The sequence below is a fragment of the Cuneatibacter caecimuris genome (assembly GCF_004216775.1).
Taxonomy (GTDB): domain Bacteria; phylum Bacillota; class Clostridia; order Lachnospirales; family Lachnospiraceae; genus Cuneatibacter; species Cuneatibacter caecimuris.
Window position 1 is genome coordinate 114,260 of record NZ_SGXF01000006.1, and the last position, 56,849, is coordinate 171,108.

Consider the following 56,849-nt stretch of genomic DNA (forward strand, 5'->3'; position numbering starts at 1 on the left):
TGATTCTTTTTTCTCCTCCCAATAGACGCATCAGCAGATCTGCGGCTCTTTTTGTCCCTCCTGGGGGGCTGAAATAAATCTCATATAAAATCGCCCTTCATTCCCACTGTAATGGCAGTGTATGACAACCATTATAGAGGGAATGAAGGGCGATTTCAATAGAAGGAAACAAATTTCAGATAATGATGCAGATGACGCCGCCGTTGCTGTCATTGATAATCTTCTGCAAAGCGTCCTGAAGCTTCTGCTGGCAGGAATCTGTCATCTGATTGATCTTGGTATGAATGCCGTCGTCCACAATCTGTTCTATGGATTTGCCGAAAATATTCGTGTCCCAGATACCGTCCTGGCTCTCCTGAGCCGCGCTCTTAATATAGGAGATCAGGTCTTTCGCCTGTTCCTCGCTGCCCACGATGGGAGCGATTTCGGTTTCAATATAGGACTGGATCAGGTGGATGGACGGAGCCTGGGCTTTCATTTTCACGCCGAATTTATTGCCATGGCGGATCAGTTCCGGATCATCCAGCAAGATTTCCGAACGGTCCGGCGTCACCACGCCATATCCCTTCTGCCGCACCGCATCCAGAGCGGAACGCACCTTTTCGTATTCCTGACGCTGGCCGGCCATAGCCAGCAGCGTTTTCATCAGCTGATATTCTCCGGTGATGGAAATTCCTGTGTATTCGCTGATGATCTGATAATAATAGCTGCCCTCCACCTGCACTGAAATGGAGACTGTCCCGTCCGCCAGGTTCTTTTTCTCGATTTTCATCCGCTTCACATGCTGGCTCTCCGGATATTCCAGTTCTTCCCGCAGGTCTTTCATAGAAGCTACCTGGGACAGCATCTGCTTTGCCAGCTCAATTACATGGGATTTCAGCCAGTGGGTGGCGGGCAGGATTTCCACCCATTTGGGGATTTCAAAATCAAGCTCTGTCACCGGAAATTCTTCCAGCACCATTCCCATGATCTGAAGCAGGTCCTCGCTGCGCAGCTGCTCACAGTTGACCGGCAGCACATGGACGCCGTATTTTTCCTCCAGCTGGCCGGCCAGCTGTCTGGTCTCCGGAGAATAAGGCTTCACGCAGTTCAGCAGCAGAATAAATGGCTTTCCGATCTGTTTCAGTTCCTGAACCGTCCGTTCTTCCGCCGGCACATAGGCATCTCTGGGGATGTCGCTGATGGACCCATCTGTAGTCACTGCGATGCCGATGGTGGAATGATCTGTGATCACTTTCCTGGTGCCGATCTCCGCAGCCTGCGTGAACGGTATTTCCTGATCAGACCAGGGGGTTTTCACCATCCGTTCCTCATTGTCCTCCTCATGGCCTACCGCGCCGTCCACCATAAAGCCCACACAGTCGATCAGGCGCACATTCACCTCCACCCCATCTCCCAGAGAAAGCTTTGCAGCGTCCTTTGGAATGAATTTGGGTTCGGTGGTCATGATAGTTCTTCCGGCGGCCGACTGGGGGAGCTCATCTTTAGCCTGCTCCCTGCTATGTACATCTTCAATGCCCGGCAGCACCAGAAGATCCATGAACCGTTTGATAAAAGTGGATTTTCCGGTGCGGACCGGGCCTACCACTCCAATATAGATGTCCCCCCCGGTACGGGCTTGTATATCCTGATACACATGAAATGATTCCATAAAAAGATCCCCTTCCATTAATACTGATACAGTATATACAGGGGATCTCTGAATTATGAATCTTTTTTCTGAATCAATAAGCTTCCTTCTATAATGCCGTCCTGGAAATCCTCCTGCTCCTGCTGCGCCCGGAAGTGCCGGATGATCCCTACCAGGGCCAGCGCCTGCCCCTTGGCGGTGCGTTCATCAAAGGGCTTGCCCTCGCTGAAGATATGTCCGCAGTGGGTCAGAGAATTTTTTTCATATCCGCCGCACACAGCCAGCAGCCATTTTCCTCTCAGGCTCAGCCGAAAGCGGAAATAATAATAGTGCAGGTTCAGCACGTCAAACTCACCGGCGCATTCCAGGGCAGCAGGCTTTTTCCCGAATGTGTTTTCGCCAGAAATCCAGGCGCGCATGGCAAGAGAAGCGGCTTCCTGCTGTTTTTTATGAAAGGCTCTCGCCGCTTTTTCCGCTGCTTTTTCTTCTTTCCGGGCCGCTCTGGCGGATATCTTTTCCTGTTTTTGCTCTGACCGCACGTTTTTCTGCGCTTCTCTGGTCAGTTTTTCCAGTTCTTTGTCCTGTTTCATTGTTCTTTCTCCCATAATAGGGCGCGATTTCCTCAAATCTGGACCGGATGCCGGATACGCCTCTTATCTGCTTCACCCCATTGGTGCGCAGCGTCACAAAACGTTCCAGCTTCTGCATGTATTCTTCCGGCGTAATTGTCCCTTCCGCCACATAGGTCAGTCCTTTTTCCCAGCTGGCAGTCAGCTCAGGGTTCAGCAGCTGCCGCATGGAGGCGTCCACCACGTCGTGAATAATTTCTCCCAGCAAGGTAGGCGTCACGATCTGGGTCTTGCCGTTGAGCCCAAGATATTTAATGGTAACCAGCTTTTTCAGGATCTCCGCCCGGGTGGCGCTGGTCCCGATACCGCTTCCTTTCATCTGGGCCCGCAGATCTTCATCCTCAATAAGCTGCCCCGCATTTTCCATCGCCAGGATCAGAGAGCCGGAAGTATAGCGTTTGGGAGGGGAAGTTTCCCCTTCTTTGATCTCCAGCCTGTTAGCAGGGATCATGTCCCCCTTTTTCAGCTTCTTCAAGTTCTCCAGAAAAACCGGGTCGTTTTTGACATCCTGTTCCGCATCTTCTCCCTTATCTTCCTTTCCAGAAGATTTCATCTGTGAAACGCCTGCCACCTTCAGATATCCTTCTTCCAGCATCACGCGGAAGCTGGCAAAAAAATGTTCCCTCCGCTCTTCCTGGGTCTCTTTTCCCGGAAAATGACCGGGCATGGACAGATCCAGCTGATACTTCTGATAAATGGCCGGCGGATAAAAAATGCTTAAAAAACGCCGGGCAATGACCTCATAGACATGAAGGCCCGCCGGGGCCAGGCTGCGCAGTGCGCCGAATCCCTGCCCTGTGGGAATGATGGCATAGTGGTCCGTGATCTGTTTGTCATTGCAGTATCGGGTTTTGGCGATCTTTTTCCAGGCCTCGTCCGCCAGGATTTCCTGCGCAAATCCGGCCAGGGGCTGAAACCCCTGCAGGCCGCTGATATTTTTTCCGATTTCTTTACAGACTGCTGTGGAGAGCACTCTGGCGTCTGTTCTGGGATAAGTCACCAGCTTTTTTTCATAAAGTTCCTGAGTGATCCTCAGCGTCTCATCCGGGCTGATTTTAAAACGTCTTGAACATTCATTCTGAAGCTCCGCCAGATTAAAGAGCAGCGGCGGGTTTTTTGTCTCCCGTTTCCGCTCTATTTTTTCCACAGAAGCGGTCAGCGGAGAAACTGCTGACAGCGCCTGTATCAGCCGCTGTGCATCCTCTTTTTTCCGGAAACCGTTTTCTTTGTAGAGCAGAGGGGAGTTCTCGTAGAATGAACCGGGTACGGCCCTCCATTCCCCCTCAAAATGGTGCTCCAGCAGCTGAAAATCCCCCAGCACCCGGAAAAAAGGCGTTTTTACAAAATGCCGGATTTCCCGCTCTCTGCGTACCACCATGCCCAGCACGCAGGTCATCACACGGCCTACGGACAGCACGGTAAAACGAGTGTGCATAAAACTGGAAATAGGCGGCCCAAACTTCAGAGTCAGGATCCTGGAAAAATTGATTCCCATCAGGTAATCCTCTTTCGCCCGCAGATAGGCGGAAGCGCTGAGGTTATCATAGGCAGAGAGATCCTTTGCCTCCGCGATGCCCCGCCGGATTTCTTCCTCCGTCTGAGAATCAATCCAGACTCTTTTTCGCTGTTTTCCTGTTACTCCGGCCATCTGTTCTACCAGACGGTAGATATATTCTCCTTCCCGCCCGGAGTCGGTGCAGACATAGATCGTGTCCACGTCCGGGCGGTTCAGCAAAGCGCTGACAGTGTCAAACTGTTTTCTGACGCTGTCAATAATTTCATATTTCCACTCCTGGGGAAGAAAAGGCAGCATATCTGAATTCCACCTTTTCAGAGAAGGGTCATATCTTTCCGGATAGCTCATGGTCACCAGATGGCCCACGCACCAGGTCACCACCGAATCCTCTGACTCCAGATAGCCGTCCCTGCGGCTGCCGCTGATCTTCAGCGCTTTAGCAAATTCCTGGGCAACGCTGGGTTTTTCCGCTATATATAAGCTTTTACCCATGGATCACCTGACGCTGGTTCCAGGCGTCCAGCAGGCGGCCCAGCCCTTCTTCCAGGCATGTTCTGGGACAGGCCAGATTGATGCGTTCATAACGGCTTCCCGCCGGTCCAAAGATATAGCCTTCATCCAGATACAACTTTGCCTCTTTCTGCAGGAACTGCTCCAACTCCTCCTGGTTCAAGCCAAGGCCTGAGAAATCCGCCCACAACAGATAAGTCCCTTCCATGGGGAATACATGGATCTGGGGAAAATGAGCGGCAAACCAGCGTTTCACAAACAAATAATTCTCCCAAATATAAGGCAGCAGCTCTTCCAGCCATTCTTCCCCTTCTTCAAAAGCAGTCTGGGTGGCGGTCTGCCCGAACACATTGTTGAACATCACGCCTTCCCGCTCCATCTGACCTTCAAATTTTTCCCGCAGAGACGGGTTGGGAATCAAAATGCTGGAGCAGATCAGACCTGCCAGGGAAAAGGTTTTGCTGGCGGAAAAACCGGTGAGGATCATCTGTTCCAGTTCCGCGTCCAGAGAGGCAAAGGTGTGGTGGCGGTTTGGGCGCATGATCAGATCGGAATGGATTTCATCGGAGAAAATCACCACGCCGTGCTTCCGGCAGATCTCTCCCACCCTGCGCAGCTCTTCTTCAGACCACACCCGTCCTGTGGGGTTATGGGGGTTACAGAAAATCATCAGTTTCGCTTCCGCGCATTTCTGTTCCAAGTCATCAAAATCAATCCTGTAAACGCCTTCTTCCAGCTTCAGAGGATTCTCCACCAGTTTCCTCCCGGAATCCCGGACCGCCCCGTAAAACGGAGGGTAGGCCGGCGTCTGGATCAGCACGCCGTCTCCCGGTCCTGTCAAAGCCCGGACCGCGGTATAAAACGCCGGCACCACCCCGTATGTATTGACAATCCATTCCGGCTGTACCTGATAATGATGGCGGCGGGCCATCCATGTGCAGACGGATTCTCTAAACCGGTCCGTCACGCAGGTATAGCCCCAGATGCCGGTATCCGCCAGCGCCCGCAGTTTTTCAGAGATCTGGGGAGCGCTGGGAAATTCCATATCCGCAATAGAGAAAGGAACCACGCCTTCCAGATCCTGGCGCTCCACCGGCGACCATTTTTCCGCACCCGTTCCTTTACGGGAATGTACGGTATCAAAATCATATGTTCCTTTGGAAGAAAACCGGAATATTGTGGCGCTTTCAAAGACTTCACCAGCTTTCAGAACACAGGAAGGAAAGTTTTCGTGATGAACGCTGTCAGGATAATACTGTGTTTCAAAGCAGATTCCGCCGCGTCTGATGAGCGGCAGGCCGCCTTTGCCGTTTTCTGTCCCGTCCAGGAAATTCGCGGAATACAGCTGCATGCCCGGTCTGTCCGTATAGACCTCCATGACCCTCCGGCTCTCCGGGTCCCACAATTTTGCCGCCAGAGCCAGTTTTCCGCCTGTATTCAGCACATAGTTATGATCGTAGCCCTGGCCGTAATTCAGCGCCTCATAATCGGCGCCGATCTCCGCGCCGATCTTTTTCCAATCCCTGAAATCCATAGGCGTTTTCTCCACCGGAAGGATTTCTCCTGTTGGAATGGATTTTGCATCCGCCCGGGTATAAAAGTCCGCGTCAATCCAGGCCAGCTGTTCCAGCACAGACCCCTGGCCCGCCAGATTGAAATAGCTGTGGTTCGTCAGATTCAGCACCGTATCTGCGTCAGACTGTCCCCGGTAAATCAGTTTTAGTTCATTCTCTTCCGTGAGCACATACTGAAGAGAAATCTGAAGGTTTCCGGGAAAACCCTGATCTCCGTCAGGGCTGTACAGAGAAAAACGGACGCTCTCCCCTTCCGGACAGCAGACTTCTTCTGCCTGCCACAGCCTCCTGTGATAGCTGCCCTGTCCGCTGTGCAGGTTGTTCTCTCCGTCATTTTTCTCCAAATGAATTGTTTTCCCATTCAGAACAAAAGCCGCTCCGCCGATCCGGTTGGCGTGGCGGCCGATGGTGGCGCCGAATCCCGGATCATTGATTTCATACTGCGACAGCGTTTCGTATCCCAGAACAACGTCCGCCGCATTCCCGTCTCTGTCCGGAACCCAGAGCTGCACCAGCACGGCGCCGAAATCAGAAACCACTGCTTTCATTCCTCTATGATTGGAAAGTGTATACAGATGAGCCGTTTCCCCGGCCCTGGTAGTACCGAAAATTGTCTGTTCCATTTCTGCTCCTTTTGTATACGCAAACAGGGTGCTGTCTGATCTGCGTCTGATCTTGCCCGCGCTCACAGCAGCACCCCTGCTCATCATGTTTTTGCCGTATAAGAAACTGCGTTCCCTATACGGCAAATCCCTCCGGGGGATCACACTGCGCGCCGAGGAAATATGGCCGCTAAAGCGACCGCGCTTCGGCGCGCGAGTCCGGCGAGCCGGACTCTTTATTCTTTTGCCTGAATATATCCCTTCGCCGTCAGCAGCTCCGCCGTCAGCACCGCTCCGCCGGCCGCGCCGCGCAGCGTATTGTGGGAAAGGCCGACAAATTTGTAATCATAAACCGTATCTTCTCTGAGGCGTCCAAGGGAAACGCCCATGCCGTTTTCATAATCCCTGTCCAGACGGGCCTGAGGCCTGTTATCCTCTTCCATATAGCGGATGAACTGCTTCGGTGCGCTGGGCAGATTCAGTTCCTGGGGAACACCGCGGAAAGAATTCCATTTTTCCAGGATCTGCTCTTTCGTGGGCTTCTTTTCAAAAGAAACAAATACTGCCGCCGTATGTCCGTCGGAAACGGGAACGCGGATACACTGCGTGGTAATCACCGGGCCTTCGGCTTTTTTGATCACGCCGTCTTCGATCTTACCCCAGATGCGCAAGGGCTCCTGTTCGCTCTTCTCTTCTTCGCCGCCGATATAGGGAATGATATTATCAAGCATCTCCGGCCAGTCTTTAAATGTTTTTCCCGCGCCGGAGATCGCCTGGTAGGTAGTGGCCACCACCACCTTGGGGCCGAACTCACGCAGCGCGTGAAGGGCGGGCGTATAGCTCTGGATGGAACAGTTGGGCTTTACCGCGATAAAGCCTCTCTCAGTGCCCAGGCGTTTCTTCTGGAAAGGGATCACCTCAATATGCTCCGGATTCAGCTCCGGCACAACCATCGGAACATCAGGAGTCCAGCGGTGCGCGCTGTTGTTGGAAACCACAGGAGTCTCAGCCTTCGCATAGGCTTCTTCAATCGCCTTGATTTCCTCTTTTGTCATATCCACTGCGCTGAATACAAAATCCACCTGGGAAGCAACGTGCTCCACATCATTTACATTCAGCACAGTCATTTTCCTGACAGCTTCCGGCATGGGCGTGGTCATTTTCCAGCGGTCTCCCACTGCATCCTCATACGTCTTTCCCGCGGAACGGGGGCTCGCCGCAATCGCAGCCACTTCAAACCAGGGATGATTCTCCAACAGGGAAATAAATCTCTGGCCTACCATACCGGTACCGCCCAGGATACCAACGCGCAATTTCTTCTCCATATTTCTTCTTTCCTCCTGATGTCTCTGAATTCTGCCGTTTTGTAAGGAATTCCTTACTCGTCCATCTTCTTTCCGCACTTGCTGCAGAAAGACTGGCCGCCTTCCACTTCACTTCCGCAATCCGGGCAGACTCTCTTTTTATTTTCTTCCTGAACCTCTTCCTCAGGCTGTGCGGGCTCCACGATCTCCACCTTCGCGCCGCAGTTTCCGCAGAAGAGATTTCCTTCCTGAACCTCTGCGCCGCAATTCGGGCAGGTCCGTACGCCTTTGATCTTCTGAATTTCGGCTTTTGCAGCCTCGATCTCAGCCTTTGCCTCCACTACTTCCTGAAAGAATCCCTCATACCCCTCCGGAGCGCTCTCACAGGACGCGTAATATGCTCTGCCGATCTCTCTGAAAGCATCTTCCATCCTTCTTTCGTTATCGCTGATTCTGGAGTTCTGTTTTGCCAGTTCTGCTACGTCTTTCGCCTTGCCGGCCACAGTCTTGCCTGCGGTGCTCAGCTGTTCCCCGAGTTTGTTAAAAAAATCCATTAGAATACCTCCTTTTCTTGCTGACCATACAGAAATTTGTATTTCAGCTATTATACACCCCTGCCTGTTCTTTGTCAAACCTCAATGGTGGAACAGACGGATTCCTGTAAACGCCATCGCGATCTGATATTTATTGCAGGCTTCAATCACATTGTCGTCCCTGACGGAACCGCCGGGCTGGGCGATATAGCTCACGCCGCTTTTATGCGCTCTCTCGATATTGTCTCCGAATGGGAAGAAAGCGTCGGAACCCAGTGCCACTCCCTGCATCCGGTCCAGCCATGCGCGTTTTTCTTCCCGCGTGAATACGGGAGGCTTTACTTTGAAAGTATTTTCCCATACGCCGTCAGCCAGCACATCCATATATTCCTCGCCGATATAAACGTCTATGGCGTTATCCCTGTCCGCCCGTTTGATGTGATCCACGAACTGCAGGTTCAGCACCTGAGGAGCCTGGCGCAGGAACCAGTTGTCCGCCTTGCTGCCCGCCAGCCTGGTACAGTGCACTCTGGACTGCTGGCCCGCGCCGATTCCGATAGCCTGGCCGTCTTTCACGTAGCATACGGAGTTGGACTGGGTGTATTTCAGCGTGATCAGGGAAATCAGCAGGTCTGTTTTAGCGGAATCCGGAATATTTTTATTCTCAGTCACCACATTGGACAGCAGGTCATTGTTGATGGGCAGTTCATTTCTGCCCTGCTCAAAGGTGATGCCGAACACCTGCTTGCGCTCCAGCTGCTCCGGACAGTATTCCGGGTCGATCTGGATCACGTTATACTTTCCGTTCTTTTTGGACTTTAGAATTTCCAGCGCCTCCGGTTCATAGCCAGGGGCGATGACGCCGTCAGAAACCTCACGCTTGATGATCCTGGCCGTATCCACGTCGCACACGTCAGACAGGGCGATAAAATCACCGAAAGAAGACATTCTGTCCGCTCCTCTTGCACGGGCATAGGCGCATGCCAGCGGAGAAAGCCCGCCCATGTCGTCCACCCAGTAGATTTTAGCAAGAGTATCTGTCAGCGGCAGGCCCACAGCCGCTCCCGCGGGAGAGACATGCTTAAAGGATGCGGCAGCCGGAAGCCCGGTGGATTCTTTCAGCTCCTTCACCAGCTGCCATCCGTTAAAGGCGTCCAGGAAGTTAATGTAGCCCGGGTTGCCGGACAGTACAGTGATCGGCAGTTCTGACCCGTCCGCCATATAAATTCTGGAAGGTTTCTGATTCGGGTTGCATCCATATTTCAGCGCCAGTTCTTTCATCTGTCTGTTCCCTCCTGCATTTCATGTTTATTAATAATCCTTGTCTCGTATGCTCCGGTAGCGATATCAATATATCGTACAAACAGAGATACTTTATTTGACTCGTTCAGGCTGTTCCAGAGCATTTCTGTAAACGCCGGCATATCGTCCGGGATGCCCACCAGTTTAGGCTCCCCCTCAAAGCTTGGCAGCGGAGCCCCATCGTGCATGTAAGTATGGATAAAACGCCCTTCTCCCGGAACAGGATTTTCATAGGCGAAGGTATAACGGCTGCAGGCGTCCGGATTGCCGTTATTGCTCTTTAAAATAGACATGGCATAATTATATGCGCCGTTTGCTATGTGCATCACTCCTGAAATTCTGGGGGTAAAGTTCGGACCGTCCGGTTCAAACTCCCTGCTGCGCAGGGACTGCTCAAAAGTCAGTTGATGATCCATGCCGCTGTAAATTGTATCAGTCTGGTCCCCATTGGTAACGATAGTCTTATTTCCCAGCACCCGTACCGGAGCATAGATGATCAGGCTGGGATCCACCAGTTTAGAGGGGTCAAAGGCTTCTGTCCTGATTCCTTCTCCGTCCTTCACAAACACCCGGTTTCTGCTGTTCTCGCTTCTTCCCATGATGAAATACGCGGTCACAGCTTTTGTACCGTTTGCAGATCGTCCGATGATGATTCCTCTGCCGGGATAAGAATTGCTCTTCAATTCTTCCTGTAATGATACCATTTTCATCTTTTCTTCCTCCTATGTGTGTTTCCTGATGCCCAGGGAAGCGCAATCCGTTTCAAATTATTTTATAATATGAAATGAAAAAGAATCCCGCTCGCGGGATTCCCCGCCTGCGGCGTGTCGCTTTAGCGACGTGATTCCTCATGCCGCAGTGCGATCCCCCGGAGGGTTTTGATACATAGGAAACACAGTTTCCTATGTATCAAAAAACGCCTGGATACCCTGCTGCATGCTTCAGGTGCCCAGGCGGACGGCTCAGATAATCCGCGTGCTCCCCTGTGGTCTCCCACTGTTTCCGCCAGTTGCACGCTCTGTATTTATCATAAACGATTTCTTTCAGAATTTCAAGAATTTTCATGAATAAAATCTTTTAAAAAGTGGTTGCATTTTTCCCAAAATTATGTATAATATATTTTGTTGCCGTCAGGCACAAGCTTCCGTGGCTCAGTTGGTAGAGCAACGCATTCGTAATGCGTGGGTCGCCGGTTCAAGTCCGGCCGGGAGCTTTTTTTGATTCAATAAGCCCTCCGTAGCGGATGGCAGCCTGATTACTGCAGGTTCCACCGGTGCTTTATTGTGGCTGACCAAAAGGGCGCAAACGGATAAACCGCTCGCGCCCTATCTCAATGACAGAATTCCTTATCATGCAGTGTGTTAAGACAGCCTCTCTTTAAACGTCTCATATCCAAAGGATTTAACCACTTCCACCTGTCCGTCCATCTTCCGCAGCACGATATCAGGCAGCCGCATTCCATTAAAGGTATTCGTCTTCACCATGGTATACAGCGCCATATCCTCAAAAACCAGTCGGCTGCCCTCTGCCAGCGGCCTGTCAAAGGAATAATCCCCGATCACATCCCCCGCCAGGCAGGTGGGGCCTGCCAGCCGGTAGGTAAAAGGCTTCTCTCCTGGCCCGACCGCCCCTGCCAGAGGCGGTCGGTAGGGCATTTCCAGCACATCCGGCATATGGCAGGCCGCGGAAGCATCCAAAATGGCGATCTCCACCCCGTTATGAAGGGTTTCCAGCACGCTGGTCACCAGAAATCCTGCATTGAGCACCACTGCTTCTCCCGGCTCCAGATAGATTTCCGCCCCATAGGATTCTCTCAGACGGCGGATCACTCTCACCAGCCGTTCCACATCATAACCGGGTCTGGTGATATGGTGGCCGCCGCCCAGATTCAGCCATTTCAATCCTTTCAGCCATGGGCTGAACTTTTCCTCAAAGGCGGCGGCTGTCACTTCCAGAGCGTCCGAATCCTGTTCGCACAGGGTGTGAAAATGCAGGCCGTCCAGCAAAGGAAGGAGTTCAGGATCAAACTGCGCCAGAGTAGTTCCCAGCCGGGAACCGGGAGCGCAGGGGTCGTATATTTGGTGCCCCTCCTGGGTGGAGCATTCCGGGTTCACCCGCAGCCCTGTGGATTTGCCCGCTTCTTTCGCCCGGAGGCCGAATTTTCTTACCTGTCCGGGAGAATTAAATACAAAATGATCCGCAAGGCTCAGCAGCTCTTCAAATTCGTCCTCCCGGTAGGCAGGAGAAAACACATGGGTCTCTCCGCCGAATTCTTCCCGCCCCAGCCTGGCCTCGTGCAGGCCGCTGGCCGTGGTCCCGTCCAGATAACGGCGGATCTGCGGATAGCAGGCGAACATGGAAAAGGCTTTCTGGGCCAGCAGGATTTTACAGCCCGCCTCATCCGCCACCTGCCGCAGCAGCTCCAGGTTTTTCTGAAGAAGGCGTTCGTCCACCAGGAAATACGGCGTCCTCAATTCCAGTCCTTCCATGGCATTACTCCACCAAAACAGGATTTTCGCTGACCACCCAGGGAAGTCCCCACTGATTCAGCGCTTCCATATAGGGGTCCGGGTCGAATTCTTCTACCGTATAGACCCCCGGCTGTTTCCATTTTCCGGTGAGCAGCATCATGGCCCCAATCATCGCCGGTACCCCGGTTGTATAGGAAATCGCCTGGGAGCCTACCTCCCGGTAACATTCCTGGTGATCGCAGATATTATAGATATAAGCGGTCTTCTCTTTCCCATCCTTTTTACCGGTAAAGATACAGCCGATATTAGTCTTTCCCACAGTCCTGGGCCCCAGCGTGGCAGGGTCCGGCAGCAAGGCCTTTAAAAACTGGATGGGCACGATCTGCCGGCCTTCGTATTCCACAGGCTCCGTGGACAGCATACCCACATTTTCCAGACATTTCATATGGGTCAGATAGCTCTGGCCAAAGGTCATGAAAAAGCGGATGCGCTTCACACCGGGAATATTTTTCGCCAGAGATTCAATTTCTTCATGATGCAGCAGATACATGTCCTTCTTGCCCACCTGATCAAACTCATACTCTCTCTTGATGCTCATGGCTGGAATCTCCACCCAGCGTCCGTTTTCCCAGTAGGACCCGGGGGCGGATACCTCCCGAAGGTTGATCTCAGGATTGAAGTTGGTAGCAAAGGGATACCCGTGGTCGCCGCCGTTGCAGTCCAGAATATCGATAGTTTCGATTTCATCAAACAGATGTTTCTGGGCATAAGCACAGAATGCCTGGGTCACCCCGGGATCAAACCCGGAGCCAAGCAGCGCGGTCAGGCCCTTTTCCCGGAACTTCTCCTGATAAGCCCACTGCCAGGAATAATCGAAATATGCGGAAAATCCCTCTTCTTTACACCGTTTTTCGTATACCGCGCGCCAGGACGGCTCCTGAATGTCTTCCGGCTCGTAATTGGCGGTATCCATATAGTTCACGCCGCATTCCAGGCAGGCATCCATGACCGTCAGATCCTGATAAGGCAGCGCGATATTCATCACCAGATCCGGTTTTACTTTCTGAATCAGTGCAACCAGCTGGTCCACTTGATCCGCGTCCACCTGTTCAGTGGTGATCACCGCTGAAGTTTTTCCTTCCAGCGCCTTTTTCAGCGCGTCGCATTTTTCCCTTGTGCGGCTGGCAATACAGATCTCCTGAAACACCTGGCTGTTCTGGCAGCACTTCCGGATAGCCACATTGGCCACGCCCCCGCAGCCGATTACCAATACTCTGCTCATCATTTTTCCTCCATTCATACCTTTATCTTGTTTGTATTTTTGTCTGTTTTATCAAATGCTCTGTATTATAACTGCAAGGCCAGCAGCATTTCCCTGACAATTTTGCAGGCTGCGGCAGCGGAAATCCCGCTGGGATCGTAATGAGGGCTGAGTTCATTCACATCACAGCCCACCACAGCAGCTTCCCGGCAGACTGCCGTGACAGCCCGCTGAAGCTCCAAAAAGCTGACTCCTCCCGGCTCGGGCGTTCCTGTTCCCGGAAACACGCCGGGGTCCAGCACGTCCAGATCCACGGTCAGATAGACCGGCTTGCCGGCCAGTTTCTCCAGGGTCTGATCCAAACCCTGAAAATCAAACTTGCGCGTTTCCACATGGTCTTTGCCCCACAGAAATTCCTCCCGGTCGCCGGAGCGTATTCCAAATTGGTGGATTCTTCCGTCCCCTATCAGTTCCCAGCACCGCCTCAGCACACAGGCATGGGACAGTTTCACTCCCAGGTAATCTTCCCGCAGGTCCGCATGAGCGTCAAAATGGATCACAAAAACCTCCGGAAACTGCTTTTGTACCGCCCGGAAAGCGCCAAGGGTCACCAGATGTTCTCCTCCCAGCATAAAGGGCAGCTTTTTATCCTCTAAAATCCTGGAAGTCCGTTCCTCGATCTGCTCCAGCGCTTTATTCGTATTCCCGATACACAGCTCAATATCCCCGCTGTCCATCACAGCGATATCCGCCAGATCCCTGTCCTGATAAGGGCTGTAACTTTCAATGCCGTAGGATTCTCTGCGGATCGTTCCGCTCCCGAATCTGGCGCCGGGACGGTAGGAAGTGGTGGAATCAAAAGGCGCGCCGAACAGGATCACCTCTGCTTCGCTGTATTCCGCATCGCACATCATAAATGTTTCAATATTCTTATTCAACATCTTTCAGCAGCTCCTCCACATATGCAGGTATGTAAAACGCGCCCTTATGCAGGGTGGTGGTATAGTAACGGCAGCTGAGGCCGCGCATATTCCAGCGCACCTCATCCAGGTTTCTCAGAGGATGATACTTCTTCGACGCAAATCCGAACAGCCAGTGTCCCGAAGGATAGGTCGGAATGTGCGCCTGATACACCCGGCTGACAGGAAAGGACTCCACAATATTTTTATGGGCCCTCTGGCAGGCTGATGCGTCGCCGCTGTAGAATGGGCTCTCATGCTGGTTCACCAGAATTCCGTCTTCCCGCAGGGCTTTATAACAGTTGCCGTAAAATTCCCTGGTGAACAGCCCTTCTCCCGGCCCGAAAGGGTCGGTGGAATCCACAATGATCAAATCATACTGATTCTCACAGGACCGTATGTATTTCAGGCCGTCCTCATAACGGATTGTCAGACGGGGATCGTCAAAGCGGCAGGCAGTCTGAGGCAGATACGTCTTGCACACCTCCACCACCAGCTGATCAATTTCCACCAGGTCGATATGGCGGATTTCCGGATATCTGGCCAGCTCCCGCACCACTCCGCCGTCCCCTGCGCCGATCACCAGCACCTGTTTTACTTCGGGATGCACTGCCATCGGCACATGGGTGATCATTTCATGATAAATGAACTCATCCTTTTCCGTCAGCATCATATAGCCGTCCAGGACCAGAAAGCGCCCGAACTCCGGAGACTCGAACACGTCGATTTTCTGGAATTCGCTCCTGCCGGAAAACAGCTGACGGTCCACCCGGATGGACAGCTTAACATTTGGTGTATGAAACTCAGAAAACCAAAATTCCATCCGCTCACCTCTCTCCTTTCCAAACATTCAGCCGATTGATGCCGGGGTCTTCCGGCCCTGTCATGCTGCAGCCTTTTTCTCTTGCATAATGGATGTAGCGGAGCACTTCCTCCGTAACCAGCTCTCCCGGAGCCAGTATAGGGATTCCCGGAGGATAGCACATTACAAATTCCGTACACACCCTCCCAAGGGCGGCGTCCAGCGGCACCGACTCTTTTTCCCCGTAAAACGCCTCCTGAGGCGAAATCACCACCTGGGGCTCTATGTACTCCTGGCACAGCATTCCTGCCTGGTCCTTCTGAAACCGGCGCTTCACCTCAGAAAGCGCGCTGACCAGCCGTTCGATCTCTCTTGGCCTGTCGCCGATGGATAAATAGGCCAGGATATTTCCCAAATCCCCGAATTCTATCTGAATATCGTATTCATCCCGCAGCAGGTCGTAAACTTCAATGCCTGCCAGCCCTGTCTCCAATGTGTTGACGGACAGCTTCGTCACATCAAAATCATAGACGCTGCCGCCGTTGACCAGTTCCCTGGAAAAAGCATAGTATCCTCCGATCCGGTTGATTTCTTCTCTGGCGTATTCCGCCATCTGGATGACCCGCCCAAATGCCCGTTCTCCCCGCAAAGCCAGGTTTCTTCTTGAAATATCCAGGCTGGACAGCAAAAGGTATGAACCGCTGGTGGTCTGGGTCAGATTAATCATCTGCCGTACCTGTCCTTCTGAGACTGCCGGTCCTGTCAGGAGCAAAGAGCTCTGGGTCAGGCTGCCCCCTGACTTGTGCATGGATACCGCCGCCATATCCGCTCCTGCCTCCATGGCGGATACCGGAAGCCCGGGATGAAAATAAAAATGAGTGCCGTGGGCTTCATCCGCCAGGCAGAGCATCCCGTGGCCGTGAGCCAGTTTCACGATTTCTCTTAGATCAGAGCAGATTCCATAATAAGTAGGATTATTCACCAGCACAGCCCTGGCCTCCGGATTCCTTTCCATGGCTCTGCGCACATCCTCCACCCGCATTCCCAATGGGATTCCCAGGCGTTCGTGACAGTCCGGGTCCACATAAACAGGAACCGCTCCGCACAAAACAAGGGCTCCCATCACGCTGCGGTGAACATTTCTGGGAAGGATGATTTTGTCACCCCGCTTTACGGAAGAAAGGACCATGGCCTGTACCGCCGACGTGGTTCCGCCCACCATCAGAAATGCATGGGCCGCGCCGAACGCCTCCGCCGCCAGCTCTTCCGCTTCCCGGATTACGGAAATGGGATGGCACAGATTGTCCAGAGGTTTCATGGAATTCACATCCATTCTGACACATTTTTCACCCAGCAGCTCAGCCAGTTCCGGATTCCCCCGGCCCCTTTTATGGCCCGGCACGTCAAAAGGAACCACCCTCTTTTTTTCAAAAGCCTGCAGCGCCTCATAGACAGGCGCTCTCTTCTGGTCTCCCGGCATTTTTCTGTCTCCTTCTCTTCAATAAATATTCCGTTCACTGAATATTTCTATCATTTCCCGGCGCAGATTGTTCATAATTTCCAGCCGTACCTCCGGACGCAGCTCATGTACGTCCATGTGGAACAGATAATTCTGCAGATTGATGTCCTTCAGCATCATCCTGGTATGAAACAGATTTGCTTCATAGACATTGATGTCCACCGCATCATATTCCCGCAGGACCTCCGGAGCAATATAATCCTGGATCGAAGTGATCCTGTGATCCATAAACAGCTTTTTTCCATCCACATCTCTGGTAAATCCCCTGACCCGGTAATCCATGGTAATGATGTCCGAATCAAAGGACCTGATCAGATAATCCAGTGTAGACAATGGCGTGATTTCTCCGCAGGTAGCCACGTCAATGTCCACCCGAAAGGTAGCCAGGCTGGTATCCGGATGATATTCCGGATAAGTGTGAACCGTCACGTGGCTTTTATCCAGATGGGCCACCTGGGCATCCCCTGCCGGCAGTTTCATCTCTTCCGCCATCAAGATTGTCACAGATGCTCCCTGAGGCTCGTAATCCTGGCTGGAAATATTCAGAACTCTTGCTCCGATCATATCTGTCAGCGTAGTCAGAATGCCTGTCAGGCGTTCCGAATTATACTGCTCATCAATATAGTTCACATAATCCCGCTGTTCCCGATCCGTTTTCGCGTAACAGACGTCATAGATATTGAAGCTCAGCGCCTTTGTTAAATTGTTGAATCCATAGAGCTTTAGCTTTCCTGCCATCCCAATGTCTCCTTCAGAGTTTCTCTTCTGCCGCAGCGCGATCTCCCAGAGGGTTTTGTTTCATAGGAAACTACGTTTCCTATGAAACAAAAAAAGCGGCATACCGATACAGTACACCGCTTGCTTCATCAATCTTTCAATGAGAAAGTCCCTTCCTGCCGTCAGCATAACCAGGACTATTTCATCTCACCTGTTTTCACCTTCAGGCATATCTGTCCAGAGTCTATATAGCAAATACTTACTTTTACTACTCTTATTGATTTTTTACAAGTTGTCTGTACCTCGTACAATGGTTATAAAGTAACCAACTTATAAAATTGAGCTTTTAACTCAATCAATAATGGCGGCTGGCTGCCGCCTCTCGGCAGTTGACCCGGCTGTCCGTATGGCCTTTCACCCTCCCGGGGGTCAGAGAAAATATTTGCATGGATACTCTGTAAATAATATACCATGACTTTTTTGAGTATATATTGCTTTCACTGGATTGTCAATACCTTCCAGGTACTTTCTTTCCCATTTTTCCTGCTAAAACCGCTTCTTGCACCATTTTTCCAGTACTTGTATGATCTGATACAGAACCATTGCCATAATACAGAGAATCACAATAGAGAGCATTACCCAATCCATTTTGAATACCTGGCTGCCATAAATGATCAGATACCCCAGGCCGGCCTGAGCGGCAAGGAATTCTCCGATGATCACGCCCACCAGGCACAGTCCGATATTCACCTTCATATTGCTGATGATCGTCGGAATGTTGCCTGGAAGCAGCACCCGTTTCAGCACATCTGTTTTGTGCCCTCCCAGCGTATAGATCAGCTTGATCAGATCCGGATCTGCACTTCTGAACCCGGTATACAATGTCATCATAGAACCGAATACAGAAATGGAAACAGCAGCCACAATAATGGTAGTGGGATTTGCGCCCAGCCATACGATCAGCACCGGCGCCAGCGCAGATTTCGGCAGGCTGTTGAGCATCACCAGATAAGGTTCCAAAACGGCGGACGCCATGGGGCTGGCCCACAGGCCGATGGCGCAGCTCACGCCCAGCACCATCACCAGTAAAAAACTGACCAGGGTTTCCAGCAGCGTTATGCCGGTGTGCATCAGAATGCTGCCGTCCTTCATCATGTCCATCAGGCACATCGCCATTCTGGACGGGCTGCTGAAAATAAAGTCGTTCAGGATTCCCAGACGCGCAGTAAGCTCCCAAACTCCCAGAAGCAGCAGTAAAAGCAAAAGGCGCAGGACGGTAATCCGTATTTTCCGCATCTTTCTCTGATGCAGATATTCCTCCTGCGCTGTCATTTCATGACGCATGATCTTCCAACTCCTTCCACACCTGATTAAAATATCCGGAGAATTCCGGAGAGTTCCGGCGGGCCAGAGGAGTGAGGTTCTGATCGGCAAAGGTAATGGGAATCACAGACGCCACTGTAGCCGGACGGCTGGACAACACATAAATCCGGTTGCCCACGCTGATCGCTTCTGACAGATCATGGGTAACCAGAATCGCAGTCTTTTTTTCCTGCCGGATGATTTTATAAATATCATCGCAAACCTGCAGCCTGGTCTGGTAATCCAGGGCTGAAAAGGGTTCATCCAAAAGCAGCATTTCCGGTTCCAGCGCCAGCGTCCTGATCAGGGCGGCCCGCTGCCGCATCCCGCCGGACAGCTGAGAGGGCCTGGCCTGCGCAAATTCCCCCAGCCCGTAAGTCTCCATCATTTCCCGCACCTGATTCTTCCGCTGCGGCGTCAGCTTATGCTGAATCTCCAGGCCCAGCGTCACATTGCTGAAAATTGTGCGCCATTCAAAAAGATGGTCCTTCTGCAGCATGTAGCCAATGTTGGTACTGTTTTCTTCCAGCGGCTTTCCCTGGATCAGAATTTCCCCCTGCTCTGGTTTCAGCAGCCCGCAGATCAGGGAAAGCAACGTGGATTTACCGCAGCCGGACGGTCCTACCACCGCGATGAATTCCCCCTCCTCCGCTTCAAGGCTGATATCGGAAAGAGCCTTTGTTTCCCCGGTTTCTTCGTGATATGAAAAAGAAATATGCTTCATTTCCAGAAATGGGCTCATATACAACCTCCTTAACAGATATATAATTATGATATGGCAGGAAACAGAAAGGTTGCAAGCAGAAAGGGACAAAACAAAACCTGCTGCCGTAAGACTTTGCATCTCACAGGCAGCAGGTATATAATAATCTGATTGTTCGGACGGATCAGCAGGCCACAATAATGCCTCCGTCGCTGGCATATAAAGTGGATACGCCGGCTGTTTCCGTAATATAAACATCCCGGAAGGAGCCCCTTTTCAAAAATTCTTCTTTCACAAATTCAGCGCGGTCCGGGCAGTTGCAGTGAGCGATGCCCAGGGTGCGGTTCTCCTGATCAGGCACAGAACCCACCACCGTTTCCACCATCCGCACAAGAGCCCTGTTAATTCCTCTGGCCTGGTCCACCTTGATGATCACGCCATGGTCAGCTCCCATCACGGGCTTGATATTCAAAGCGCTGGCAAAAAAAGCCTTGATTCCGGAGAGGCGCCCGTTCTTCCGGAGAGATTCCAGCGTCTCCAACACGAAAAAGGTGGACATTCTGTCCCGGAAATCCGCCGCTCTTTTGACAATCTCATCAAAAGACAGGCCAGCTTCCGCCAGACGCTGGATTTCAAACCCCAGCAGCGCCTCTCCGCAGGAAGCGGAATCAGAACTGAATACGGCAACCTGTTTGCCGCACCCCTTATGTTCTTCCTCCAGCGTGCGTTTGGCTACCATTGCTGAATTATATGTTCCGCTGAGGTGCTCTGACAAGGTTATGACAAAAATCATCTCAGCTTCTGTACTGAGGTAAGCGTTGAGAAAAGCCTCCGGCGCAGGGCAGGCTGACTTGGGACATTCCGGGCTGGCGGCAACCAGGCGGATAAAGCGAAGCTGGTCAAAGCTCTCATCGTCCACAATCTGCTCCTCTTCTACCTGCAATGTCAATGGAATCAGCTGAAAATGCGGATCTTTCTTCTTCTCCGGTGTTAAATCCATACAGCTGTCCCCGATAATCAAATAACTCATGAACCAATTCCTCCACATACATGGTTTTTAATACCATATACTATAGCATGAATTAACGCATTTGAAAAGGGGGATTTCTAGGTTTCTTCGTTCTAATTATTAAGTTTCTGTAAAATAGGCTTCCAGAAGATGGTTCAGATTACGCTGAGAATCTCTGCCGCATAATTCCCGCGCCGAATGCATTGCCAGCATGGGAATCCCGATATCTGCCGCCAGTACAGGCAGCCAGGAGGAGGACAGTGAACCCAGCGTGCCCCCTCCGGGAATATCTGAACGGTTGGTAAATTCCCCGTAAGGAATATTATTTTTCCTGCAGATTCCCTCTATAATGGCAATCGCCTGCCCGTCTGTGGCATACCTCTGATTCGTGGAGAGTTTCACGGCAACCTCTCCCCGCAGAGTCAGCTGGTTTACAGGGTCACATTTTTCTATATGATTGGGATGGACGGCATGTGCCACATCCACGGACAGCAGAAAGCTGTCCGCTGCCGCTGTGAGATACTGGGAGCGGCCTCTTCCCATCCCGCAGAGAATCTTTTCCAGCAGCCAGGACAGCTGTACGGAGTCCGCGCCCTGCTTTGTTTTAGATCCCACCTCTTCATTATCAAAAAGAGCGATCACATCGTATCCTTCCGCCCTGTCTCCATTGATGATGCCGTTCAGGCAGGCCTGGCAGGAAGTCACATTATCCAGGCGCGGGGAGGAGATCATGGATTTATCCGCTCCGCAGAGCGCCGGTGATTCGCAGCAGTATACATATAGATCAAAGCTCAGGATATCTTCTGGCTTAACCTGCAGTTCTTTTGCCAGCACACTGGCAAACTTCAGTTCTTCCGCCCCTTCCTTTTCTTCAGGGAACACCCCCATAAGCGGCAGAAGATCAATCTGCTGGTTCAGCGCTGCTCCCTGATTTACCTCCCGGTTCATATGGATCGCCAGATTCGGCAAGGTCAGAAGCGGGCGCTGAAAATCAATCAGACGCATTTGGGGATGGAAAACATCTTCTCCTTTCAGCGCCACTCTTCCGGCTATCGATAAAGGGCGGTCCAGCCAGGTATTATAAATAGGGCCTCCGTAAACTTCTGTATTCAATTTTGCGTAGGTTCCGGATTTCATATCCGGATTTGCTTTAATCCGCAGGCAGGGCCAGTCCGTATGGGCAGCCGCAATCCGGAAAGACTGGTGGAAATTCACCCCCGGATTCACCTTGAACGCAAAAAGCGTGGTCCCATACACATTCACATAGCGCCGGTCTCCGGGATTCAGGCTCCATTCCTGATTCATATGCAGCTGGGTAAAGCCAGCCTCCTCCAGCTGCCGGATCCCTTCCTGTACTATATGGAAAGGCGATGTGGCCGCGGTCAATGTATGGAACAGCTGTCTCACTGATTCATTCATCCTTTGTTCCTCCTATCAAACATATTCTGAAAAAGCTCAGACTCTATTCTATATGAACCGGGACAATTCTTCAAGTTCCCCTTTCTATTTTTTCAGATTTATATTATACTCTTTTCAGAGGCTTCTGAACGTGGAGGAAAGAAAAACATATGATCGCATGCAGAATTACTGATTTAAAAACCTTTACAAAACAGCTGTTCATGGAACAGCTGATGGACCGTTTCCTGGTCTCTGAGGCCGGCTTTGCCACCGCGCAGACGATACAGATCGACGGAATGATCAACAGGGAATTTTTCGGAGCGGAACAGCCGGCATGGGCGGCGGACGGATATCTTCCCTGGGAACAGCTCCGGCCGCTTTGTTTCCAGATGATAAAGGGGCGCCGGCTCCCGCTTTCTTTTAAAATCGTTTTCCGGCTGCCTTCAGAAAAACTGAGCAGCATTCTGGAATCAGCCGGCGCTTCCATAGCCCCGGAAGATGTGGACGCTCTGTTTTTAAATCTGGTTTACCGCAATGATATGATGGTGCTGACCACAGGCACCTCTCTAAAAATATTTACTCTGGACAAAAGCCTGGATACCGCCTGGGACCGCTATGTCCGCTGGTTCCTGGAAGAACGCGGCGTTTCCTGGGAAGAAGCCTGATATGGGATTTATCCTTTTTTTATAAAATTATTAGCACTCGTTTATAACGAGTGCTAATTTTCTATTGACTTTTCTCTCCCGCCGCGCTAAAATACCTTGCAGAATGATAAAACAAAGGAGTGTTGAAACCATGCAGAAGCAAGGTACATTATCTATCAACAGCGAAAATATTTTCCCGATCATCAAAAAGTGGCTCTATTCTGATCACGATATCTTTATGCGCGAGCTGATTTCCAATGGCTGTGACGCCATTACAAAGCTGAAAAAGCTGGATATGATGGGGGAATATTCCATTCCTGAAGACAATCAGTTTAAGATCCGTGTCGTTGTGAATTCCAAAGATAAAACCATTAAATTCATTGATAACGGCATCGGGATGACTGCGCAGGAGTTGGACGAGTACATCAACCAGATCGCTTTTTCCGGCGCTCAGGCGTTCCTGGAAAAATACAAGGACAAGACAAATGAAGACCAGATCATCGGGCATTTCGGCCTGGGGTTCTACTCCGCTTTTATGGTAGCGGACCGGGTTGCCATTGATACCCTCTCCTGGCAGGACGGCGCCGCCGCGGTGCACTGGGAGTCAGAGGAAGGCACCAGCTTTGAGATGGCTGACAGCCAGAAGTCTGAAGTGGGCACTGAAATCACCCTGTATCTCAACGAGGACAGCTATGAGTTTTCCAATGAATACCGGGCGCGGGAAATCATTGAAAAATATTGTGCATTTATGCCTGTGGAAATCTATCTAGAGGACGAGGCTGCAGAACCCCAGTATGAGACCATCGAAAAAGATGATCTGAAAGAAACGGATGAAATCGTTGAAACGGTAGTGGAAGAGGCGAAAACAGAAGAAAAAGAAAATGAGGACGGAACGAAAGAGACCGTAGAAATTTCTCCCCGTACAGAAAAATATAAAATAAATAAGCGCCCTGTCCCGCTCAATGACACTACCCCGCTCTGGAATAAGCATCCCAATGAGTGCACCGAAGAGGAATATAAAGAATTTTACCGCAAGGTATTCATGGATTTCAAGGAGCCTTTATTCTGGATTCACCTGAACATGGACTACCCGTTCAACCTCAAGGGCATTCTCTACTTCCCAAAAATCAATATGGAATATGAATCCATTGAGGGAACTATTAAACTGTATAACAACCAGGTATTCATTGCGGACAATATCAAAGAAGTGATTCCGGAGTTCCTGATGCTGCTCAAAGGCGTGATCGACTGCCCCGACCTGCCTCTGAACGTGTCCAGAAGCGCGCTGCAGAATGACGGCTTTGTCAAGAAGATCTCTGATTACATTTCCAAAAAGGTAGCGGATAAACTGTCCGGCATGTGCAAAACCGACCGGGAGAATTATGAAAAATACTGGGATGATATCAATCCCTTCATCAAATTCGGCTGCCTGAAAGACGAGAAATTTGCCGAAAAGATGAACGATTATATTCTGTTCAAGAATCTGGACGGCAAATATCTGACGCTGAAGGACTGCCTGGAAGAAAATGAGAAGGAACACAAAAATCAGGTGTTCTATGTGACAGATGAAAAGGAACAGGGACAGTATATCCATATGTTCCGGGAAGCAGGAATCGATGCAGTTATTCTGAAACATAACATCGATACCCCTTTCATCTCCCATCTGGAAATGAAAAACAAAGATGTGAAATTCGTCCGGATTGACGCTGATCTCACAGATGCTTTTAAGTCTGAAGAAACAGGTGATGAGGAGAAAGTGAAAAAGCAGTCTGAAGAACTGACCGCCCTGTTTAAAAAAGCCCTGAATAACGAAAATCTCTCTGTTCAGGTTGAGCATTTGAAAAATGATAAGATCGCTTCCATGATGACCATGTCGGAAGAAGGCCGCCGGATGCAGGAAATGATGAAAATGTACAGCATGTACGGCATGGACCCTTCCATGTTCGGAGGAAAAGACGGAGAAAACCTGGTTCTGAATCTGAACCATCCTCTGGTGCAGTATCTGGCGGAACACCAGGACGGCGGCCACACCACCACCATCTGCGAACAGTTGTATGATCTGGCGCAGCTGGGCCACGGCACGCTTTCGCCGGAACAGATGACTAAATTCATATCCAGAAGCAATGAAATCATGCTGCTGCTGGCAAAGTAAGAGGAATATCGGCATTTTTAAAACAATGTTAATTTTTTCTCAATTACCCTTGTAAATTCTGACGAAAAGTGATACGATTGGAATATCATATTTGGGCTAAGATTCCAAATATATCACGAAAGGAGATATTTTACAATGGGTGAATTAACCAACAAAACAGTGATCATCACAGGAGGCGGCAAAGGCGGCGGAATCGGCTATGGAATTTCCACCGCTTTTGCGAAAGAAGGAGCAAACCTTGTGATCACCGGACGCAACGTGGAAAAACTGGAAAACGCCAAAGAAGAGCTGGAACGTTTGTATGGCATTCAGGTTCTGACGGTTCAGGCGGACGGCGGAGATGAAGAGCAGGTAAAAAATGTGATTGATGCTGCTGTGAAAGAATTCGGCAAAATCCATGTGCTGGTCAATAATGCGCAGAACTCTGCCTCCGGCGTGATGCTGGCTGACCATACCAAAGAAGATTTTGACAAAGCAATTTATTCCGGACTGTACGCAGTCTTCTTCTATATGAAGCATGCTTTCCCCTATCTGAAAGAGACAAAAGGATCTGTGATCAACTTTGCTTCCGGCGCCGGGCTGTTCGGCAAACCTGGCCAGAGCTCTTATGCTGCTGCAAAAGAAGGGATTCGCGGTCTGTCCAGAGTCGCCGCTACAGAGTGGGGGCCTTTCGGCGTCAATGTGAATATCATCTGCCCGCTTGTGATGACTGCTGCGCTGGAACAGTGGAAAGAAGCTTATCCTGAGGTGTACGCCCAGACCATCAAGGGCATTCCCGCGGGCAGATTCGGCGACGCGGAGAAGGATATCGGACGCACCTGCGTATTCCTGGCCAGCGACGCCGCTTCATACATCTCCGGCGAAACCATTACCATGCAGGGAGGCAGCGGTCTGAGACCCTGACTTTAATCTAACAAGAATTTTTAAAACCCTCAAAACCTAATTTGGCTTTGAGGGTTTTTGCTGCACAGGAAGCTGCCTTCCCATCTCTTTATTTATTTTCAACAAGCACTGGTGAAACATAAGCCCACTGCCTGTTTTTCTGCGCCACTTCCATGTGGTAATAATCCCATTCCTGTTCCGGCCCCTGGTCTTCATACTCAAATCCAAAGGAAAATTGGGACTCCGGCAGGGCCCGGTGGATTTTAAATGCCTGTGAATGGTACTGCTCCATGTGCATGGTATAACCGCCGGCAAGCAGTTCTCCCACTGAAGCCTCCACATTCTTTCCATTCATGCAGAACTTTACTTTCGTCTCTTCTCCTCCCCGGATCTTTACCAGCACTGCGGAAGTGGAGGGATGGAGAGTGGATTTATTCCCTACTGTATCGCAGCAAAAGGAAACGGAATTTTTGTTTTCCAGACAGATATCAGTGCAGATATCGTTCACCGTATCAGGAGCATATTTTTCTGTCTCGGAAGGCGCCAGCACGCTTCTGCCTCGAAAATACGGAACAGCAGAAAGAATATCGCCTCCTTCCACCTGGATCCGGCCGTTCCAGCGGTACAGCTCCTGGGAACCCCAGCCAAATTCTAAACGCAGCTTAAAGCAGCTGTCCACTCCTTTTGCGGCGTATTGTTCCCCATTGATCACATGGAGAGGAGTTCCGTTTTTATAAATCACAATTTTGTCCAGCCCGTATTCTGTCTCCACATGCCCGGAAATCAGCCGTTTTCCGGGCGACGTGATCTCGTCTCCCATCATACCGCCGTTTACTCTGAAATCACAGAGGATTCTGTCACCCGTGACGGCATAAGTATGCCGGGCCAGAATGGCTTTCCAGATGCCCTCCCGGGACTTCTCTTCCGCCAGCACCGCTGCCAGCCCATCCCCGTAGGAGCCGGGAAATCCCGCATGGTGGTCTGTGGAAGCCACAAATCCGAAATGATGTCCCTGTCTTAATCCCTCCAGCACGGTGTTTCTGGAATCTCTTGGCCCCATATCATGGTAATAGGGGTAGTCCGCATCTTCCGCCATGGCGCAGCCGTGTTTGGAATATACCTCTACTACAGGAGAGATCCTGCTGTTAAATTTCCCCCAGTCAATCCCACGGTATCCCGGTGTATAGCCGATATGATGGGGCACCGCGACGGCCCCGGGACCGCATACTTCTACTAATTCTTCCGGAGTTTCACAGTCCTGCAGCACCATTCGGTCATTGCAGGTGAGAACATGGTGGTCCCCGAAGGCTCCCGAGTGCATTTCATAACCCTGAAATACCACAAAATCTTCTGTATTGGCTTCCGCCATTTTGGCGCGCACCTCTTCCCAGTGGTCTTTCAGTTTCTGAAAACCGGCCCGGTGAAAGCCTACCACAAATTCTGTTCCCGGCCCCTCCTCATACATATCCGGCCACATCGCATGCCCTGTAATGCAGCAGAAATCCAGCTGGCTCTTCGCTCTGGCCAGCGCATTCTCCAATGTGCCGAATCCATAAGTGATCCCGCAGTGATTGTGCAGATCTCCCCAATAAACCTTCATTCCCTCTCCTCCTGTCTCCCGGCCTTTTCTTCCGCTTCTTCCAGCGAACTGTATCCATAAAGATAAACCGACCACTTCATTGTCTCTTCCGTCAGATTGCGCTCTTTTTGCAGGCAGTCCGCCACCATCCAGCCATACCCTTCCAGAACCTCCGGCGGATAAGTGGATAATTCTCCCCGCAAATACGTTTCAAATGACGTATCCCATGGTTTGTCCTCCGCAGTATGAATGATTCTGGCATTCCCGGCCAGATGGGGCCTGCCGGCAGCAAATTCTTCCATCCATTTCACCTGGATCTTCACCAGCGCTTCAATCAGCGCTTTCTGTTTTTCCCCGATTTCAGGCAGATATTGCTCTAATTTCCTGTATTCTTCCAGCGCGGTGGATTCCATCATTCTGGCATACTTCTCCTGTACGGGATTCCATCCCCCGGACATCCCCTGTTCCAAAGCCCTGCACCATAAATCCAGCAGTTTTTCAGGCCAGGTTAAATACTGGCTGAGGCGCATGATGTGAAAAGTTTCCCAGTCATCCTGGCAGCCTGCCCTGCCCCCTTCATTCTGCACCTGATCAAAGGCTTTCCATTCCAGCCAGGTGATCTGCTCTGCTTTTGCCCTCTTTTTCAGCAGCGGAACCGCTCCTGCCAGCCCGGAAGCGTAATCGGGCAAAAGGCGCTGCGCCTTCATCTCCCGGAGCAGAATTTGTCCGGTCAGCTCCATGGTCAGTGAGATTTGATCCTCCCCATTGACCAGATCCCGGAAGCTGCCCGGCTCCATTTTCTCCCAGGCCCTCCTCTGATCTCCCATATCCGCGGCAGCATTCAGAATATCAGCAGCCCCGCCCAGAATATCCAGTCTGCCGCAGCTCTTGTGCAGCCATTTCCGATGGGGAGGATAAGCATGGTTCAGGAAATGAACCAGTCGCAGCAGGTGTTCTTCCCAGGCGGCGCGTTCCAGCCCTGCAGCCACCCATTCCCGGCGGCTCATCATTCTGTTATAATTATAAGGGCCGGACTGCATCAGCAGCGCGGCTTCCTCTGCAATTTTCAGAGCCCGCACTGCTTCCGGCCAACCTCTTTTCAGACGGTCCCGGATTTCCGAAAAAGCTCCCAGGTCGTCCCGGAAAACCGCTCCGTTTACAGCTGCCGCCAGCCGGCAGTCTTCAGCCGCCAGCCAAGCACTCATATTCTCAGGTCCCTCAGGGCTTCCGGCCAGATACCGGTAAAAATCAGAAATCCGCATGACGCCGTCCCGGAAATTTCTTTCCGGGCTGATCTGTCTGGGCACGCCGTGAAAAATCCCGGGAAGGGCATCATAGGCAGCCTGCAGCGGTTCCCCGATCTGCTCAAAGTCCTCGTCAGTCAGCCACATGCAAAATCTGGGGCCAAAATCATGGTCCCTGGACAGCTGATCGTCAAACCCGAAACAGTCGCTCCCCTCTCCTGCCAGGCCGACAGCAATCCGGTTCTCATATTCCGGAAACTGCCGCCGGATCATATCGGCCCCATAGTTCGCATAATAGAGCCTGCACAGCTCCAGCCCCTGATCCGGCGTGCCCAGAACCCTCTGTACTTCCTGCAGCTTTTCCCTGACTCGGGCCCAGTTTTCTGTCCTGCCTACGTGCTTTTCCAGCTCTTCCATGGCCCGGGCGTAATATTCCGCCGCCCTCTCCGCTTCTCCGTCCAGCCGGCAGGCGTCCCCGAAAGCGTCCAGAGCAGCGCTGTAGTGGAAATCCGTATTTTCTCCGGAGAGCTGTTCAAACAGCTCCAGCGCCTTTTTCAAATGTGTTTTTCCTTCTTGTTTCTTCCCGCAGTGCAGCATGGAAGCGCCCAGATTGCTGTGGGTCACCGCCAGCTCGCTGACAGCTTCCGGATATTTTTCCACAATATCCAATGCCTGTTCCAGGCAGCGGCAAGCCAGGGTGAAATCCCCCATTTCCTGGAACAGCAGGCTTTTATTGTTCAGCAGGCTGGCGAACCGGAAGTCCCCGGGCTCCAGCTCTTTTTGGTAAATCTTTTCCGCCTCGTCATAAGCCCTGAGGGATCTTTGATGTTTTCCCGCAGCCCTCCAGGCATTTGCTGCATTAAGCAGCGTAGTCCCATAGTGGACGCTGCCTTTCAGCCCCATCTGCTCCAGCAGCTCCAGCACCTGTTCACAGCAGGCGCTGGCTTTTTCATACTGGCTGGTATCCCTGTAAAAACCGATCAGCTCATTATACAGCGTAACAGAAGAGGAAGCATCGGAAACCTCCGCGGCTTCTTTCAGCTTCCTCTGCAAAAAATCCTCCACCTGACCGGTCTGATTGGATGCGAACAGCCCGTCCAATTCCTTTAAAACCGTCTGTATTTCCATCAATAACCTCTTTTTCCAATCAACGATTCATCGTCTTCCACCCAATCCTGTACCTGGATCAGCCGGTAATGCTCTTCATCATCCCGGATCACAACCTGGCTGATCCCGGAATTGATCACCATACGCTTGCACATAGCGCAGCTGTTGGCGTCTTTGATATAAGAATAATCCGACATCTCCTGGCCCACCAGGTACAGCGTGGCTCCGATCATCTGTTCTCTGGGCGCGTTGATAATTGCATTGGCCTCGGCGTGCACGCTGCGGCAGAGCTCATACCGCTCCCCCCTGGGCACCTCCAGCTTTGTACGGATGCACTCCCCCAGATCACAGCAATTTTTCCTGCCTCTGGGCGCGCCCACATATCCGGTGGAAATGATCTGGTCATTGTTGACGATCACCGCTCCATAGCGCCTCCGGAGGCAAGTGCTTCTCTTCGCCACCGTTTCCGCAATATCCAGATAATAATTCACTTTATCTCTGCGCTCCATCATGATCCTCCTAATGTTTCCTATGAAACAAAAAGTTATACCAGCTCCTCCGGTGAAACCTCCCTGCCGTCCCTCCAGATCCTCTCCAGGTCATAGAACAGCCGGTCCTCTTTAGAAAACACATGCACCACCAGGTCTCCGTAATCCATCAGAATCCATCCGCCGCCCCGATAGCCCTCAATTTTTGCATAATATCCGGCCCGGCCCAGCACTTCCTCCACATTATCTGTCATGGCCTGCACCTGGTTGATATTATCTCCGCTGGCAATGATAAAATAATCTGCGATCACGGATACTCCGCTGATATCAATCATTCTGATATCCCCGCCCTTTTTATCTTCCAGCGCGTCATATGCAAGCTTTACTTTTTCTTTGATCTGATCCATTCAGCAATTCCTTTCTTCAAAACATTTCCTGTAATATTCATACGCCAGCTGCGTAGTCTCATCCATTCCGGCCCCGCGCTTTCTCAAATAGGAAACCGTATCGCGGAGAATCACGTAAACGCACTCTTCCAGGTCCGTAAAAGCCAGACGGCGTATTTCTGCCAGACCGGGGGCTTTATACCGCCGGGGCTCAATATAATCCGCTACAAATAAAATCTGATCCAGCAGGCTCATGTGCGGGATTCCAGTGGTGTGCACCAGTATGGCGTGACACACTTCTTCATCCGCCACCCCGTATTTTTCCCTGGCCAGACAGGCGCCCAGCCTGGCGTGGATCAGCGCGGGATTGGCAATCTCGGCCCCGGTGAGCTGTATCTGGTATTTCTCACATTTTCTGAACAGTTCTTCATCAGAAAAATATTTGGCGCAGTCATAAAGCAACCCGGCATATTCAGACTTTTTCAGATCTGCGCCGTATTTCATTGCCAGGCACACAGCGGTATACGCCACCCCCAATGTGTGTTCATACCTGGCAGGCTCCAGCTTTTTTTTCAGTTTCTCTCTAATTTCCAGTATCGAATCCATTTCAGCTCTCCTCGTCCCGGTATAATCCCAGTTTCCGGACAATCATAGCCGCGCGCCCGGGCACCAGATGCGGAACATGGCCCGTCCTGGCAATTGTAGAACGTATTTCTCTGGACGAGATGGGCACTTCAGTGAAATCCAGCAGCCAGATTTTAGCCCGGAACTGTCTGCGCAGGGAGCGGATCTTATCTCTCAGCCGGTCCCGGTCCACGGTGTCCCGGGCTGCTACCAGAATCTGAGCGCAGGCAAATATGATTTCCGGCCGCTTCCATTTTTCCATATAATCCAGGGAGTCAGCTCCCACAATATAATAAAATTCATCCTCCGGCCAGAGACGGCGCAGCTCTTCCATGGTATCGGCAGTATAAGTCGCGCCTTCCCGGCGAATTTCCAGGTCTGAATATTTAAAATAAGAATATCTGGATACGGCAGCTTCCACCATCTGCCCGCGTATCTCTCTGGGCGTAACCTGACTTCCCGCCTTGCAGTAGGAAGTTCCTGTGGGCATAAACCAGACTTCATCCAGTCCGAATTGACGGTATGCGGCCTCCCCAAGTTTCAGGTGCCCCACATGGATCGGGTCAAAAGTTCCCCCCAATATCCCAATTTTCCGCGCGTTTTCACTCTGTATTTCCATCTCTCCAGCAGCTCCTGTATTTCTCTTCAGTCAGGCAGTATAATTTTACGTTTTTCTGCCTCTTTAAAAGGCCGGTAAAGCACAATCTTTTTTCCGATCACCTGAACTACCTGGGAATGGGTGCGTTCCGCCAGAACCTCTGCGATCTGTCTTGGATCATCCAGGCAATTCTTCAGCACGCCGATCTTGATCAGTTCTCTGGCGCCCAGCGTTTCTTCCACTGCCGCGGTGACTTCAGGCGTCAGGCTGCTTTTGCCGATCTGAAACACCGCGTCCATGGTCATCGCCAGCCCCTTCAGATAGGCTCTCTGTTTGCTTGTCATATCGTTCTCCTGTCATTTTTCTCTATCTGCATCATACCATTTTGACACAGATTTGTAAAGATATACGATGTTACTTATAGTAGTCAAACTCCAGTTCGTAAATCTTCACTGTATCTCCCTCCTGGATGCCCGCTTTCTCCAGTTCCGCCAGGATTCCGCTTTCTTTGAGGAACCTCTGGAAGAAGGCAAAGCCCTTCTCTGACTCCAGGTTGGTATAGCCCAGCATCCGGTCCACCCTGGGACCTTCCACAGTATATACGCCTTCTCCGGCTTTCTCCACTGTGAAGGGGAGGTTTGCCCCTTCGTCGATTTCAGGGACATATTCTTTCTCAAAGATCACCGGTTTTTCGTCAAAATTCTTCAGCAGCTCCTGTACCTTGTACAGCAGCTCTTTTACGCCCTGGCCGCTGACCGCGGATATGGCAAACACCGGAATCCCCTCCGGCTCAAAGGCTTCCCGGATACGCTGCACCGGGTCCTCGTCTTCCGCGTAAACCGCGTCAATTTTATTGGCCGCGATCACCTGGGGCCGGGACAGCAGCTCCGGGTTATAGGCTTCCAGCTCTGCGTTGATCTTCCGGATGTCCTCCACCGGGTCTCTTCCTTCTGTCCCCGCCGCGTCCACCATATGAATCAGCACTTTTGTGCGCTCGATATGGCGGAGGAAATCATGCCCCAGCCCCACGCCTTCTGAGGCGCCCTCAATGAGTCCGGGAATATCCGCGATGACAAATCCTGCGCCCTCCATATCCACTACGCCCAGATTGGGGCTCAGGGTGGTAAAATGGTAATTGGCGATTTTCGGCCTGGCATTTGTCACTCTGGAAAGCAGTGTGGATTTCCCCACATTGGGGAATCCCACCAGCCCCACATCCGCGATCACTTTCAGTTCCAGACGCACCCAGAGCTCCCTGGAAGGCTGCCCGGGCTGCGCGTATTTGGGCGCCTGCATGGTAGGCGTCACATAATTCATATTGCCCTTGCCGCCCCGGCCGCCTTTTAAAACCACTTCTCTCCTGTTCTCTCCGGACATGTCCGCGATGACCTTTCCGGTTTCCTCGTCCCGGATCACCGTCCCCTCGGGCACTTTCAGAATCAGGTCATCCGCATCCGCGCCATGGCAGCGGCGCTTGCCGCCCTCCTCGCCGCTCTGCGCCACATACTTTCTCTTGTGGCGGAAATCTCCCAGGGTGTTCAGGCCTTCGTCCACTTCAAAGATGATATCCCCGCCCCGGCCCCCGTCTCCGCCGTCCGGCCCGCCGTTGGGCACATATAGTTCCCGGCGGAAGCTGACGTGTCCGTCCCCGCCTTTTCCTGATTTAATAAAAATCTTCGCACTGTCTGCAAACATACTGCCGCATCCTTCCTTCTGAAAGAAAAGGCTTCAAATCCTTGGATTTGAAGCCCCGTCTGTCTGGTAATTATTCGTTTGCTGCAGGGTATACAGAAACCTGCTTGCGGTCTCTGCCCTTTCTCTCGAATCTTACAACGCCGTCCACTGTAGCAAACAGTGTGTCGTCGCCGCCGCGTCCCACGTTCACACCAGGGTGAATCTTGGTTCCGCGCTGTCTGTACAGGATATTGCCTGCCAGCACGAACTGTCCGTCTGCTCTCTTGGCGCCCAGTCTCTTGGACTCGGAATCTCTGCCGTTCTTGGTAGAGCCAACACCCTTTTTATGAGCGAAAAACTGAAGGTTCATATTCAACATCTGTCACACCTCCTCAAACTGAAGTCTCAAATAATCTGTCCCGTATTCTTCCTGGATCTGTTCCAGCCCCAGGATCATGGAACGAATCAGCAGCCTGCCGGATACACTGGGTTCTTCTGTAAAATGAAAACGGATCTTCCCGCTTTCCTGCTCCTGTTCTGCCTGAAAACCGTCTTCCGTGAACTGCTCCACGGAATTCACTGCATTCAGCACCAGAACCGAAACAGCCGCACAGATGATATCCCTCCCGGCTTCTGCATATTCAGCATGTCCCTCTGTGACAAAGCCCACCGGCTCTCCCAGGGAATCCTGCATGATTGTTACCCGTATCATAGCCGATTACGCGTTGATCTTTTCGATCTTTACCTGCGTATACTGCTGTCTGTGACCATTCTTCTTATGATAGCCGGTCTTTCTCTTGTACTTGTAAACGATGACTTTCTTCGCCTTGCCGTCGCCCATTACTGTAGCCTGAACCGTAGCGCCTTCTACAGTGGGGTTGCCGATCTTCAGCTCGCCGTCGTTCACAGCCAGAACCTGATCAAAAGAATACTCAGCACCAGCTTCTGCTCCCAGCTTCTCAACTCTAATGATATCGCCTTCGGATACTTTGTACTGCTTTCCGCCTGTTGCGATGATTGCGTACATGTCGCACCTCCTATTATCATTACTCGCCAACTGCGGTGGCATCCGGAAATGGACGCACTTATAACCTCATTGAGCGGCATACTAATATAAAATAGCATATCCGAACGGCGATGTCAACTGTTTTTTTAATATATAGAAAGGTTAATGCGGAATATACTTTTTCTTGACCGCCAGCCCAATCTGTGCTAAACTGTCTTTCGTTGCAAAGCCCTTCTAAAAATAAGGTCAATCCGGGCTTGCCGCCGATTCCCGGCGTAAAATGAATCGAGTGTTCGGGACCTTCCACTCGTAAAACAAAACTAAAGGAGAATGAACCATGAAAAAACAACAAATCCACAAGACGATTCAGACCATCGTCTACGGCGGCCTGATCGCCGCAATCTATGTAGCGCTGACCATTCTTTTTGAGCCCATCAGCTTCGGGCCCATCCAGTTCCGAATCGCAGAACTGCTCTGCATCCTGCCCTTTTTTACTCCGGCAGCGATTCCCGGACTCTTTGTAGGCTGCCTGCTGGGGAACTTACTGGGCGGCGTGATCATCTATGACGTAATTTTCGGAAGCCTGGCCACGCTCATCGGGGCAGCCGGCTCCTATCTTCTGCGGAAGCACCGCTTTGCCGTGTGCATCCCACCAATTTTGGCTAATACGCTGATCATACCTTTTGTGCTGCGTTATGCTTATCAGCTGCCGGATACGCTCCCCTATCTGTTCGCCACGGTGGGGATCGGCGAGATTCTGGCCATCGGAGTGCTGGGAAACCTGCTCCTGCTGGCGCTTTCCAAAAATCCCGCTATATCAAGAGTGCTGCGGGGTAATTTCGCATAAAATATGCTGACAGCCGGACATAAACTTGTCCGGCTGTTTTTTCTTCCTGGCAATCAACAGCACAGGCTTGACACCAGAGCCGCCGTACTTCATACTAATAAAGTCACTGCAGTTTCTTTACCTAAGAAGATGGGAGAAATACTATGGAACAAAATCAGGACAGCAAAGCAACCCGTTCAGGCTGCCCCTGCGTCCGGAAAAAATGCAGCCGGTGGGGGCTCTGCGAAGAATGCAGAAAACACCACAGCAAAAGGCCGCCTTACTGTGAAAACCCACGGAAGAAAAAATCATCCGGCCAATCCGGCCCTATCACCCAGGCATAAAATAAATTTCCGGAAATATATTAGCTACAAAACAATTCCGGCGGTTTTCAAGATGAAGAAGGATAAAATCATCAAATTCTCAAAGATTATTTTCTTATTTGCTGCCGCTTTTCTGGCCGGCAGGCTGGTGGCCTGGGCGACCGCTCCCGCCGCCAGCCCTTCGGTAAATGCTCAGACCGAAAACTGGGGACTGAGTTTTCAGCAGGAAGGAAAGCCACCTGTAGCAAACGCCACCTTTGACGAGCTGAAAAAGTATAACGCATATTATGCAGAAAATACAGAAGAAAAAGTGATATACCTGACGTTTGACTGCGGCTATGAAAACGGAAATACGACCGCAATTCTGGACGCGCTGAAAAAGCATCAGGTCCCTGCCACTTTTTTTGTTGTGGGCACATATATTTCCAGCAGCCCGGACCTGATAAAGCGGATGGCAGAGGAAGGCCACATCGTGGGCAATCATACTTATCACCATCCGGATATGTCCAAAATATCCACAAAAGAGTCCTTTCAAAAAGAATTGGCTGATGTGGAATCCCTGTACAAAGAAATCACAGGAAAGGAAATGCTGAAATACTACCGTCCTCCCCAGGGAAAATACAGCACAGACAATCTGAAAATGGCTCAGGAAATGGGCTATACCACCTTTTTCTGGAGCCTGGCCTATGTGGACTGGTATCAGGATAAACAGCCCAGCAAGGAAGAAGCTTTCAAAAAATTATTGGGACGCATTCATCCCGGCGCGGTTGTACTGCTGCACAGCACTTCCAGCACCAACGCCCAGATCCTGGATGAACTGCTGACAAAATGGGAGGAGATGGGCTATACCTTCAAGTCCCTGGATCAACTGCCTGCCACTCAGCCGGAAACAGCCTGACATTTTAAAAGGAGAAGCTAATGGAAATGAATCAGAACCATGAATATCAAGTGTCCGCCGACCTGCCCTATCCTCCCATTCAAACCCAGAGCCGGAACAAAGACTATGCTTATGCCATGCTCAGCAATATTGGAAGCAGCAATTCAGAGATGAGTGCAGTCAGCCTGTATTTTTATAACAGCACGGTACTGGACCCGGCCTATTCAGAATTTTCTCAGTGTTTTCACAAAATCAGCATTGTAGAAATGCATCATCTGCAAATATTCGCCGCCCTGGCCTGCCAGATGGGCCTGGACCCCCGGCTTTGGAGCCTGGACCGGGGACGCCGGAGCTACTGGAGCCCCGGGTATAACCAATACCCACGGATGCTCCGGCCTTTATTAGAAAATTCCATCAAGGGGGAGCAGGCGGCAATCCGGAAATATTCCAGACAGGCAGAATTAATCTGTGATCCGGATATCCAGGCTATCCTCCGCCGGATCATCCTGGATGAACAGCTTCATATTGAGATTTTTACTGATATGCTGAACAGCATTACATAACCATCAGGCGCATATAAAAATTGACAAGAATCCCGCCTGCGGCGTGTCACTTTAGCGACTTGATTCCTTACGCCGCAGTGCGATCCCCCCGGAAAGTTTTGTTGCATATGGAATGGTTTCCTATACAATCAAAAAAGCTGCCGCTTCACGATCAACCATCGAAAAGCGGCAGCCCACTATTCTGTTTCTATCTCTTCAACTTTGCATACCAAATCTCAGGCATTCTGCCGCACTGTTACAGCTTCGCTTCCCAACGGCCGCAGAACACATTTTCATCCGCGCGCCCCTTGAATTCTGACTGTCCCATCATCTTTTCCAGCGCCGCGTGGATGGCTTCCGGATGGTTCATATAAGCATTTATATAGGTTTTTGCCATCGGAACGTCAATCAGCATATTAGGGAAGGAAAGATTCAGCACAATGGTGGGAACTTCGCTCATATACCAGGGCTGCTGGGTGGGCAGCTGCCATTTCACACGCATGGTATTGAACTGGGCAAATCCGGCCACATTCAGAACCAGCAGCACGGCGTCATAATTCTTCTTGAACTCTTCAATCTTCCCTTTCACCGCCATATCCTCAGCGTCTACCTGGAATCCGGCCTCTTCCAGCTGGCGGATCACCTCTGCCTTAATTTCTTCATCATTGCCTTTGGTCAGCTTCCCGGCGATCACTGTGCCTTCGCCGCCGATAAACATCAGTTTCAGGCGGGGATAGCGCGCCGGGGTCATGGGAAGATTTTTCTTCGTATCTTTCACCAGAGTGACGTAGGCGTCCGCCATCTTTGCGGATATTTCACGGTGTTCCGGGCAGCCGATCACTTTCAGGTTCTCAGGCGGAGGCAGCAGCGCCCCGTCTTTTTGCAGTTCGTGAAGATTCAGCGCGGCTTTCAGGCCCAGGATGCGGTGCAGCGCGTCGTTCATGCGTTCCTCTGTAATGACGCCGTTTCTGTAGCCTTCCAGCATATAGTTAAAGTCCTCTTCCCTGTCGTTAAAGAACAGGAACATGTCGCAGCCGGCAGCGATAGCGCCGGGCACCTGGGCGCTTCTGGGCACTGTAGCGCCGAACATCCCGATCATGTGGGAAGCGTCTGTCACCACCAGTCCGTTGAAGCCCAGCTTTCCTTTCAACAGCCCGGTGATCAGCTCAGGACAGAGCGTCGCAGGCATCACATCTTCATCCCTTGTATCAGGATTCAGTTTTTTCTGATAAGCAGGCAGAGCGATATGGCCTGCCATCACGGTCATCACGCCCTCGTCGATCAGCTCCCTGTATACCTTTCCGAAGGTCTCGTCCCATCCTTCACAGGACATATCGTTGATGCCCATAATCAGATGCTGGTCGTTCTCTTCTGTGCCGTCGCCGGGGAAATGTTTCATGCAGGTGGCCATATTCTGGGTCCGGGTCCCCTTCATATAAGCCTTTGCATAGCGGATCACATCATCCGGATTGTGGTTATAGGCGCGCAGCTGGACAATGGTATTTCTCCAGTTGTATAAAAGGTCTACAATCGGCGCAAAGGTCCAGTTGCATCCGATTGCCGAACTTTCCAGAGCGCCGATGCGGCCCGCTTCATAGGCCGCTTCTTCAGAATCCGCGGCCGCAACTGCAGCGCCGAAAGCCACCGGAGTGCCCCCGTTTACGCCGCCGTTGCCCCCTGCTTCACAGTTTGCGGCAATCAGCAGCGGAATCCTGGTATGGTCCTGCATGGTTTTATTCTGGGCGTACAGCTCTTCCGGAGATACGTTGTGGTAACGGATGGCCCCCACATGATATTGATCCAGAACCTTTTTCAGCGCCTCCGGATCACGGTCCGTCACCATGTTCACAAATAACTGTCCTACTTTTTCTTCTTCAGTCATGGAAGCGATGGTATCTTCCACCCACTTGACCTGCTCATCTGACAAAAAATAAGGCTTTGCTTTTAAATCTACCATTTTTTAACCCCTTTCTATAATTTATAACTGTATTTTAGTTGACAAAGGGGCGCTCGCCCCAATTAAGAATATTATAGCAGAAAAACCGCCTGAACCACAAAGACGATTTTCCTTGAAATCAGCACAATTTTATGGTAAATATAAAATACAAATAAAATTATACTGTTACAGGAGGGATTTATGCTGGTTGACGGGCTGGAACTGCTGCAGGCAATATTAAAAACACAAGGAATACAGTTTCTGTGCTGGGAAAGAGCTTCTCTGGAAACGAGAGAGGCGGATTATGGGCTGCGCAGTTTTCTTGGCACAGAACAGACGGTACAATCCATGTTTTCAGTTTTAGAACAGCAGGCACTTCCCGGCTCGCTCTGTGTGATCCGCGATCAATTCCTGGTCACTTATTTTCTTTTTTCTCTTCCTGAACCAATGGAAACTGCCCGGTACTTCTGTATCGGACCGGTCCTGTTTCCTGGGGACGCTGACGCCGGACTGGAAATACTGTCTGAAGAACTGCCAGCCTTTTCTTCGTATTTAAATAGTCTTCAGGAATATTATAACCGGATTCCTCTGTTTTCTTCCTCTGATCAGCTGCTTTCCATCCTTTGCAGTATTCTGCAGAAAGTATTCAGAGAAGAAATACGGATTGGCACAGCCCATCTGCCCGCCAGTTCCTTCTCGCCAGGTCTGTCCGCCACTGCGCTTCATACTCCCCCGCAGGTAACGCTCTCCGCATTGGAGGACCGCTACCGCCTTGAGGATGCCATGCTGGAGGCTGTCGCTGCAGGAAACACAGCCCAGGCTCTTCAACTGCATTACGCTTTCAATCAGCACCGCATCGAATCCCGAAGCCAGGACGCCCTCAGAGACCGCAAAAACCTTCTCTTTGTCCTGAACACTCTGCTTCGGAAAGCCGTGCAGAAAGGCGCGGTGCACCCGGTGCATATCGACGCCTGTTCCCGCAGGTTCGCCATCCAGATAGAACAGGCCGCTTCCTTCCGGCAGCTGGACGATCTGAGCAACCAGATGATCCGGAGATACTGCCTTTTGGTTCAGAATTATTCCATGCAGAAATATTCTCCCCTGGTACAGTACTGTCTGAATACCATAGATCTGCATTTTCAGGAACCGTTAAGCCTGCACACTCTGGCAAACAGCTGTTCCGTAAGCGCTTCTTACCTCTCCGGCCTGTTTCGGAAGGAGACGGGAAATACAGTCACTCAGTATATCCATCTTGTGCGCGTCCGCCATTCCCTGATGCTCCTGAACACCACACGGCTCCCGGTTCAGGAAATCGCCGCGGCCTGCGGATTTCAGGACGTGAACTATTTTACCCGGGTGTTCCGGCAGCTTCAGGAGAAATCTCCCCGCCAGTACCGTGAAGACCTCTATTCCTCTATCTCGAAACAAAATGCCTCAGAAAGAATTTAATTTTACCCCCTTGTAAATTCCAGTCAATCGTATATTATTGAATCTAACCAAACAAGTTTGACCGAAACGGTTAACGCCCTTTTCCGGCCGCCCGCTTGAGAGTACACAAGCAGAAAGGAGGAACGTGTAAACATATGAATGAGCAATTTGAATACTTGCCTGAAGATAAGCAGGAGCGCATTCTCAACGCTGCCCTGGAAATATTCTCCAAGTATGATTACAAACACGCATCTACGGAAGAAATTGCTTCGAAAGCAGGTATTTCCAAAGGAATGCTGTTCTATTATTTTCACAATAAAAAATCTTTGTACCTGTATCTCTATGACTACTGTGAAAAAATGGCCCTTCAGCAGGTCTGCGACGAAGCGTTTTACAGTCTGGACGATTATTTTGATATTTTGGAATATTCCGCCCGCAAGAAAGCAAAGATAATTGAAAAAAATCCTTATTTTATGGATTTTGCGGTGCGCGCTTTTTATTCCGCAAAGGAAGATGTTTCGGAAGAGCTGCAGAAAACAAATACAGAACGCACCGGACAGTTGCTGGTATATTTTAAAAATGCTGACCTGTCAAAATTTGTGGAGGGAACTGATATAGAAGAGCTCACACATATGCTTCTCTGGATGACAGACGGATATATGAATGAAAAACGCCGCAGCGGCCTTCCGATCAAGTCAGAAGAGCTGATGAATGACTTTCACAGGTGGATAAATATGTTTAGGTCACTTGTGTATAAAAAAGAATATATGCATGGAGGATATGATGGGACAAATTGAAGTGCAGGATCTCACCAAGGATTATGGCAGCCGCAAGGGAATCTTTCAGGTGAATTTTTCTGTGGAAAAAGGAGAAATTTTCGGCTTTCTGGGGCCCAACGGGGCGGGAAAAACCACCACCATCCGACACTTAATGGGCTTTATCCGCCCGGACAGCGGGTCTGTTTCCATTAAAGGGATGGACTGTTTTGAAAAAAGGGAGGAAATTCAGAAAATTCTTGGCTATCTTCCCGGGGAAATTTCTCTGTTGGATCAGATGACAGGGACAGAATATCTGAATTTCATGGCAGGCATGAAAGGGCTGCGCGACCGGTCCTACATGAATGAGCTGATTACATATTTTGAGCTGGATCCCAGAAGTAAAATTCTCAAAATGTCAAAAGGAATGAAGCAGAAGCTGGCAATTGTCTGCGCTTTCATGCAGAAGCCGGAAATTCTAATTCTGGATGAACCTACCAGCGGCCTTGATCCGCTGATGCAGATCCGTTTTATTGATCTGCTCCTTGAGGAAAAAAAGCGGGGCGTTACGATTTTGATGTCTTCTCATATTTTTGAAGAAGTGGAAAAAACCTGCGACAGGACGGCTATCATTCGGGAAGGCCGGCTTGCTACCATTGAAAACATGAATACTCTGGCTGAAAAGAAGAAAAAGGTCTACACTGTGACGTTTACAGACGGTCAGGCAGCCAGGAACTTTGCCGAAGCAGCACAGAAATATGAAGCAAAAGTCCTGGATCATCAGGTGCAGCTCTCAGCAGGCGGCAGGCCGGGAGAGGTCCTGAAGAAGATTGCCCTTGCAGACCCGGTGGATGTGGATATCAAATCCCAGAGCCTGGAAGAACTGTTTCTGCATTTTTATGACAAGGAGGAAGCATGATGGTCTGGACATTATTTAAAAGAAACATGCGGTCAAGCCTTAAAATCTTAATTGCTTTGTTCGCAGTCATCAGCATGTATACGGCAGTCATCGTCTATATGTATAATCCTGAGCTTTCTGAAATGCTCAGCGGTTATCAGGAGGTGCTCCCGGATATGATGGCGGTTGTGGGGATGACCGGCATTGCCACCAATATTCTGGAGTGGATACAGATCTACCTTTATGGTTTTATCATGATTCTGTTCCCTATGATTTTTGGGATCATTGTGGTCAACAAGCTGATCATGAGCTACATAGACAGCGGCAGCATGGCCAGCCTGCTTTCTTCCCCTCACTCACGGACACGCATCATCCTGACTCAGGCTGTTACCTCTGTTTTTCTCATGTTCATCCTTATGGCTGCCGTCACACTTCTGGGATTTTTCTGCAGCCATGCCATGTTCCCGGGGGAACTGGATACAGCCCGTTATATTGAACTAAACGCCAGCCTGCTTCTGATGCAATTCATGAATCTGGGAATCGGGTTTACGGCCGCCTGCTTCTGCAGTGAATCCAGGCATTTCTATCTTCTTGGCGCTGGAATCCCTATCCTGTTTTTCCTGTTCCAGATGCTGTCCAACATGGGCGGCTCAATGGAAAAATTAAAATATTTCACTCTCTATACCCTGTTTCCCGCAGAAAAAATCGTTCAGGCGGGCGGAGACGTCTGGCCGCGGAACCTCATCATGGCATCGATTGCCCTGGCGCTGTTTGCAGCGGGGATCCTTTGGTTCAGGCGCAGGGATCTGTCCATTTAAGTATATTACCCGTCCGGCATCTGAATTTTGAACCGCCCCCCAAAGGTCAGACTAAAAATCTAACTTTTAGGGGGCGGTTCATTCTCCTCAAATACTGCGTTCTACTGTTCCTCAGGCATTTTCCAGCCAAAATGATCTGTATGCAGCAGTTCGTGCGCTCTGTGAGACAGAGGTTTCTGCAGATAATTTTTATAACAGTTCTGAACCGAGGGGTTCTCATGGGAAAACCGGAGGCTGTTCACTTTGTCCAGGCCATAGAGGTTCTGGCCGCGGATTCCCGCCAGCTCTTCTCCGTCATGGATCGGCTGACCGCCTCCGCCCGCGCAGCCGCCGGGGCAGGCCATGATCTCCACAAAATCATAAGAGGATTTTCCGGAACGGATGGCTTCCATCAATTTCCGTGTATTGCCCAATCCGCTGGCTACCGCCACCCGGATCTTCTGTCCGGCCAGATCAAATTCCGCTTCTTTCCAGCCGCCCAGACCGCGCACGCTCTTAAACGCATCCGGATCTGGGTTCTTTCCTGTCACCAGATAATAGGCGGAACGCAGCGCAGCCTCCATCACGCCTCCGGTTGCTCCGAAAATCACGCCGGCTCCGCTGCTCACCCCGAGAGGCATGTCAAACTGCTCTTCTTCCAGCAGATCCGCCCGGATATGTTCGGCCCGGATCATCCTGTCAATTTCCCTGGTGGTCAGCACCACATCCACATCCTGGCCGGCGCCGGCGCTGTTCATGGTGGGCAGTGCGCATTCCTCTTTCTTAGCCAGACAGGGCATCACGGATATAGAATAGATCTTTTCCGGGTCCACGCCCAGCAGATCCGCATAATAACTTTTTGTCATTGCCCCGAACATCTGCTGCGGGGATTTCGCCGTAGACAGCTGTCTCACCATATCGGGATACTGGGATTTGATGAAACGTACCCAGCCCGGGCAGCAGGAAGTGAACATGGGAAGTCCGGTGGATTTGATTTCTTCCAGCCTCTCCAGAAATTCGCTGCCTTCCTCCATTATCGTCAGATCCGCGCTGAAATCCGTATCGAAAATATAATCAAAGCCCATCTTCCGGAGGGCGGATACCAGGCGGTTTACTGTGGCAAATTCTCTGGACAGTCCCAGGGACTCGCCCCAGGCGGCCCGCACAGCCGGAGCAATCTGAACCACAGTGATTTTTTCCGGATCAGCCAGAGCTTCGAATACTCGATCCGTATCGTCCCTTTCCCGCAGAGCCCCCACCGGGCAGTGGGTGATGCACTGTCCGCAGAGCGCGCAGTCTGCCTCTTCAATCCTGCGGTTCCTGGAAACATCCACAGTGGTCCTGGAACCGGTCCCGGCCACGTCCCAGATATTCAGGCCCTGTACTTTATCACATATCTGCACGCAGCGCATGCATTTAATACATTTTTCGTAATTGCGCACCAGAGGAAATCCTGCGGTCCATTTGGAATGAGAGATATCCTCATGATATGGCAGGTCGATAATTCCAAGGTCATTGGCGATTTTCTGAAGGGTACAGTTACCGCTGCGCACACAGGTGGCGCACCGGCAGTCGTGCTGGGACAGGATCAGCTCCACATTCACTCTCCTGGTCTCTCTTACTTTAGGGCTGTTGGTAAAAATCACCATGCCCTCCTCCGCAACGTTATTGCAGGCAGAGATCAGCCGCTGCATTCCCTGCAGTTCCACCACGCACACTCTGCACGCGCCGATATCATTGATATCTTTCAGATAGCAGAGGCTGGGAACCGGGATACCTGCCTGGGCTGCGGCTTCCAGGATTGTGGTTCCCTCCTGTACTTCAATTAATTTTCCGTCTATAGTCAATTTTACCATCTGTCCACTCGACCTCCCTTGAATACGCCGTAGCCGAAATGATCGCAGCGCAGGCATCTGCTGGATTCCTGTCTGGCTTCCTCGCAGGTCATGCCGCATTCCACCAGATCAAAGTCCTTCACCCGTTCTGCGGCGTCCCGTTCCTCCATATTCACCCGTCCGCAGGCCGGACGGTCCGCCAGGCGCGCCGCAGGGATTTCCACATCGCTCTGGATCACATGGTGGTACCCCAGATATTCATCAATATTGGCGGCCGCCACCTTGCCCGCGGCAATGGCGCGGATTACAGTAGCAGGGCCGGTCACACAGTCTCCTCCTGCAAAAACGCCGGGAATATCCTTAATTCCGCTCCAGCTCAACGCGTCGATCACGCCCCGCTTTACAGGGATTCCATATTTTTCAAAGCTCTTGGACTCAATGCCCTGGCCGATGGCCACGATCACCAGGTCGCAGGGAATCCGCTTTTCCGGCTCTTCCGCATCCACAGGCTTTGGCCTTCCCCCCTGCACCCTGCTGATCAGCTGAGGCTTCACCCAGAGCGCGGCAGCGTTTCCGTCTTCATCTTTCTCAATGCGCACAGGAGCCTGCAGTTCCAGAACCTGACAGCCTTCTTCCGCCGCTCCGTCCACTTCTTCTTTTAAAGCTGTCATGTCCACTCTGCGCCTGCGGTAAACAATTCCCACGGTTTCCGCGCCAAGGCGTACGGAAGAACGGGCCACGTCCATGGCCACATTTCCGCCGCCGATGACCAGCACTCTCTTGCCCGTGAAATCCGGCATCTCATCATCGCCGATTTTGCGCAGCATTTCCACTGCGGAGATCACATTTCCGGCGTCCTCGCCTTCAATGCCGATCTTCTTATCCGTGTGCGCCCCTATGGCTATGTACACCGCGTCATACTGGTTCCGCAGGTCGATAATAGACATATCCTGGCCCACGCTCACCTCTGTTTTTACTTCCACACCGTTGGAAAGCATGGTTTCGATTTCCGCGTCCAGGCTCTTTCTGGGCAGGCGGTAATTGGGTATGCCATAGCGCAGCATACCGCCCAGCTTCTTCCTCTGCTCATAAATCGTTACCTTATGCCCCATCAGAGAAAGATAATATGCGGCGCTCAGGCCGCCCGGCCCTCCGCCGATCACTGCCACTGTCTTTCCGGTATCATCCTGAGGCGCGGGAACCGGCACTTCTCCGGCGTGGTCTACCGCAAAACGCTTCAGCCCCCGGATATTCACCGGGAAATCCACCATATTTCTCCGGCATCTGGCCTCGCAGGGGTGCTCGCAGATCAGCCCGCACACCAGAGGCATGGGATTGTCCTTGCGGATCAGCCGCACGGCATCGGCATAGCGGCCTTCTGACACCAGGGCTACGTAGCCGGGAATATCCACGCCCGCAGGGCACAATGCCACACAGGGCACCGGCTGGCTCAGCTCACAGGTACACCTTCCCCGCAGGATGTGCTCCTCATAATCGTCTCGGAAGCCCTGTACTCCTTCCAGCACCATGCGGGCTGCCTGGAAGCCGATGGCGCAATCCGCTGATACAGAGATTCCCCGCGCCGTCTTCTCAATCAGATCAATGGTTTCCAATGTTGCATTGCCGTCCAGCACATCTTCCAGCAATTTTTCCAGCTGTCCCAGGCCCACGCGGCAGGGCACGCATTTTCCGCAGGTCTGTGCGTGGCACAGTTTCAGAAATGACGCCGCCATATCCACAGGACAGAGTCCGGGCGGGCTGGCGACAATCCTGCGCTCCAGATCCTTATAAAGAGACTCCACTGTGGTTTGAGCCTGATTCAGGGTAATGATACTCAGTCTGCTCATTTGTTTTCCCTCACTTTGTTATGTATTACCTACAAACCATGCTATCAGTTTAACAATTTTTATGAGCATTGTCAATAAATAAACAATGAACAAGCAGGACTTTTTTGTGGTCTTATCCCAATATCAGACTGGCGTACCTTTAATCCCTGGATTTCATTCCGGGCAGGCGTTTTAATATTTCTCTGCAGGCCAGACCGATGCAGAATCCGGTCACTGCTCCGGCGGCCAGAAGAACAGGAAGGTAATACAATACCCCTTCCCCCAGAAGCGCGGCCGCCACACAGAGCTGCGCAATATTATGGGCAGTTCCTCCGGCCAGGCTGACGCCTATGATGCCAAATCCTCCGCCACGTTTCAGACCGGCCATCACCAGGAGACTGGCTGCCGCCCCTGCCAGGCTGAAGTACAGGCTGAAAAGATTGGTAAATGAAAATGCCACCAGAAGAACTCTGATGAAAGATATGGCCAGCCCGCCTTTCCAGCCAAACAGATACAGCGCCATCACAATCACCAGGTTTGCCAATCCAAGTTTCATTCCCGGAACCCAGAAGAATGCCGGAATCAGAGTTTCTATATAGCTCAGAAGAAAGGCCAGGGCGACCAGCATCCCATACAGGGCTGCCCGTTTTGCCCGGGTATCTCCGTTCTTTTGTCCCCACCGCCGCATCAGCGCCTCCTCCTGCTCCTCCTAAGGGCCATCCTGTTATTCCTCCGCTTCTTCCACAATTCTTACAACCAACTGGTGGGGCAGGCATATGATGCTCTGGCCGTTTTTGCTGATTCCGCCCTGGCGCACGCACAGCCTGTCCGGGCAGTCCGCTTCCTCAATCCGCGCAATGCCGCCTTCAATCACCAGCGTATTGGTTCCTCCTGTTCCTGCAATGATTTTCCTGCAGGGTTCTGACATAGGAATCCGCTCAATGATTTCCGAACCTACCTGAATTTCCGCATACCCGCCTTGTTTTCCGGGGAAAAACAGGGAGAAACATCCCCATAATATTGCTGCGGCCAATAAAATTCCGGCCAGCAAAATAATATCTTTTCTTTTCATCGCAGCTCCCAATTCTTATCTGAAATTATCCTGTAATTATACCATATTCTACTTCTGGATTCTACCAGTAAAATAGATGGAGCCCGGCGCCTCTTTCTGTTTATGCTGGTTTCTTGACAGTCTGCTCTCCTGCTGTTACAATCGACAGCATGGAGGTGAACAAAATGTCAGACCATTCCGGCTCTATCTATTACAAATGCAAGCTCCTGTTCTGCACATTCCTGGTTTTTGCGGCTGCGCTCCTGCCTCTGTCGGGATGCAGCCGCAAAGCAGAACCTGTTTCCAGAACGGATTTCATGTTCGATACAGTTGTGACATTGACGCTTTATGATCCGGCGGATGAAAGCCTGTTGGGAGAAGCTCTGGCATACTGCAGAAGCTTTGAACAGATTTTCAGCCGCACAAACTCTGAAAGCGAGCTTTACCGGATCAATCACCGGCAGCCCGGCGAACGCACTCTCCAGCTCTCTGACGATTTGTCCTCAGCTATTTCTTCCGCTCTCGCCTGGGCGCATCTATCGGACGGGGCTCTGGATATTTCCATGGGGCGGGTGGTTTCTCTCTGGGATTTCCAGGGAGAAGATCCAAAGCCGCCTTCTTCTGAGGAAGTCCGGCTGGCCCTGCAGTCTTCCGGATGGGACCGGCTCCGTCTGGAAGGAAATATGCTCACATTTCCCAATGATACCATGGAGCTGGATTTGGGCGCAGTAGCAAAAGGTTATATTGCGGACAGGCTGAAAGACTGGCTGAAACAGCGCGGCGTTGCCAGCGCGCTGATCAATCTGGGCGGCAACCTGCTCTGTCTCGGTTCCCAGCCGGACGGCGCTCCGTTTCACTTGGGAATCCAGAAACCTTTTGGGACAGTTTCTGAGCTGGCCGGCACATGTGCTGTCAAAGACCAGTCCATGGTGACTTCAGGGACTTATCAGAGAAATTTCACTTCAATGGGGGTGACGTACCACCACCTGCTGAACCCTGAAACAGGCTGGCCCAGCGAAAACGGTCTTGTCTCTGTGACCATTCTGACTTCTTCCAGCGCAGATGCAGACGCGCTGAGCACCGCTTGCTTTATTCTGGGCAAAGAAAAAGGGATGGCTCTCATCGAAAGCCTTCCCGATACGGAAGCAGTTTTTATCGGCGAGAACAGCGAAACCACCGCATCTTCCGGCTGGCCCGGACAGATGCGGTGATTTTCCCATGCGTTTCCTTCCCGGTTAGTTCCATTTCACTTGTTTCAGGTCCGGCCAGCACTGTTCCGCCTGCCGGAGGATCTTCTTTTTTCCCTTTTCTCCTACCTGCTCAAACATCTGTATTTCCAACTTATGATTCTTTTCCTTCCATCTTCCCGCCACTCTGCCCTGATACAGTATTCCGGGCATCACAATGCCCGATAGGTTGAATATACCACGAAGATGTTCTGGTGGCAGAAACAGGCTTTCTTTTTTTTGATATCCCAGCAGAAGCTGATCAAACCCGGCCAGAAAAATGCAGTCTGGAATTTCAGGATAATCTGCAGGCGCCTCACAATCGTCTTCCGCCTCATATCTGTATGTTTCTCCTGTCTTCACTTCTTTCAGTGCCAGTTTATTCATCCAGCCCCTCACTCTTGATTTCGGCGCTTTGAAATAATAAGCGGCGTCATTTACTGACGAAGGTCCAAAAAAAGTGAAATAGCGCCGGGCCAGTTCCAACTCTGCGGCCTCTTTTTCCATGGGATCAAAGTCCGGGCATCGCTGAAAGGCTTTCTCTTCCTGCACCAGATAGGAAATTTTTCCTGTTTCCGCCAGATACCGGATCATTCCTCCCCAGGAATTAAATAAGCTTTCACATTCCCGGTCTGTCATCCCTTCTAAAAAGCACTGTTTTTTCAGTTCTTCCCTCCTGGAGATTCCCTCTCCGATCAGCGACAGAATCCGATCTGCAAAATATTGCTTTCTATCCAGCGTGATATATTCATCTGCTTCCATCCTGTCCACCGGACGGAGAAAATGATCTCTTCCCTGATGAAGAAACAGGGATAGATCTTCTTTTGCGAACACATGAACCGTCCCTCGCAGAGTCCAGCTTTTCACAAGTCTGTCCCGGATTTCCTGACAGTCAGGCTCCGTCCCTTCCGGACATCGGATTTTCAGACTGTGAAAAACATTGCGCATGAACTGGGCCTGCAGTCCGTTTAAATCTTTGCAGACCCGGACAGGCTCTGCAGGAGCGGTCAAATGCTGCCGGAATAAAATTTTAGCTTTGCATAAATCCAGACTGCTCAATTATTCTCCTCTCCCTCTTCCCCATACATCGGAATTCCCATTTCTTCCAGCACCCGGCAGTATCCGGAACCGCTGATGAGCGTATGGCTCAGGTCTTCCACCGGTTTCTCCTGATTCAGCCTGATCTGTGTTTCCAAACGATGGATCTCCTCTTCTGTCATCCGTCCGGAAATCCGAAACAGCGCCAGAAGGGAGTCGAGGTACACATATTCAAAAACATTACACTTCTGATTCACCACTGCGTCACTGGTATACAGAAAATAATAATCAATCAGCTGGGAAGCCGCTTCCGGCCTGCTCATCAGTTCCTGTACGACAGGGCTTTTCTCCAGGTCTTCTTTCAGCCAGGTCTCTCTGTCACAGCTGAGATGCGCTCCCACCTCCATCCAGGAGGCGTCTAGGCTGCCCAGAGTGATCAGGTTCCAGGTACTAAGCGTTTTTAATACTTCCGGGTCTGTCTTGGCGGCATCCCACTCCGGCGTTCCGGGGAGCAGCAGATAGCCTGCATAAATCTCTGCTTCTGTTTCCGGGGACAGGGTTTTCAACCCCGCTCCAAAATCCCGAAGGCATCCCTCATAAGTCTCTCCGCCTGCCATTCTGGGATGGGTTTCATATTCTCTGATATAAACTGATACTCTCTGATCCAATCGCCTGATATCTCCCTCCAGCATCAGCCCGCGGTAACGGATATAAGCCAGAAGCCGTTCCAAAAGGCAATATTCATAGAGGTTGTCTTTCTGCTCCAGAACTTCATCGCTGGTATATCTGAAATAATAATCCACAGCAGCCTTTCCCAAATCCTTCCGGGTACACAGCTCTTTCAATACTGGGTTGGTTTTCTCCTGCTCTTCTCCCCAGACATGGAACCATTCCGGAGCTGCTTCGCCGCTTGTCTCCCGGGTGGCATCCAGGGTATACAATGTGATCAGGTTTTCTGTGCTCAATCTTTTCAGAACTGTTTCTTCTGTTCTGGCGGCATCCCACTCCGGCGTTCCAGGTATAATCTGATATCCTTCATACAGCTTCTCTTTCATCTTTTCTGAGAGAGTCGCTGTCCCTTCTTCTAAAGAATTTTCCTCTGTTTCTGTTTCCTCCTTGCAGGTTTCACTTTCGGCATTATTTGATTCTCCTGTAAATTCTGGAATCGTAACTGGTTTCTCCGGAAGGCGGCTCTCCTGGGAAGCTGGTTGTCCGCAGCCAGTGAGAAAGCATAGAGTGAATGCGATACAGATTAACATTTTCATAATCAATCCTCCGATTAATAATGAACCCTCTTATAATAAGTCAAAATTTCAGCTCCCGTATAATAAGGACAATATGTATGGGCGTGTCTCATTAATGGACCTATTCCCCACTTTGAAATAACGGCTGAAGAACTAGTAATATTTCCCGAATGATCTCCCTTATAAGAAGCTCCATTGGCATCATAGTAAATTTTTTCTCCTTGAGAATAACTAACAGCAGCATAACTTCCATCATGCATATAACTCCATGGGTTCTCCATCCAAACTAAAATATTCGTTAAAGACTGATACCACGCATATGCATGACAATTATACTGGTATGTAGCTGAAGCAATTTTTGAAGCATTTGGATATGTACGAAGCATTTCCTTTTCTGCCTCTCTTGCCAGACTTTCATGATCTGCATCATCATAATTTGTACGTCTTATTGAAACAGGTGTACCAACTGGAGTATAGACTACATCTAGTGCTTCTTTTTTTGTTAAATCAACTTGTTCGTTTGACATCTGCTTATATATACATCCCTTAGTTTTAGGCAATGACAAACTATCAGATAAACAAACACTTATTTCAGGTTCCATAAAAGAAAGGAACTTATCTTTCTCAGGATTCTTCAATTCCCCTTTAAAATACAAATAAGACAAAATACCTTCTAACGCATAATCTTTCAAGTCGCAAGGATCCGCTTCATTATAGTTTGCATACGATACCACAATATTTTGCTCATAAAAATCAAATAGAATTGTTGACACATCCTCTCTTTCAAGTAGCTCAGCTAAGCTACCACAGTGCTCCCTCAATGCAAGAATACCATCCTCTAGTGAATCGAATAAAAACATATCTACCAACAAAGGATATTCTAATACATACTGTAATAGTTCTTCCGTCGTTAAATCATTCAATTTTTCAACTGAAACATCACACGCTTCAATCATATCCAAATGTGAAGAAAATTCTTTCCAAATACTTGAATCACGATTCACAGGATATAAAAAAGCATTATCTGCAAATACCAAATGACTACTACAAAAGCAACATAACACCGCACTTAAAGTACAAATAAGTTTTTTCATAATAACCCCTCCTAATTCTTAGTCTTCTATTAATTATAAATAACACCTTGGTAAATGTCAACAAATAATCATCAAAAGCATCATATCATTTGTTTACTTTTTTCTTGTACCATTTACAATGACACGTATTTTCGAATATGCCCGTCCGGGTCTTTTTCAAAATGCTGCAGCAGATCACGCCGCCCAAATTTTTTGGCAATACGGCACGCTGCCATACGAATTTTCGGAGCCGGATGTTCTGCCATAAGATCATACAGCTGCAAATAGTTTTCCGGCGTGCAGAAATCTGCCAAGTGCTCTGCAATAGCAATCTTGGCGCTGTCCGTACCGCAGGTTCGATACAGGTTTAAAGTTCGCTCCAGATTCTCTTTACTTTTTTCCACGCCGTCAAGGACCTGATAGAAATAGCAGCCCAGCCAGCTGCGGCAGCTCTCCAGACAAGCAAAAATCTCCTCGTCCGCAATTTTAATTTTGCCATTAACAAGATGATCCAGGGCTGTTGTGACAAGAAACTTTTCTTTGCTCTTGAGAGCCTTCAGCAGATCGGAACTCAGCTCAGAAGATTCCGCGAAGTCAAATATCACGGACAAGACATATCTCCGCTTGTACTTGTCCGCAGATGCTATATACTTTTTCAGCAGCTCATACGCCTCATGGGTGCCTGCAAGCCGAAGGGCTTCGCATGCCAAAACAAAAGTCTGCATATGGGGCGAATCCATCATTTCACTTAACTCTGCAAAAGAAAGATTTTCAGGCACATCCTGTCCATTCACCCTTTTCATCCGCCTGCCTCCAATAGAAAGAACAAATTATTTCTTATAAGCAGAAAGCGCGGGCTTCCCCACGCTTTCCTGCTGTATAGGATACTGCCTTCCCTATGCAATAAAACCCTCCAGGGGGATTTTTTCATTACCGCATCACAATTACATGAGCCGGACATTTCTCCGCGCATTTCCCGCAGCCGGTACATTTCGCATAATCAATATGCGCCAGGCTGTTGGTCACTGTGATGGCCCCGCTTTCGCAGACCTTGGTGCACAGCGTACAGCCGATACATCCTGCCTCACAGGCTGCGCGCACGTTTTTGCCCTTATCCCGGGAGCTGCACCGCACCAGATAGTCAGCGCCATACGGCACCAGCTCGATCAGATGGTTGGGACAGACTGCCATACACTTGCCGCAGGCCTTACATGCCTCCGCATCCACCACAGCCACGCCGTCCACCACATGAATCGCGTCAAAGGGGCAGGTGCGCTGGCAGCTGCCATAGCCCAGGCAGCCGTAGCTGCACCGCTTATCCCCATGCCCCGGCACCACAAAGACCTGCCGGCAGTCCATCTCCCCGTAATACTCGTACTGCTTCACTGTTTTTTCACGGCTGCCTGAACAGCGCACAAAAGCAGTCATCCGCACAGCCTCCGCGCCTTCCACACCCATGACTTTGGCGATCTGCTGCGCCACTTCCGCCCCGCCCACCGGACAGGCATTCACTGCCGCGCTGCCGGAGGCGATGGCGGCGGCCAGGCCGTCGCAGCCCGGGAAGCCGCAGCCCCCGCAGTTATTCCCCGGCAGCAGCGCCCGCACCAGCTGTTCTTTTTCATCCACATCCACCTGGAACTTTTTCCCGGCCACGCCCAAAAACAGGCCGATCAGGAGGCCCAGGACTCCTACTACCGCAACCGCGGTCAATATTCCTGCTAACATCCCGCACCTCCTATATTAAACCGGAAAAACCGATAAATGCAATGGCCATCAGACCGGCGGTGATCAGCACAATAGGCGCGCCCTGAAATGCTTTCGGCACGTTGTTGTGGGCGATCCGTTCCCGGATGCCCGCCATGATCACAATGGCAATGGTAAAGCCCACCGCGGTGCCCAGACCATTGATCACGCTCTCCAGAATTCCATATTCATTCTGCACATTCAAAAGCGCCACACCCAGCACCGCGCAGTTCGTGGTGATCAGAGGCAGATATACGCCAAGCGCGCTGTACAGCCCAGGGCTGCTCTTTTTCAAAAACAGCTCCACAAATTGCACCAGAGCAGCGATCACCAGGATAAATACAATGGTATTCAAGTATTCCAGATGAAACCGGACCAGCAGATAATTGTAAATCACGCTGGTGCACAGGGAAGATAGGGTGATGACGAAAATTACCGCGCCGCCCATGCCTGCCGCCGTTTTCACCTGCTTGGATACGCCCAGGAAAGGACAAAGGCCCAGGAACTGGCTCAGTACCACATTGTTGATCAGCGCAGAGCTGATCAGAATCAAAATCAGAGTTTTCATTTTTCAGCCCCCTCCTCTTCTTTTCTGTCGCCGCAGCCGGAAGATCCGCAGTGCATGCAGTCTCCGCCGCAGGCCTCCTGCTTCTTGCCAGGAACATTGGTGGCGGAACGCAGCTTCAGCTTATTCTGCAGCGCAGTCAGCATAGCCAGCACAAAAAACGCGCCGGGAGCCATGACAAAAATCACGATGGGCTCATATGCCTCCGGCATGATCTGAAAGCCGAAAATACTTCCGCTGCCCAGAAGCTCACGGAACAGGCCGATACAGGTGAGGCCCAGGGTGAAGCCCAGGCCCATGCCAATCCCGTCAAAAATAGAGGCAACCGGACCGTTTTTTGATGCGTAGGACTCCGCTCTTCCCAGAATAATACAGTTTACCACGATCAGAGGAATATAAATTCCCAGAGAGTCATAAAGGGAGGGAATAAAACCCTGCAGCAGGAGCTGCACGATGGTCACCAGAGACGCCACAATTACAATATACGCAGGGATTCTCACTCCGTCCGGAATGATTTTCCGCATCAGAGAGATCACCAGATTGGAGCAGGCCAGAACCACCATGGTGGTCAGACCCATACCCAGGCCATTGATGGCGGAGGTGGTTACCGCAAGAGTGGGGCACATTCCCAGCATCAGCACAAAGGTAGGATTCTCCTTGATCACTCCGTTAAAAAGACGTTCGCCTATTTTATTCATTTTCCCGCCTCCTTTGCCGCATCCGCAAAATATACGCCGGCGTTCACCGCACGGGTCACTGCTTTGGATGTGATGGTGGCCCCGGTGATCGCCTGGATCTCAGCACCGCCCGGCTGGCCGTTCTTCACAACGGAAATCTCCTGCCCGCCTTTTCCGGCATACTGGTTCAGGAAGGAGGAATTTACCGCATTGGCTCCCAGTCCCGGAGACTCGCTGTGGGTGAGAATCTGCACGCCCATCACCTTTCCTTCCCCGTCGACGCCTATGGATACGCTGATATTTCCGCCGTAGCCTTCCTTGGTCAGCACCGTCAGCACATAGCCGATCTGATTTCCGGAAGCGTCCAGCGCCTGTTTCGCTTCTGTAACAGAAATTTTCTCCCAGTCCTTGCCTCCGGCAGCAAATAGGCCGGCTGAATCAGCGGCGAAGGCTTTCAATTCTTCTGTTTCTTTAAAATCAACGGCTGCAGCAAATACTTTTTGATAGGCTTTCAGGCTGGCCTCTGCCTTCTGTTTTTCAATGGGATCCAGGGTAATCTGGTAAACCAGGCCCAGCAGCAGGCCGGAAATCAACGTAATTGCGCAAAGGACCATCGCATTTTTGAGGATATTGCTCTTTCCCTTTTTACCTGCCATCTGCTTTGCCTCCCTTCCTGCCAAAAGCTCTGGGAACAGTGATCTTTTCCATCAGAGGCACCAGCATATTGCCGATGATAATCGCATAGGACACGCCTTCCGCCGAAGGCCCGAAGATTCGGAACACCCCCGTCAACACGCCCAGCAGCAGGCCGAAAAGCACCTTTCCGCCGGTGGTGATAGGACTGGTCACATAGTCTGTAGCCATAAACCAAGCGCCGAGCATCAGGCCGCCCCCGCAAAGCTGCGCCGCCAGATAAGTCCAGTCCGCGCCGTGTCCGCCGAAAATCAGGACAAATACTGCGAAGCTTCCGATATAGGTCACCGGAATCCAGAGCGTTATCACCCTCCTGATCACCAGATAGAGCGCGCCCAGCAGAATCGCCACAACAGAAACTTCGCCGATGGTCCCAGAAATATTTCCCGCGAACATTGCAAGCACATCCACAGATTCCCCCGCCTTCAGGGCTGCCAGCGGCGTGGCGGAGCTGATGCCGTCCACCGCGAAATCAGTCATATGGCCCGCAAAGGATATCAGAAGGAAACATCTCGCTGCCAGGGCCGGATTCATGAAATTCTGTCCCAGGCCGCCGAACAGCTGCTTTACCACCAGAACAGCAAATATCCCGCCTATTACAGGGATCCAGACCGGAATCTCCGGCGGCATATTCAGCGCCAGCAAAAGTCCGGTGATCACTGCGCTCCCGTCGCTGATTGTAACAGGACGCTTCATTCCCTTTTCAAATATGTATTCTGTCAGCACACAGGCAGCCACTGTCACCAGGATCACCAGGGCCGCATACCATCCAAACCGGTAAACTCCGAAAATCGTGGCCGGCATCAGCGCCAGAATCACATCCCACATCATCTGCCGGACGGTTGTCTTCGCCCTCACATGAGGCGAGGCCGAAACATGTAATAATTCACTCACTTGTTTTGCCCTCTCTTTATCCTTTTTTCTTTCTGCTTGCCATCACGCTTCTGCGCATCTGCCGAAACGCCTGGGTCAGCTGCCGTTTGGCGGGACAGACGAAAGTACAGCTTCCGCACTCACAGCATTCCATGCCCTGCAGCGCTTCAAAGCCTGCTTCATCAAAATTCTCCGCGCAGTCCATCATTTTCTGGGGAATCAGGTGCTCCGGACAGGCGGAAACACATCTTCCGCACCGTATGCAGGGCGTTTCCGCCTCCTGCGCCACCATATCCTTTGAAAAACAGGTCAGCGCGGAAGAGGTTTTCGTCACCGGCAATTCGGTAGAAAACAGAGCAATTCCCATCATCGGGCCCCCGGAAATGATCTTTTCAGGCTGAACCTTGAAGCCTCCCGCAGCATCGATCAGCTCCTGAT

At 51.0% G+C, this 56,849-nt stretch carries 55 protein-coding genes, 1 tRNA gene and 1 riboswitch (1 of these 57 cut by a window edge); of the genes, 13 read left to right on the forward strand and 43 right to left on the reverse strand.

What is annotated here, in order from left to right:
• Positions 1–175: 175 nt before the first annotated feature.
• From spoIVA to EV209_RS13375, 7 genes are all read right to left on the reverse strand, one after another.
• On the reverse strand, positions 176–1,651 hold the full coding sequence (spoIVA, locus tag EV209_RS13345; protein ID WP_130435971.1) for a stage IV sporulation protein A: 1,476 nt from the start codon (positions 1,649–1,651) through the stop codon (positions 176–178).
• 426 nt (positions 1,652–2,077) lie between these two features.
• Positions 2,078–4,267 (reverse strand): DNA topoisomerase, encoded by a 2,190-nt coding sequence (locus EV209_RS13350; protein WP_130435972.1) that lies wholly within the window; start codon positions 4,265–4,267, stop codon positions 2,078–2,080.
• On the reverse strand, positions 4,260–6,482 hold the full coding sequence (locus tag EV209_RS16895; protein ID WP_130435973.1) for a PatB family C-S lyase: 2,223 nt from the start codon (positions 6,480–6,482) through the stop codon (positions 4,260–4,262). The genes EV209_RS13350 and EV209_RS16895 overlap by 8 nt, the downstream gene beginning before the upstream one ends.
• Before the next feature lie 215 nt (positions 6,483–6,697).
• Positions 6,698–7,786, reverse strand: coding sequence for an aspartate-semialdehyde dehydrogenase (gene asd, locus EV209_RS13360; protein ID WP_130435974.1), 1,089 nt, complete (start codon positions 7,784–7,786; stop codon positions 6,698–6,700).
• Between the two features lie 53 nt (positions 7,787–7,839).
• A complete protein-coding gene (locus EV209_RS13365) occupies positions 7,840–8,319 on the reverse strand; it encodes a zinc ribbon domain-containing protein (protein ID WP_130435975.1) in 480 nt (159 codons plus the stop codon).
• Between the two features lie 81 nt (positions 8,320–8,400).
• Positions 8,401–9,579, reverse strand: a complete 1,179-nt coding sequence (locus tag EV209_RS13370) for a phosphoribosylaminoimidazolecarboxamide formyltransferase (protein WP_130435976.1) — start codon at positions 9,577–9,579, stop codon at positions 8,401–8,403.
• Positions 9,576–10,310 carry an IMP cyclohydrolase gene (locus EV209_RS13375; protein WP_130435977.1) on the reverse strand — a complete coding sequence of 245 codons (735 nt, stop codon included), beginning with the start codon at positions 10,308–10,310 and terminating at the stop codon, positions 9,576–9,578. Before EV209_RS13375 ends, EV209_RS13370 begins: the two co-directional genes overlap by 4 nt.
• 230 nt (positions 10,311–10,540) lie before the next feature.
• A riboswitch (ZMP/ZTP riboswitch) is annotated at positions 10,541–10,623 on the reverse strand.
• A 117-nt stretch (positions 10,624–10,740) separates the two neighbouring features.
• Between EV209_RS13375 and EV209_RS13380 the strand changes: the two genes are divergently transcribed.
• Positions 10,741–10,813 (forward strand) — tRNA-Thr (locus EV209_RS13380).
• A gap of 148 nt (positions 10,814–10,961) precedes the next feature.
• Here EV209_RS13380 and nspC read toward each other — a convergent pair.
• The 10 genes from nspC to EV209_RS13430 form a co-directional block, all read right to left on the reverse strand.
• Complete coding sequence (gene nspC, locus EV209_RS13385) at positions 10,962–12,089, reverse strand: carboxynorspermidine decarboxylase (RefSeq protein WP_130435978.1); 1,128 nt, start codon at positions 12,087–12,089, stop codon at positions 10,962–10,964.
• 4 nt (positions 12,090–12,093) lie between these two features.
• Entirely contained in the window at positions 12,094–13,353 is a 1,260-nt protein-coding gene (locus EV209_RS13390; protein WP_130435979.1) for a saccharopine dehydrogenase family protein, read from the reverse strand.
• Positions 13,354–13,418: 65 nt separating this feature from the next.
• Positions 13,419–14,273, reverse strand: a complete 855-nt coding sequence (gene speB / locus EV209_RS13395) for an agmatinase (RefSeq protein WP_130435980.1) — start codon at positions 14,271–14,273, stop codon at positions 13,419–13,421.
• Positions 14,263–15,114, reverse strand: a complete 852-nt coding sequence (speE, locus tag EV209_RS13400) for a polyamine aminopropyltransferase (protein WP_130435981.1) — start codon at positions 15,112–15,114, stop codon at positions 14,263–14,265. The genes speB and speE overlap by 11 nt, the downstream gene beginning before the upstream one ends.
• A gap of 4 nt (positions 15,115–15,118) precedes the next feature.
• Complete coding sequence (locus EV209_RS13405) at positions 15,119–16,573, reverse strand: aminotransferase class I/II-fold pyridoxal phosphate-dependent enzyme (RefSeq protein WP_130435982.1); 1,455 nt, start codon at positions 16,571–16,573, stop codon at positions 15,119–15,121.
• A gap of 18 nt (positions 16,574–16,591) precedes the next feature.
• Positions 16,592–17,350: an adenosylmethionine decarboxylase gene (gene speD, locus EV209_RS13410; RefSeq protein WP_130435983.1), complete on the reverse strand. Its 759-nt coding sequence runs from the start codon at positions 17,348–17,350 to the stop codon at positions 16,592–16,594.
• 525 nt (positions 17,351–17,875) lie between these two features.
• Positions 17,876–18,673 (reverse strand): ABC transporter permease, encoded by a 798-nt coding sequence (locus EV209_RS13415; protein ID WP_130435984.1) that lies wholly within the window; start codon positions 18,671–18,673, stop codon positions 17,876–17,878.
• Positions 18,663–19,433 carry an ABC transporter ATP-binding protein gene (locus EV209_RS13420; protein WP_130435985.1) on the reverse strand — a complete coding sequence of 257 codons (771 nt, stop codon included), beginning with the start codon at positions 19,431–19,433 and terminating at the stop codon, positions 18,663–18,665. Before EV209_RS13420 ends, EV209_RS13415 begins: the two co-directional genes overlap by 11 nt.
• Positions 19,434–19,578: 145 nt before the next feature.
• Complete coding sequence (locus EV209_RS13425; protein WP_130435986.1) at positions 19,579–20,424, reverse strand: DegV family protein; 846 nt, start codon at positions 20,422–20,424, stop codon at positions 19,579–19,581.
• 99 nt (positions 20,425–20,523) lie between these two features.
• On the reverse strand, positions 20,524–21,822 hold the full coding sequence (locus EV209_RS13430; protein ID WP_130435987.1) for a M18 family aminopeptidase: 1,299 nt from the start codon (positions 21,820–21,822) through the stop codon (positions 20,524–20,526).
• A 149-nt stretch (positions 21,823–21,971) separates the two neighbouring features.
• On the opposite strand from EV209_RS13430, the gene EV209_RS13435 reads away from it, so the two are divergent.
• From EV209_RS13435 to EV209_RS13445, 3 genes are all read left to right on the forward strand, one after another.
• Positions 21,972–22,466, forward strand: a complete 495-nt coding sequence (locus EV209_RS13435; RefSeq protein ID WP_130435988.1) for a DUF5721 family protein — start codon at positions 21,972–21,974, stop codon at positions 22,464–22,466.
• Between the two features lie 130 nt (positions 22,467–22,596).
• Positions 22,597–24,597 (forward strand): molecular chaperone HtpG, encoded by a 2,001-nt coding sequence (gene htpG, locus EV209_RS13440; protein ID WP_130435989.1) that lies wholly within the window; start codon positions 22,597–22,599, stop codon positions 24,595–24,597.
• 135 nt (positions 24,598–24,732) lie between these two features.
• Positions 24,733–25,500, forward strand: a complete 768-nt coding sequence (locus tag EV209_RS13445) for an SDR family NAD(P)-dependent oxidoreductase (RefSeq protein WP_130435990.1) — start codon at positions 24,733–24,735, stop codon at positions 25,498–25,500.
• 88 nt (positions 25,501–25,588) lie between these two features.
• On the opposite strand, the gene EV209_RS13450 is transcribed toward EV209_RS13445, so the two are convergent.
• The 11 genes from EV209_RS13450 to rplU all read right to left on the reverse strand — a co-directional run bounded on the left by EV209_RS13450 (position 25,589) and on the right by rplU (position 34,206).
• Entirely contained in the window at positions 25,589–27,079 is a 1,491-nt protein-coding gene (locus EV209_RS13450; RefSeq protein WP_130435991.1) for a DUF3604 domain-containing protein, read from the reverse strand.
• Entirely contained in the window at positions 27,076–29,430 is a 2,355-nt protein-coding gene (locus tag EV209_RS13455; protein WP_130435992.1) for a DUF4125 family protein, read from the reverse strand. The genes EV209_RS13450 and EV209_RS13455 overlap by 4 nt, the downstream gene beginning before the upstream one ends.
• Entirely contained in the window at positions 29,430–29,918 is a 489-nt protein-coding gene (locus EV209_RS13460; protein ID WP_130436056.1) for a deoxycytidylate deaminase, read from the reverse strand. The genes EV209_RS13455 and EV209_RS13460 overlap by 1 nt, the downstream gene beginning before the upstream one ends.
• A gap of 35 nt (positions 29,919–29,953) precedes the next feature.
• A complete protein-coding gene (gene rsfS / locus EV209_RS13465; RefSeq protein WP_130435993.1) occupies positions 29,954–30,304 on the reverse strand; it encodes a ribosome silencing factor in 351 nt (116 codons plus the stop codon).
• A complete protein-coding gene (gene yqeK / locus EV209_RS13470; RefSeq protein ID WP_130435994.1) occupies positions 30,305–30,889 on the reverse strand; it encodes a bis(5'-nucleosyl)-tetraphosphatase (symmetrical) YqeK in 585 nt (194 codons plus the stop codon). It lies immediately after the preceding gene.
• Between the two features lies 1 nt (position 30,890).
• Complete coding sequence (gene nadD, locus EV209_RS13475; RefSeq protein ID WP_130435995.1) at positions 30,891–31,526, reverse strand: nicotinate-nucleotide adenylyltransferase; 636 nt, start codon at positions 31,524–31,526, stop codon at positions 30,891–30,893.
• A gap of 26 nt (positions 31,527–31,552) precedes the next feature.
• On the reverse strand, positions 31,553–31,849 hold the full coding sequence (yhbY, locus tag EV209_RS13480; RefSeq protein ID WP_130435996.1) for a ribosome assembly RNA-binding protein YhbY: 297 nt from the start codon (positions 31,847–31,849) through the stop codon (positions 31,553–31,555).
• Positions 31,850–31,919: 70 nt separating this feature from the next.
• Positions 31,920–33,200, reverse strand: coding sequence for a GTPase ObgE (obgE, locus tag EV209_RS13485; protein ID WP_130435997.1), 1,281 nt, complete (start codon positions 33,198–33,200; stop codon positions 31,920–31,922).
• 70 nt (positions 33,201–33,270) lie between these two features.
• On the reverse strand, positions 33,271–33,558 hold the full coding sequence (gene rpmA, locus EV209_RS13490; RefSeq protein WP_130435998.1) for a 50S ribosomal protein L27: 288 nt from the start codon (positions 33,556–33,558) through the stop codon (positions 33,271–33,273).
• Between the two features lie 3 nt (positions 33,559–33,561).
• Positions 33,562–33,891, reverse strand: coding sequence for a ribosomal-processing cysteine protease Prp (locus tag EV209_RS13495; protein WP_130435999.1), 330 nt, complete (start codon positions 33,889–33,891; stop codon positions 33,562–33,564).
• Between the two features lie 6 nt (positions 33,892–33,897).
• Positions 33,898–34,206: a 50S ribosomal protein L21 gene (gene rplU, locus EV209_RS13500; protein ID WP_130436000.1), complete on the reverse strand. Its 309-nt coding sequence runs from the start codon at positions 34,204–34,206 to the stop codon at positions 33,898–33,900.
• Between the two features lie 316 nt (positions 34,207–34,522).
• Here rplU and EV209_RS13505 point away from each other — a divergent pair, with 316 nt between their 5' ends.
• The 4 genes from EV209_RS13505 to EV209_RS13520 all read left to right on the forward strand — a co-directional run bounded on the left by EV209_RS13505 (position 34,523) and on the right by EV209_RS13520 (position 36,774).
• A complete protein-coding gene (locus EV209_RS13505; RefSeq protein ID WP_130436001.1) occupies positions 34,523–35,032 on the forward strand; it encodes a QueT transporter family protein in 510 nt (169 codons plus the stop codon).
• 143 nt (positions 35,033–35,175) lie between these two features.
• The gene (locus EV209_RS13510; protein WP_130436002.1) at positions 35,176–35,355 is read left to right on the forward strand and encodes a hypothetical protein; all 180 of its coding nucleotides are present in this window, start codon (positions 35,176–35,178) and stop codon (positions 35,353–35,355) included.
• Positions 35,356–35,407: 52 nt separating this feature from the next.
• Entirely contained in the window at positions 35,408–36,232 is an 825-nt protein-coding gene (pdaA, locus tag EV209_RS13515) for a delta-lactam-biosynthetic de-N-acetylase (protein ID WP_130436003.1), read from the forward strand.
• Positions 36,233–36,252: 20 nt separating this feature from the next.
• Positions 36,253–36,774 (forward strand): ferritin-like domain-containing protein, encoded by a 522-nt coding sequence (locus EV209_RS13520; RefSeq protein WP_330521261.1) that lies wholly within the window; start codon positions 36,253–36,255, stop codon positions 36,772–36,774.
• Between the two features lie 235 nt (positions 36,775–37,009).
• On the opposite strand, the gene EV209_RS13525 is transcribed toward EV209_RS13520, so the two are convergent.
• A complete protein-coding gene (locus EV209_RS13525) occupies positions 37,010–38,710 on the reverse strand; it encodes a glycoside hydrolase family 3 protein (RefSeq protein ID WP_130436004.1) in 1,701 nt (566 codons plus the stop codon).
• A 180-nt stretch (positions 38,711–38,890) separates the two neighbouring features.
• On the opposite strand from EV209_RS13525, the gene EV209_RS13530 reads away from it, so the two are divergent.
• The 4 genes from EV209_RS13530 (at position 38,891) to EV209_RS13545 (ending at position 42,588) form a co-directional block, all read left to right on the forward strand.
• Complete coding sequence (locus EV209_RS13530; RefSeq protein WP_130436005.1) at positions 38,891–40,138, forward strand: helix-turn-helix domain-containing protein; 1,248 nt, start codon at positions 38,891–38,893, stop codon at positions 40,136–40,138.
• A gap of 134 nt (positions 40,139–40,272) precedes the next feature.
• Positions 40,273–40,914, forward strand: a complete 642-nt coding sequence (locus EV209_RS13535; protein ID WP_130436006.1) for a TetR/AcrR family transcriptional regulator — start codon at positions 40,273–40,275, stop codon at positions 40,912–40,914.
• The gene (locus EV209_RS13540) at positions 40,901–41,791 is read left to right on the forward strand and encodes an ABC transporter ATP-binding protein (protein ID WP_130436007.1); all 891 of its coding nucleotides are present in this window, start codon (positions 40,901–40,903) and stop codon (positions 41,789–41,791) included. Before EV209_RS13535 ends, EV209_RS13540 begins: the two co-directional genes overlap by 14 nt.
• The gene (locus EV209_RS13545; protein ID WP_130436008.1) at positions 41,788–42,588 is read left to right on the forward strand and encodes an ABC transporter permease subunit; all 801 of its coding nucleotides are present in this window, start codon (positions 41,788–41,790) and stop codon (positions 42,586–42,588) included. Before EV209_RS13540 ends, EV209_RS13545 begins: the two co-directional genes overlap by 4 nt.
• A gap of 101 nt (positions 42,589–42,689) precedes the next feature.
• Here EV209_RS13545 and EV209_RS13550 read toward each other — a convergent pair whose 3' ends face one another.
• The 4 genes from EV209_RS13550 to EV209_RS13565 form a co-directional block, all read right to left on the reverse strand.
• A complete protein-coding gene (locus tag EV209_RS13550; RefSeq protein WP_130436009.1) occupies positions 42,690–44,423 on the reverse strand; it encodes an NADH-dependent [FeFe] hydrogenase, group A6 in 1,734 nt (577 codons plus the stop codon).
• On the reverse strand, positions 44,417–46,249 hold the full coding sequence (locus EV209_RS13555; protein ID WP_130436010.1) for an NAD(P)-binding protein: 1,833 nt from the start codon (positions 46,247–46,249) through the stop codon (positions 44,417–44,419). The genes EV209_RS13550 and EV209_RS13555 overlap by 7 nt, the downstream gene beginning before the upstream one ends.
• 139 nt (positions 46,250–46,388) lie before the next feature.
• On the reverse strand, positions 46,389–46,916 hold the full coding sequence (locus tag EV209_RS13560) for a Gx transporter family protein (protein WP_130436011.1): 528 nt from the start codon (positions 46,914–46,916) through the stop codon (positions 46,389–46,391).
• A 36-nt stretch (positions 46,917–46,952) separates the two neighbouring features.
• Positions 46,953–47,300, reverse strand: coding sequence for a NusG domain II-containing protein (locus tag EV209_RS13565; protein WP_130436012.1), 348 nt, complete (start codon positions 47,298–47,300; stop codon positions 46,953–46,955).
• 164 nt (positions 47,301–47,464) lie between these two features.
• Between EV209_RS13565 and EV209_RS13570 the strand changes: the two genes are divergently transcribed.
• Positions 47,465–48,490 (forward strand): FAD:protein FMN transferase, encoded by a 1,026-nt coding sequence (locus EV209_RS13570; RefSeq protein WP_165388934.1) that lies wholly within the window; start codon positions 47,465–47,467, stop codon positions 48,488–48,490.
• A 24-nt stretch (positions 48,491–48,514) separates the two neighbouring features.
• Here EV209_RS13570 and EV209_RS13575 read toward each other — a convergent pair whose 3' ends face one another.
• From EV209_RS13575 to rsxC, 10 genes are all read right to left on the reverse strand, one after another.
• On the reverse strand, positions 48,515–49,564 hold the full coding sequence (locus EV209_RS13575; protein WP_130436014.1) for a winged helix DNA-binding domain-containing protein: 1,050 nt from the start codon (positions 49,562–49,564) through the stop codon (positions 48,515–48,517).
• On the reverse strand, positions 49,561–50,808 hold the full coding sequence (locus EV209_RS13580) for a hypothetical protein (RefSeq protein WP_130436015.1): 1,248 nt from the start codon (positions 50,806–50,808) through the stop codon (positions 49,561–49,563). Before EV209_RS13580 ends, EV209_RS13575 begins: the two co-directional genes overlap by 4 nt.
• Before the next feature lie 14 nt (positions 50,809–50,822).
• On the reverse strand, positions 50,823–51,881 hold the full coding sequence (locus tag EV209_RS16730) for a hypothetical protein (RefSeq protein WP_130436016.1): 1,059 nt from the start codon (positions 51,879–51,881) through the stop codon (positions 50,823–50,825).
• A 113-nt stretch (positions 51,882–51,994) separates the two neighbouring features.
• Positions 51,995–52,663: a hypothetical protein gene (locus EV209_RS13590; protein WP_130436017.1), complete on the reverse strand. Its 669-nt coding sequence runs from the start codon at positions 52,661–52,663 to the stop codon at positions 51,995–51,997.
• Positions 52,664–52,790: 127 nt separating this feature from the next.
• Positions 52,791–53,585: an RnfABCDGE type electron transport complex subunit B gene (locus EV209_RS13595; protein WP_130436018.1), complete on the reverse strand. Its 795-nt coding sequence runs from the start codon at positions 53,583–53,585 to the stop codon at positions 52,791–52,793.
• A gap of 10 nt (positions 53,586–53,595) precedes the next feature.
• Complete coding sequence (gene rsxA, locus EV209_RS13600) at positions 53,596–54,171, reverse strand: electron transport complex subunit RsxA (RefSeq protein WP_130436019.1); 576 nt, start codon at positions 54,169–54,171, stop codon at positions 53,596–53,598.
• On the reverse strand, positions 54,168–54,866 hold the full coding sequence (gene rsxE, locus EV209_RS13605) for an electron transport complex subunit RsxE (RefSeq protein WP_130436020.1): 699 nt from the start codon (positions 54,864–54,866) through the stop codon (positions 54,168–54,170). Before rsxE ends, rsxA begins: the two co-directional genes overlap by 4 nt.
• On the reverse strand, positions 54,863–55,501 hold the full coding sequence (locus EV209_RS13610) for an RnfABCDGE type electron transport complex subunit G (RefSeq protein WP_130436021.1): 639 nt from the start codon (positions 55,499–55,501) through the stop codon (positions 54,863–54,865). The genes rsxE and EV209_RS13610 overlap by 4 nt, the downstream gene beginning before the upstream one ends.
• Positions 55,491–56,432: an RnfABCDGE type electron transport complex subunit D gene (locus EV209_RS13615; RefSeq protein ID WP_130436022.1), complete on the reverse strand. Its 942-nt coding sequence runs from the start codon at positions 56,430–56,432 to the stop codon at positions 55,491–55,493. Before EV209_RS13615 ends, EV209_RS13610 begins: the two co-directional genes overlap by 11 nt.
• Before the next feature lie 16 nt (positions 56,433–56,448).
• Positions 56,449–56,849, reverse strand: partial view of an electron transport complex subunit RsxC gene (gene rsxC, locus EV209_RS13620; protein ID WP_279387340.1) — the 3' portion only. The gene runs 928 nt beyond the window's last position; the window shows 401 of its 1,329 coding nt (coding positions 929–1,329); its start codon lies beyond the right edge, outside the window; the stop codon is at positions 56,449–56,451.

What these genes read in the sequence shown, in the direction of transcription:
- spoIVA (WP_130435971.1), bottom strand. Translation starts at nt 1,651, where the DNA reads ATGGAATCATTTCATGTGTATCAGGATATACAAGCCCGTACCGGGGGG.
- EV209_RS13350 (WP_130435972.1), bottom strand. Translation starts at nt 4,267, where the DNA reads ATGGGTAAAAGCTTATATATAGCGGAAAAACCCAGCGTTGCCCAGGAA.
- EV209_RS16895 (WP_130435973.1), bottom strand. Translation starts at nt 6,482, where the DNA reads ATGGAACAGACAATTTTCGGTACTACCAGGGCCGGGGAAACGGCTCAT.
- asd (WP_130435974.1), bottom strand. Translation starts at nt 7,786, where the DNA reads ATGGAGAAGAAATTGCGCGTTGGTATCCTGGGCGGTACCGGTATGGTA.
- EV209_RS13365 (WP_130435975.1), bottom strand. Translation starts at nt 8,319, where the DNA reads ATGGATTTTTTTAACAAACTCGGGGAACAGCTGAGCACCGCAGGCAAG.
- EV209_RS13370 (WP_130435976.1), bottom strand. Translation starts at nt 9,579, where the DNA reads ATGAAAGAACTGGCGCTGAAATATGGATGCAACCCGAATCAGAAACCT.
- EV209_RS13375 (WP_130435977.1), bottom strand. Translation starts at nt 10,310, where the DNA reads ATGAAAATGGTATCATTACAGGAAGAATTGAAGAGCAATTCTTATCCC.
- nspC (WP_130435978.1), bottom strand. Translation starts at nt 12,089, where the DNA reads ATGGAAGGACTGGAATTGAGGACGCCGTATTTCCTGGTGGACGAACGC.
- EV209_RS13390 (WP_130435979.1), bottom strand. Translation starts at nt 13,353, where the DNA reads ATGAGCAGAGTATTGGTAATCGGCTGCGGGGGCGTGGCCAATGTGGCT.
- speB (WP_130435980.1), bottom strand. Translation starts at nt 14,273, where the DNA reads ATGTTGAATAAGAATATTGAAACATTTATGATGTGCGATGCGGAATAC.
- speE (WP_130435981.1), bottom strand. Translation starts at nt 15,114, where the DNA reads ATGGAATTTTGGTTTTCTGAGTTTCATACACCAAATGTTAAGCTGTCC.
- EV209_RS13405 (WP_130435982.1), bottom strand. Translation starts at nt 16,573, where the DNA reads ATGCCGGGAGACCAGAAGAGAGCGCCTGTCTATGAGGCGCTGCAGGCT.
- speD (WP_130435983.1), bottom strand. Translation starts at nt 17,350, where the DNA reads ATGGCAGGAAAGCTAAAGCTCTATGGATTCAACAATTTAACAAAGGCG.
- EV209_RS13415 (WP_130435984.1), bottom strand. Translation starts at nt 18,673, where the DNA reads ATGCGTCATGAAATGACAGCGCAGGAGGAATATCTGCATCAGAGAAAG.
- EV209_RS13420 (WP_130435985.1), bottom strand. Translation starts at nt 19,433, where the DNA reads ATGAGCCCATTTCTGGAAATGAAGCATATTTCTTTTTCATATCACGAA.
- EV209_RS13425 (WP_130435986.1), bottom strand. Translation starts at nt 20,424, where the DNA reads ATGAGTTATTTGATTATCGGGGACAGCTGTATGGATTTAACACCGGAG.
- EV209_RS13430 (WP_130435987.1), bottom strand. Translation starts at nt 21,822, where the DNA reads ATGAATGAATCAGTGAGACAGCTGTTCCATACATTGACCGCGGCCACA.
- EV209_RS13435 (WP_130435988.1), top strand. Translation starts at nt 21,972, where the DNA reads ATGATCGCATGCAGAATTACTGATTTAAAAACCTTTACAAAACAGCTG.
- htpG (WP_130435989.1), top strand. Translation starts at nt 22,597, where the DNA reads ATGCAGAAGCAAGGTACATTATCTATCAACAGCGAAAATATTTTCCCG.
- EV209_RS13445 (WP_130435990.1), top strand. Translation starts at nt 24,733, where the DNA reads ATGGGTGAATTAACCAACAAAACAGTGATCATCACAGGAGGCGGCAAA.
- EV209_RS13450 (WP_130435991.1), bottom strand. Translation starts at nt 27,079, where the DNA reads ATGAAGGTTTATTGGGGAGATCTGCACAATCACTGCGGGATCACTTAT.
- EV209_RS13455 (WP_130435992.1), bottom strand. Translation starts at nt 29,430, where the DNA reads ATGGAAATACAGACGGTTTTAAAGGAATTGGACGGGCTGTTCGCATCC.
- EV209_RS13460 (WP_130436056.1), bottom strand. Translation starts at nt 29,918, where the DNA reads ATGGAGCGCAGAGATAAAGTGAATTATTATCTGGATATTGCGGAAACG.
- rsfS (WP_130435993.1), bottom strand. Translation starts at nt 30,304, where the DNA reads ATGGATCAGATCAAAGAAAAAGTAAAGCTTGCATATGACGCGCTGGAA.
- yqeK (WP_130435994.1), bottom strand. Translation starts at nt 30,889, where the DNA reads ATGGATTCGATACTGGAAATTAGAGAGAAACTGAAAAAAAAGCTGGAG.
- nadD (WP_130435995.1), bottom strand. Translation starts at nt 31,526, where the DNA reads ATGGAAATACAGAGTGAAAACGCGCGGAAAATTGGGATATTGGGGGGA.
- yhbY (WP_130435996.1), bottom strand. Translation starts at nt 31,849, where the DNA reads ATGACAAGCAAACAGAGAGCCTATCTGAAGGGGCTGGCGATGACCATG.
- obgE (WP_130435997.1), bottom strand. Translation starts at nt 33,200, where the DNA reads ATGTTTGCAGACAGTGCGAAGATTTTTATTAAATCAGGAAAAGGCGGG.
- rpmA (WP_130435998.1), bottom strand. Translation starts at nt 33,558, where the DNA reads ATGTTGAATATGAACCTTCAGTTTTTCGCTCATAAAAAGGGTGTTGGC.
- EV209_RS13495 (WP_130435999.1), bottom strand. Translation starts at nt 33,891, where the DNA reads ATGATACGGGTAACAATCATGCAGGATTCCCTGGGAGAGCCGGTGGGC.
- rplU (WP_130436000.1), bottom strand. Translation starts at nt 34,206, where the DNA reads ATGTACGCAATCATCGCAACAGGCGGAAAGCAGTACAAAGTATCCGAA.
- EV209_RS13505 (WP_130436001.1), top strand. Translation starts at nt 34,523, where the DNA reads ATGAAAAAACAACAAATCCACAAGACGATTCAGACCATCGTCTACGGC.
- EV209_RS13510 (WP_130436002.1), top strand. Translation starts at nt 35,176, where the DNA reads ATGGAACAAAATCAGGACAGCAAAGCAACCCGTTCAGGCTGCCCCTGC.
- pdaA (WP_130436003.1), top strand. Translation starts at nt 35,408, where the DNA reads ATGAAGAAGGATAAAATCATCAAATTCTCAAAGATTATTTTCTTATTT.
- EV209_RS13520 (WP_330521261.1), top strand. Translation starts at nt 36,253, where the DNA reads ATGGAAATGAATCAGAACCATGAATATCAAGTGTCCGCCGACCTGCCC.
- EV209_RS13525 (WP_130436004.1), bottom strand. Translation starts at nt 38,710, where the DNA reads ATGGTAGATTTAAAAGCAAAGCCTTATTTTTTGTCAGATGAGCAGGTC.
- EV209_RS13530 (WP_130436005.1), top strand. Translation starts at nt 38,891, where the DNA reads ATGCTGGTTGACGGGCTGGAACTGCTGCAGGCAATATTAAAAACACAA.
- EV209_RS13535 (WP_130436006.1), top strand. Translation starts at nt 40,273, where the DNA reads ATGAATGAGCAATTTGAATACTTGCCTGAAGATAAGCAGGAGCGCATT.
- EV209_RS13540 (WP_130436007.1), top strand. Translation starts at nt 40,901, where the DNA reads ATGGGACAAATTGAAGTGCAGGATCTCACCAAGGATTATGGCAGCCGC.
- EV209_RS13545 (WP_130436008.1), top strand. Translation starts at nt 41,788, where the DNA reads ATGATGGTCTGGACATTATTTAAAAGAAACATGCGGTCAAGCCTTAAA.
- EV209_RS13550 (WP_130436009.1), bottom strand. Translation starts at nt 44,423, where the DNA reads ATGGTAAAATTGACTATAGACGGAAAATTAATTGAAGTACAGGAGGGA.
- EV209_RS13555 (WP_130436010.1), bottom strand. Translation starts at nt 46,249, where the DNA reads ATGAGCAGACTGAGTATCATTACCCTGAATCAGGCTCAAACCACAGTG.
- EV209_RS13560 (WP_130436011.1), bottom strand. Translation starts at nt 46,916, where the DNA reads ATGCGGCGGTGGGGACAAAAGAACGGAGATACCCGGGCAAAACGGGCA.
- EV209_RS13565 (WP_130436012.1), bottom strand. Translation starts at nt 47,300, where the DNA reads ATGAAAAGAAAAGATATTATTTTGCTGGCCGGAATTTTATTGGCCGCA.
- EV209_RS13570 (WP_165388934.1), top strand. Translation starts at nt 47,465, where the DNA reads ATGTCAGACCATTCCGGCTCTATCTATTACAAATGCAAGCTCCTGTTC.
- EV209_RS13580 (WP_130436015.1), bottom strand. Translation starts at nt 50,808, where the DNA reads ATGAAAATGTTAATCTGTATCGCATTCACTCTATGCTTTCTCACTGGC.
- EV209_RS16730 (WP_130436016.1), bottom strand. Translation starts at nt 51,881, where the DNA reads ATGAAAAAACTTATTTGTACTTTAAGTGCGGTGTTATGTTGCTTTTGT.
- EV209_RS13590 (WP_130436017.1), bottom strand. Translation starts at nt 52,663, where the DNA reads ATGAAAAGGGTGAATGGACAGGATGTGCCTGAAAATCTTTCTTTTGCA.
- EV209_RS13595 (WP_130436018.1), bottom strand. Translation starts at nt 53,585, where the DNA reads ATGTTAGCAGGAATATTGACCGCGGTTGCGGTAGTAGGAGTCCTGGGC.
- rsxA (WP_130436019.1), bottom strand. Translation starts at nt 54,171, where the DNA reads ATGAAAACTCTGATTTTGATTCTGATCAGCTCTGCGCTGATCAACAAT.
- rsxE (WP_130436020.1), bottom strand. Translation starts at nt 54,866, where the DNA reads ATGAATAAAATAGGCGAACGTCTTTTTAACGGAGTGATCAAGGAGAAT.
- EV209_RS13610 (WP_130436021.1), bottom strand. Translation starts at nt 55,501, where the DNA reads ATGGCAGGTAAAAAGGGAAAGAGCAATATCCTCAAAAATGCGATGGTC.